This is a genomic window from Alteraurantiacibacter aestuarii, from assembly GCF_039523595.1.
Taxonomy (GTDB): Bacteria; Pseudomonadota; Alphaproteobacteria; order Sphingomonadales; family Sphingomonadaceae; genus Alteraurantiacibacter; species Alteraurantiacibacter aestuarii.
In genome coordinates this window covers 1350022-1406547 of record NZ_BAAAFP010000002.1, presented here as the reverse complement: position 1 = coordinate 1406547, position 56526 = coordinate 1350022, and the positions used below count along the sequence as shown (strand labels likewise).

55 protein-coding genes (2 of these 55 cut by a window edge) are annotated in these 56526 nt (G+C 62.5%); 26 read left to right on the top strand and 29 right to left on the bottom strand.

Going from position 1 to position 56526, the window contains the following annotated elements; all coding sequences use genetic code 11:
• Positions 1 to 241, bottom strand: partial view of a DNA gyrase subunit A gene (gene gyrA, locus ABDZ98_RS10390; RefSeq protein ID WP_343808933.1) — the 5' portion only. It extends 2540 nt beyond the left edge of the window; the window shows 241 of its 2781 coding nt (coding positions 1-241); it begins with the start codon at positions 239 to 241; the stop codon falls past the left edge of the window.
• A gap of 335 nt (positions 242 to 576) precedes the next feature.
• Here gyrA and ABDZ98_RS10385 point away from each other — a divergent pair, with 335 nt between their 5' ends.
• The gene (locus ABDZ98_RS10385) at positions 577 to 1836 is read left to right on the top strand and encodes a YfgM family protein (protein ID WP_343807349.1); all 1260 of its coding nucleotides are present in this window, start codon (positions 577 to 579) and stop codon (positions 1834 to 1836) included.
• Between the two features lie 121 nt (positions 1837 to 1957).
• Here the strand turns inward: ABDZ98_RS10385 and ychF are convergent, their stop codons facing one another.
• The 10 genes from ychF to ABDZ98_RS10335 form a co-directional block, all read right to left on the bottom strand.
• Positions 1958 to 3058, bottom strand: coding sequence for a redox-regulated ATPase YchF (gene ychF, locus ABDZ98_RS10380; RefSeq protein WP_343807346.1), 1101 nt, complete (start codon positions 3056 to 3058; stop codon positions 1958 to 1960).
• Positions 3059 to 3205: 147 nt separating this feature from the next.
• Positions 3206 to 3583: a PEP-CTERM sorting domain-containing protein gene (locus tag ABDZ98_RS10375; protein WP_343807343.1), complete on the bottom strand. Its 378-nt coding sequence runs from the start codon at positions 3581 to 3583 to the stop codon at positions 3206 to 3208.
• A 143-nt stretch (positions 3584 to 3726) separates the two neighbouring features.
• Positions 3727 to 4296 (bottom strand): aminoacyl-tRNA hydrolase, encoded by a 570-nt coding sequence (gene pth, locus ABDZ98_RS10370; protein WP_343807340.1) that lies wholly within the window; start codon positions 4294 to 4296, stop codon positions 3727 to 3729.
• A gap of 117 nt (positions 4297 to 4413) precedes the next feature.
• The gene (locus ABDZ98_RS10365; RefSeq protein ID WP_343807337.1) at positions 4414 to 5082 is read right to left on the bottom strand and encodes a 50S ribosomal protein L25/general stress protein Ctc; all 669 of its coding nucleotides are present in this window, start codon (positions 5080 to 5082) and stop codon (positions 4414 to 4416) included.
• 121 nt (positions 5083 to 5203) lie between these two features.
• Positions 5204 to 6088, bottom strand: coding sequence for a TraB/GumN family protein (locus ABDZ98_RS10360; protein WP_343807335.1), 885 nt, complete (start codon positions 6086 to 6088; stop codon positions 5204 to 5206).
• Positions 6085 to 7023, bottom strand: coding sequence for a TraB/GumN family protein (locus tag ABDZ98_RS10355; protein WP_343807332.1), 939 nt, complete (start codon positions 7021 to 7023; stop codon positions 6085 to 6087). The genes ABDZ98_RS10360 and ABDZ98_RS10355 overlap by 4 nt, the downstream gene beginning before the upstream one ends.
• A 77-nt stretch (positions 7024 to 7100) precedes the next feature.
• Positions 7101 to 7871 carry a TraB/GumN family protein gene (locus ABDZ98_RS10350; RefSeq protein ID WP_343807329.1) on the bottom strand — a complete coding sequence of 257 codons (771 nt, stop codon included), beginning with the start codon at positions 7869 to 7871 and terminating at the stop codon, positions 7101 to 7103.
• A gap of 226 nt (positions 7872 to 8097) precedes the next feature.
• Positions 8098 to 8295, bottom strand: a complete 198-nt coding sequence (locus ABDZ98_RS10345) for a helix-turn-helix transcriptional regulator (protein ID WP_343807326.1) — start codon at positions 8293 to 8295, stop codon at positions 8098 to 8100.
• The gene (locus ABDZ98_RS10340; RefSeq protein WP_343807323.1) at positions 8292 to 8717 is read right to left on the bottom strand and encodes a hypothetical protein; all 426 of its coding nucleotides are present in this window, start codon (positions 8715 to 8717) and stop codon (positions 8292 to 8294) included. Before ABDZ98_RS10340 ends, ABDZ98_RS10345 begins: the two co-directional genes overlap by 4 nt.
• Before the next feature lie 159 nt (positions 8718 to 8876).
• The gene (locus tag ABDZ98_RS10335; protein WP_343807320.1) at positions 8877 to 9818 is read right to left on the bottom strand and encodes a TraB/GumN family protein; all 942 of its coding nucleotides are present in this window, start codon (positions 9816 to 9818) and stop codon (positions 8877 to 8879) included.
• A 167-nt stretch (positions 9819 to 9985) separates the two neighbouring features.
• Between ABDZ98_RS10335 and ABDZ98_RS10330 the strand changes: the two genes are divergently transcribed.
• The 3 genes from ABDZ98_RS10330 to ppdK all read left to right on the top strand — a co-directional run bounded on the left by ABDZ98_RS10330 (position 9986) and on the right by ppdK (position 15930).
• Positions 9986 to 10885, top strand: a complete 900-nt coding sequence (locus ABDZ98_RS10330) for a glycine--tRNA ligase subunit alpha (RefSeq protein ID WP_343808931.1) — start codon at positions 9986 to 9988, stop codon at positions 10883 to 10885.
• Positions 10882 to 13125, top strand: coding sequence for a glycine--tRNA ligase subunit beta (gene glyS / locus ABDZ98_RS10325; RefSeq protein ID WP_343807317.1), 2244 nt, complete (start codon positions 10882 to 10884; stop codon positions 13123 to 13125). The genes ABDZ98_RS10330 and glyS overlap by 4 nt, the downstream gene beginning before the upstream one ends.
• A 147-nt stretch (positions 13126 to 13272) precedes the next feature.
• Positions 13273 to 15930, top strand: a complete 2658-nt coding sequence (gene ppdK / locus ABDZ98_RS10320) for a pyruvate, phosphate dikinase (protein ID WP_343807314.1) — start codon at positions 13273 to 13275, stop codon at positions 15928 to 15930.
• Here ppdK and ABDZ98_RS10315 read toward each other — a convergent pair.
• Positions 15927 to 16703: a methyltransferase domain-containing protein gene (locus ABDZ98_RS10315; RefSeq protein WP_343807311.1), complete on the bottom strand. Its 777-nt coding sequence runs from the start codon at positions 16701 to 16703 to the stop codon at positions 15927 to 15929. The genes ppdK and ABDZ98_RS10315 overlap by 4 nt on opposite strands.
• A 78-nt stretch (positions 16704 to 16781) precedes the next feature.
• On the opposite strand from ABDZ98_RS10315, the gene ABDZ98_RS10310 reads away from it, so the two are divergent.
• The 3 genes from ABDZ98_RS10310 to ABDZ98_RS10300 all read left to right on the top strand — a co-directional run bounded on the left by ABDZ98_RS10310 (position 16782) and on the right by ABDZ98_RS10300 (position 20013).
• Complete coding sequence (locus ABDZ98_RS10310) at positions 16782 to 17516, top strand: double zinc ribbon domain-containing protein (protein WP_343807307.1); 735 nt, start codon at positions 16782 to 16784, stop codon at positions 17514 to 17516.
• 392 nt (positions 17517 to 17908) lie between these two features.
• On the top strand, positions 17909 to 18238 hold the full coding sequence (gene hisI / locus ABDZ98_RS10305; protein ID WP_343807304.1) for a phosphoribosyl-AMP cyclohydrolase: 330 nt from the start codon (positions 17909 to 17911) through the stop codon (positions 18236 to 18238).
• A gap of 41 nt (positions 18239 to 18279) precedes the next feature.
• Positions 18280 to 20013: an acyl-CoA dehydrogenase C-terminal domain-containing protein gene (locus ABDZ98_RS10300; protein ID WP_343807301.1), complete on the top strand. Its 1734-nt coding sequence runs from the start codon at positions 18280 to 18282 to the stop codon at positions 20011 to 20013.
• Here the strand turns inward: ABDZ98_RS10300 and ABDZ98_RS10295 are convergent.
• The 5 genes from ABDZ98_RS10295 to tyrS form a co-directional block, all read right to left on the bottom strand.
• Positions 20010 to 20711, bottom strand: coding sequence for a dienelactone hydrolase family protein (locus tag ABDZ98_RS10295; protein ID WP_343807298.1), 702 nt, complete (start codon positions 20709 to 20711; stop codon positions 20010 to 20012). The genes ABDZ98_RS10300 and ABDZ98_RS10295 overlap by 4 nt on opposite strands.
• The gene (cysK, locus tag ABDZ98_RS10290) at positions 20704 to 21624 is read right to left on the bottom strand and encodes a cysteine synthase A (RefSeq protein WP_343807295.1); all 921 of its coding nucleotides are present in this window, start codon (positions 21622 to 21624) and stop codon (positions 20704 to 20706) included. The genes ABDZ98_RS10295 and cysK overlap by 8 nt, the downstream gene beginning before the upstream one ends.
• Positions 21625 to 21636: 12 nt before the next feature.
• Entirely contained in the window at positions 21637 to 22929 is a 1293-nt protein-coding gene (locus tag ABDZ98_RS10285) for an MFS transporter (RefSeq protein ID WP_343807292.1), read from the bottom strand.
• A gap of 62 nt (positions 22930 to 22991) precedes the next feature.
• On the bottom strand, positions 22992 to 23330 hold the full coding sequence (locus ABDZ98_RS10280) for a PilZ domain-containing protein (protein WP_343807289.1): 339 nt from the start codon (positions 23328 to 23330) through the stop codon (positions 22992 to 22994).
• Positions 23331 to 23402: 72 nt separating this feature from the next.
• Entirely contained in the window at positions 23403 to 24635 is a 1233-nt protein-coding gene (gene tyrS / locus ABDZ98_RS10275) for a tyrosine--tRNA ligase (RefSeq protein WP_343807286.1), read from the bottom strand.
• Between the two features lie 49 nt (positions 24636 to 24684).
• Between tyrS and ABDZ98_RS10270 the strand changes: the two genes are divergently transcribed.
• The 3 genes from ABDZ98_RS10270 to ABDZ98_RS10260 are packed head-to-tail and all read left to right on the top strand — an operon-like array spanning position 24685 to position 27207.
• Positions 24685 to 25236, top strand: coding sequence for a DOMON-like domain-containing protein (locus tag ABDZ98_RS10270; RefSeq protein WP_343807283.1), 552 nt, complete (start codon positions 24685 to 24687; stop codon positions 25234 to 25236).
• On the top strand, positions 25233 to 26447 hold the full coding sequence (locus ABDZ98_RS10265) for an exo-beta-N-acetylmuramidase NamZ family protein (RefSeq protein ID WP_343807280.1): 1215 nt from the start codon (positions 25233 to 25235) through the stop codon (positions 26445 to 26447). The genes ABDZ98_RS10270 and ABDZ98_RS10265 overlap by 4 nt, the downstream gene beginning before the upstream one ends.
• A gap of 34 nt (positions 26448 to 26481) precedes the next feature.
• On the top strand, positions 26482 to 27207 hold the full coding sequence (locus ABDZ98_RS10260; protein ID WP_343807278.1) for a glutathione S-transferase family protein: 726 nt from the start codon (positions 26482 to 26484) through the stop codon (positions 27205 to 27207).
• Here the strand turns inward: ABDZ98_RS10260 and ABDZ98_RS10255 are convergent.
• From ABDZ98_RS10255 to ABDZ98_RS10245, 3 genes are all read right to left on the bottom strand, one after another.
• Entirely contained in the window at positions 27204 to 28487 is a 1284-nt protein-coding gene (locus ABDZ98_RS10255) for a serine hydrolase (protein ID WP_343807275.1), read from the bottom strand. The genes ABDZ98_RS10260 and ABDZ98_RS10255 overlap by 4 nt on opposite strands.
• 145 nt (positions 28488 to 28632) lie before the next feature.
• A complete protein-coding gene (gene parE, locus ABDZ98_RS10250) occupies positions 28633 to 30609 on the bottom strand; it encodes a DNA topoisomerase IV subunit B (RefSeq protein WP_343807272.1) in 1977 nt (658 codons plus the stop codon).
• Between the two features lie 61 nt (positions 30610 to 30670).
• Entirely contained in the window at positions 30671 to 31828 is a 1158-nt protein-coding gene (locus tag ABDZ98_RS10245) for a penicillin-binding protein activator (protein WP_343807269.1), read from the bottom strand.
• Positions 31829 to 31866: 38 nt separating this feature from the next.
• Between ABDZ98_RS10245 and rsmI the strand changes: the two genes are divergently transcribed.
• Genes rsmI through ABDZ98_RS10225 form a run of 4 tightly spaced genes read left to right on the top strand, consistent with a single transcriptional unit; the run spans position 31867 to position 34769 of the window.
• Positions 31867 to 32715, top strand: a complete 849-nt coding sequence (gene rsmI / locus ABDZ98_RS10240) for a 16S rRNA (cytidine(1402)-2'-O)-methyltransferase (RefSeq protein WP_343807266.1) — start codon at positions 31867 to 31869, stop codon at positions 32713 to 32715.
• Complete coding sequence (locus tag ABDZ98_RS10235; RefSeq protein ID WP_343807263.1) at positions 32712 to 33062, top strand: YraN family protein; 351 nt, start codon at positions 32712 to 32714, stop codon at positions 33060 to 33062. Before rsmI ends, ABDZ98_RS10235 begins: the two co-directional genes overlap by 4 nt.
• 9 nt (positions 33063 to 33071) lie before the next feature.
• Positions 33072 to 34040, top strand: a complete 969-nt coding sequence (gene gshB / locus ABDZ98_RS10230) for a glutathione synthase (RefSeq protein WP_343807260.1) — start codon at positions 33072 to 33074, stop codon at positions 34038 to 34040.
• A 60-nt stretch (positions 34041 to 34100) separates the two neighbouring features.
• On the top strand, positions 34101 to 34769 hold the full coding sequence (locus ABDZ98_RS10225) for a DedA family protein (RefSeq protein WP_343807257.1): 669 nt from the start codon (positions 34101 to 34103) through the stop codon (positions 34767 to 34769).
• On the opposite strand, the gene ABDZ98_RS10220 is transcribed toward ABDZ98_RS10225, so the two are convergent.
• From ABDZ98_RS10220 to rph, 4 genes are read right to left on the bottom strand one after another with little or no spacing between them, the layout of a single operon-like run.
• Positions 34766 to 35662 (bottom strand): tyrosine recombinase XerC, encoded by an 897-nt coding sequence (locus tag ABDZ98_RS10220; protein WP_343807254.1) that lies wholly within the window; start codon positions 35660 to 35662, stop codon positions 34766 to 34768. The genes ABDZ98_RS10225 and ABDZ98_RS10220 overlap by 4 nt on opposite strands.
• Positions 35659 to 36810 carry a radical SAM family heme chaperone HemW gene (gene hemW / locus ABDZ98_RS10215; protein WP_343807251.1) on the bottom strand — a complete coding sequence of 384 codons (1152 nt, stop codon included), beginning with the start codon at positions 36808 to 36810 and terminating at the stop codon, positions 35659 to 35661. Before hemW ends, ABDZ98_RS10220 begins: the two co-directional genes overlap by 4 nt.
• 9 nt (positions 36811 to 36819) lie before the next feature.
• Positions 36820 to 37449 (bottom strand): RdgB/HAM1 family non-canonical purine NTP pyrophosphatase, encoded by a 630-nt coding sequence (gene rdgB / locus ABDZ98_RS10210; RefSeq protein ID WP_343807248.1) that lies wholly within the window; start codon positions 37447 to 37449, stop codon positions 36820 to 36822.
• 12 nt (positions 37450 to 37461) lie between these two features.
• Entirely contained in the window at positions 37462 to 38175 is a 714-nt protein-coding gene (gene rph, locus ABDZ98_RS10205; protein ID WP_343807245.1) for a ribonuclease PH, read from the bottom strand.
• Between the two features lie 75 nt (positions 38176 to 38250).
• Here rph and hrcA point away from each other — a divergent pair, with 75 nt between their 5' ends.
• Both hrcA and grpE read left to right on the top strand, forming a co-directional pair.
• Positions 38251 to 39294 (top strand): heat-inducible transcriptional repressor HrcA, encoded by a 1044-nt coding sequence (gene hrcA / locus ABDZ98_RS10200; protein ID WP_343807242.1) that lies wholly within the window; start codon positions 38251 to 38253, stop codon positions 39292 to 39294.
• Positions 39295 to 39305: 11 nt separating this feature from the next.
• Positions 39306 to 39920: a nucleotide exchange factor GrpE gene (grpE, locus tag ABDZ98_RS10195; RefSeq protein ID WP_343807239.1), complete on the top strand. Its 615-nt coding sequence runs from the start codon at positions 39306 to 39308 to the stop codon at positions 39918 to 39920.
• Here the strand turns inward: grpE and ABDZ98_RS10190 are convergent, their stop codons facing one another.
• Genes ABDZ98_RS10190 through ABDZ98_RS10180 form a run of 3 tightly spaced genes read right to left on the bottom strand, consistent with a single transcriptional unit; the run spans position 39921 to position 41614 of the window.
• Entirely contained in the window at positions 39921 to 40613 is a 693-nt protein-coding gene (locus ABDZ98_RS10190) for a cysteine hydrolase family protein (RefSeq protein WP_343807236.1), read from the bottom strand.
• Between the two features lie 3 nt (positions 40614 to 40616).
• The gene (locus ABDZ98_RS10185) at positions 40617 to 41120 is read right to left on the bottom strand and encodes a vgr related protein (protein ID WP_343807233.1); all 504 of its coding nucleotides are present in this window, start codon (positions 41118 to 41120) and stop codon (positions 40617 to 40619) included.
• A gap of 11 nt (positions 41121 to 41131) precedes the next feature.
• A complete protein-coding gene (locus ABDZ98_RS10180) occupies positions 41132 to 41614 on the bottom strand; it encodes a copper chaperone PCu(A)C (RefSeq protein ID WP_343807230.1) in 483 nt (160 codons plus the stop codon).
• Positions 41615 to 41815: 201 nt separating this feature from the next.
• On the opposite strand from ABDZ98_RS10180, the gene dnaK reads away from it, so the two are divergent.
• From dnaK to proS, 9 genes are all read left to right on the top strand, one after another.
• Positions 41816 to 43738: a molecular chaperone DnaK gene (gene dnaK, locus ABDZ98_RS10175; protein ID WP_343807227.1), complete on the top strand. Its 1923-nt coding sequence runs from the start codon at positions 41816 to 41818 to the stop codon at positions 43736 to 43738.
• A gap of 111 nt (positions 43739 to 43849) precedes the next feature.
• A complete protein-coding gene (gene dnaJ, locus ABDZ98_RS10170) occupies positions 43850 to 44971 on the top strand; it encodes a molecular chaperone DnaJ (RefSeq protein ID WP_343807224.1) in 1122 nt (373 codons plus the stop codon).
• Between the two features lie 135 nt (positions 44972 to 45106).
• Positions 45107 to 46474, top strand: coding sequence for a DNA repair protein RadA (gene radA, locus ABDZ98_RS10165; RefSeq protein WP_343807221.1), 1368 nt, complete (start codon positions 45107 to 45109; stop codon positions 46472 to 46474).
• A 13-nt stretch (positions 46475 to 46487) separates the two neighbouring features.
• A complete protein-coding gene (locus ABDZ98_RS10160; protein WP_343807218.1) occupies positions 46488 to 47012 on the top strand; it encodes a CvpA family protein in 525 nt (174 codons plus the stop codon).
• Positions 47009 to 47440 (top strand): iron-sulfur cluster assembly scaffold protein, encoded by a 432-nt coding sequence (locus ABDZ98_RS10155; protein WP_343807216.1) that lies wholly within the window; start codon positions 47009 to 47011, stop codon positions 47438 to 47440. Before ABDZ98_RS10160 ends, ABDZ98_RS10155 begins: the two co-directional genes overlap by 4 nt.
• Before the next feature lie 33 nt (positions 47441 to 47473).
• Entirely contained in the window at positions 47474 to 49108 is a 1635-nt protein-coding gene (locus ABDZ98_RS10150; RefSeq protein ID WP_343807214.1) for an MFS transporter, read from the top strand.
• On the top strand, positions 49095 to 50144 hold the full coding sequence (alr, locus tag ABDZ98_RS10145) for an alanine racemase (RefSeq protein WP_343807211.1): 1050 nt from the start codon (positions 49095 to 49097) through the stop codon (positions 50142 to 50144). The genes ABDZ98_RS10150 and alr overlap by 14 nt, the downstream gene beginning before the upstream one ends.
• 75 nt (positions 50145 to 50219) lie before the next feature.
• The gene (gene phaR / locus ABDZ98_RS10140) at positions 50220 to 50783 is read left to right on the top strand and encodes a polyhydroxyalkanoate synthesis repressor PhaR (RefSeq protein WP_343807209.1); all 564 of its coding nucleotides are present in this window, start codon (positions 50220 to 50222) and stop codon (positions 50781 to 50783) included.
• 83 nt (positions 50784 to 50866) lie between these two features.
• Entirely contained in the window at positions 50867 to 52411 is a 1545-nt protein-coding gene (gene proS, locus ABDZ98_RS10135) for a proline--tRNA ligase (protein WP_343807208.1), read from the top strand.
• A 34-nt stretch (positions 52412 to 52445) separates the two neighbouring features.
• Here the strand turns inward: proS and ABDZ98_RS10130 are convergent, their stop codons facing one another.
• Positions 52446 to 54449, bottom strand: coding sequence for a M3 family metallopeptidase (locus ABDZ98_RS10130; protein WP_343807207.1), 2004 nt, complete (start codon positions 54447 to 54449; stop codon positions 52446 to 52448).
• A 140-nt stretch (positions 54450 to 54589) separates the two neighbouring features.
• On the opposite strand from ABDZ98_RS10130, the gene ABDZ98_RS10125 reads away from it, so the two are divergent.
• The gene (locus tag ABDZ98_RS10125; RefSeq protein ID WP_343807206.1) at positions 54590 to 55930 is read left to right on the top strand and encodes a M28 family peptidase; all 1341 of its coding nucleotides are present in this window, start codon (positions 54590 to 54592) and stop codon (positions 55928 to 55930) included.
• Positions 55931 to 55951: 21 nt separating this feature from the next.
• Here the strand turns inward: ABDZ98_RS10125 and ABDZ98_RS10120 are convergent, their stop codons facing one another.
• Positions 55952 to 56526, bottom strand: partial view of a M3 family metallopeptidase gene (locus ABDZ98_RS10120; RefSeq protein ID WP_343807204.1) — the final stretch only. It continues 1465 nt past the right edge of the window; 575 of the gene's 2040 nt are visible here — the last part of the coding sequence; its start codon lies off the right edge, out of view — the gene reads right to left on this strand; the stop codon is at positions 55952 to 55954.

The following is a 56526-nucleotide window of genomic DNA, read 5'->3' as shown; positions in this document are numbered from 1 at the left end:
GATGGTAGTTACCCATCACGTCACCGACGATCTTGGCCGATTTGCGATAGGGCCGGTTGAACAGGAAGCCGCCTTCCTGACAGGCATAGAGAATGCGGCGGTGAACAGGCTTCAGGCCGTCACGCACGTCTGGCAAGGCCCGCGAAACGATCACGCTCATCGCGTAATCGAGATAGCTGGTCTTCATCTCATCGACGATGTCGATGCGTTCATATTCGCCCGGAAAACTGGGCTGGATCATGGTTTCGGTATCGTCGCTCACCTGCGATTGTCGCCTGCTATTGTTATTGCCTATTGGTGACGTGCCCAACCTTAGGGGAAGGGGGCAGGGGAAGCCACCCAAACCGCCTGCAAGGAGCCATCTGGCGGGCCTTTATCCACACTTGCCGCAGCGAAGATGAACCAATACCCCGGTGGAGCGTTAAATAGCCATTCAGCCCGCAAACCGTAACACGGATTTGCAATCTCGCGATTTCCGATGCACTAGCGCGAGCCGAAACTGGACAGGGGCCCACACAGGCATTCCCGTTACCTTTCAGGCCCGAAACCTTTCAGGAGAGAATATTGATGTTTCGCATGTCCCGCCCTGCTCACCGCAAGACGGTGAAGAGCTTTGCTTCCGCCTTCGCCATGACCATCGCCCTGGCAGGCGGAGCGCTTGTGACCAATGCGGGCATTGCCCCTGCGGCCTACGCTCAGGATTATTCCGATGAATTCGTCGACGCCTATCAGCCGGTTGCCGATGTGGTGAATGCCGAAGGCGGCGATGCAGCATCGGTCACGGGCCAGCTCCCGGGGATCGTGGCACTGGCAATGAATGCCGATGAGAAGTTTGCCGCAGGCAATCTGATCCTCAGCGCAGGCAACAAGACCAATACGCCTGCGTTGCAGCGCCAGGGCCTGGAACTGCAGCTGGAAAGCGGCATGGTGGACCCCGCCAATGTCGGCCAGTATTACTGGTTTGTCGGCAACCTTGCCTTCCAGATGGAAGATTACAACGATGCCCGTACGGCGCTTGAATCTGCGGTCGCCAATGGCTGGACCGAAAGCGATCCCGTGGCCCTGCTGGCAGAAACCTATTACGAGCAGGACGATGTCACCGGCGGCGTAGCCTACATGCTGGGCCAGGCCGAACGCGTGCTGGCCAGTGGCGGCACGGTTCCGGAACAGTGGCTGCTGCGCGGCCTGCAGACCGCTTATGGCGAGGACCTGCTGGATCAGTCGACCGATATTTCGGTACTGCTGGTCACCAACCACACCTCTCCGCGCAACTGGATGAACGCGCTGCAGGTGATCAATGCCCTGCACGAACTGGATGATCAGGCACAGCTCGACCTGTTCCGCCTGATGCGCCTGACCGGCAGCCTGACCGAACGCAGCGAATTCATCCGCTATATCGAAGCGGCCGATCCGCGCATCATGTCCAACGAAGTTGTCGATGTGCTGGCAGCCGGCCTTGCCGCCGGTGAATTCGAAGCCGCCGGCGACACCTATTACACCGAAGTGAAGAGCATCGTCGAAGCGCGCATGGCTGATGATGCCAACGAAGCGCCTGAACTGGTAGCCGATGCCCGCTCAGAAGCTGGCGGTGAAGCTGCCCTGATTGCCGGCGACGTGCTCTATTCGCTGGATGACTTTGCCGGTGCGGAAGAAATGTATGCCATGGCGGTTACCAAGGGCGGCATCGATGCCAACACCGCATTGACTCGCATGGGTATTGCCCAGGTCCAGCAGGGCAAGATTGCCGAAGCGCAGGCGACCTTTGGACAGGTTTCTGGTCCACGCTCCACAGTGGCCAAGATGTGGTCAGCCTATGCGATGACGCAGGCCAGCTGATCGCAGCAGCCCCTGTGGCTGACGAAATTGCGGCGCGGAAGGCAATCACCTTCCGCGCCGTTTTCGTTTTTGCAATTGAGTGTGGGTTCAGCTGATGCCCGGGTTGAGACGCCGACCAGGTTCAGACGTTGAACTTGAACAGCATGATATCGCCGTCCTGCACCAGATATTCCTTGCCTTCCTGACGCAATTTGCCCGCCTCGCGCGCGGCGCTTTCTCCGCCCAGGGCGACGAAATCGTCATAGGCGATGGTTTCTGCGCGGATGAAGCCCTTCTCGAAATCGCTGTGGATCTCGCCTGCGGCCTGCGGCGCCTTGGCATCTGAAGGACACGTCCATGCACGCGCTTCCTTGGGGCCGACGGTGAAGAAGGTCTTCAGGCCCAGCAGCGCATAACCGGCGCGGATCACGCGGGCGAGGCCGCTTTCCTCAAGGCCCAGATCGGCCAGATATTCGCTGCGTTCCTCCAGCGGCATGGTCACCAGCTCGCTCTCGATGGCAGCGGAAACCACCACCGCCTGCGCACCCTCGGCCTTGGCCTTGGCAAACACGGCTTCCGTCATGGCGTTGCCCGTGGCGGCATCTTCCTCGGCCACGTTGCAGACATACAGCACCGGCTTGGCGGTCAGCAGCTGGGCCTGTTCGAACAGGCGCTCCTCCTCCACATCGGCCGGAACGGTCAGCCGCGCGGGCTTGCCATCGCGCAGCAGTTCCAGCGCCTGACCCAGTACGCTGACCAGAGCCTTGGCTTCCTTGTCGCCGGCCCTGGCCTTCTTCTCTGCCGCCGGGACACGCTTTTCCAGGCTTTCAAGGTCGGACAGCATCAGTTCCGTTTCGACAACCTCGGCATCCGAAATCGGATCCACCTTGTTGGAAACGTGCTGGATATCGTCATCCTCGAAGCAGCGCAGCACGTGGACGATGGCGTCCACTTCGCGGATATTGCCGAGGAACTGGTTGCCCAGGCCTTCGCCCGCGCTGGCGCCTTTCACCAGACCGGCGATATCCACGAAGGAAAGCTGGGTGTGCACGGTCTTGGCACTGCCGCCGATCCGGGCAATTGTGTCCAGACGCGGATCGGGCACGGCGACCTGGCCCACATTGGGCTCAATCGTGCAGAACGGGTAATTGGCAGCCTGCGCCGCCTGCGTTTCGGTAAGCGCATTGAACAGGGTCGATTTGCCGACATTGGGCAGACCCACGATCCCGCAGCGGAATCCCATCGTTTCGTTATCCTCTAAACCGAAAGAAAGGCGCGCTTTAGGGTCCGGACCGCTGGCTGGCAATGGGGCTGGGCGCGGCAGGCGGACAAAGCAAAAGGCGGGCGCTTGTGCAGCACCCGCCTTTTACCAGGTTCAACTGTGTGACGTTCAGCGCTTGCGGCGACGACGGCGACCCAGCGCAATGCCGGCAAGGCCCAGACCGAACATGCCCAGCATGCCGGGTTCGGGAACCTGCGTTCCGCTGCTGGTAGAAGTGGTGGTTGTGGTGGTCGTGCCGCCCGTACTGCTACCGGTGCTGCCGCCCGTACTGCTGCCGCCCGTACTGCTGCCAGTGTAGTGCCCACAGCCGGCATAATGGTGGTGCCCGCCCGATGAACCACCCGAAGATCCGCCCCAGAAACCCCCGCTGGTGCTGTAGCCACCGCTGGATCCACCCGAGGAGCCGCCCCAGTAGAAAGTGGCCGATGCTGGCGCCGACCACAGGAAAGTGGCCCCAAGAGCCAGTGCGATCATCTTCTTCTTCACGTCAATTCCCCCGTTTGCAAAATGCATGGTTACGATATTCAGGGGGATGACCACGCAAGAGCGGTGCCAAGTCAGGATTTCTGCGGCTTCTATTGGTTAACGTCTTTTTCGGCAGGACTATTTGTCAAAAATTCCGACAGTTTTCAGTCCTGCATTCTTGAAGACACATCGCTCATGAAGCGTGGATCGTCGCCTTCGGCCAGCCAGTGCGCCTCGGCCCCGATAGCGCCGAGCATCTGCACCAGATCATCGATTTCGGCCTTGGCATAATTTCCCAGCACATGGCCGTGCACCCGGTCCTTGTGGCCGGGGTGGCCAATGCCGATGCGGACGCGCCGGAATTCCGGCCCAAGATGGCGGTCGATGCTTTTCAGGCCATTGTGTCCGGCCGTGCCGCCGCCGGTCTTGACCTTCACCTTGAACGGCGCGAGGTCCAGCTCATCGTGGAAGACCGTCAGCGCATCGGTGTCCAGCTTGTAGAAGCGCAAGGCCTCACTCACGCTGCGGCCGCTTTCATTCATGAAGGTGGCGGGCTTGAGCAGCAGGATCTTCTGCGCGCCGATCCGGCCTTCCTGCGTCCAGCCCTGGAACTTCTTCTGGACCGGGCCGAAATCATGCATGTCGGCAATCACGTCCAGCGCCATGAAGCCGACATTGTGCCGCTGCATTGCATGGCGCGGTCCCGGATTTCCTAGGCCAACCCAGATCTGCATGACGTCAATTGCGCTCTATCTTGAGTGGAAGGATGACCCTGAACAGGAAAGGGGCCGGCATTGCTGCCAGCCCCCGTCTTGTTTCGGCGCAAGGGACGGTCCAGGCCGTCCCGTGCATTATTCGCCGCTCTCAGCCTGGTCGCCGCTCTGTGCGCTGGCTTCGACCTCATCGGCTGCAACTTCTTCGCCTTCCGCAGCTTCGCCTTCAGCACGCTTGAGCGCGGACGGAGCAACCACTGTGGCGATGGTGAAGTCACGATCGGTGATCGCGCTCAGGCTGCCATCGGGCAGGGTCACGCTGGAGATGTGCACCGAATCGCCGATATCCAGGCCGGTAACATCCAGTTCGATCTCGCTGGGGATACGGTCCGCATCGCAGACCAGTTCCAGCTCGTGACGAACCACGTTGAGCACGCCGCCCTTCTTGAGGCCGGGGCTGGCTTCTTCGTTGATGAAGACGACGGGCACGTTCACTTCGATCTTCGAGTCCTTGGACAGGCGCAGGAAGTCGACATGGATCGGGCGATCGGAAACCGGGTGCAGCGCCACATCCTTGGGAATGGTGCGGATCAGCTTGCCACCAAGTTCGACCATCACGATCGAGTTCATGAAGTGACCGGTGCCGAGCTGCAGGCGCAGGGCCTTTTCCTCGACATGAATCGGTGTGGGTTGTTCGTTACCGCCATATACAACAGCGGGTACACGACCATCGCGACGCAATGCACGGGAGGCTCCCTTGCCAGCCCGTTCGCGCGCTTCAGCCGGCAGAGTCAGAGCATCGCTCATTTCAGAAGCCTTTCGAATGCGTTTGATACAGTTCGCCCGCCACGCCTCCAGGGATGACCATGACGGGGGAGGCGCGCGTTTAGCAGCATAGCGGCTGAATGCAAGGCTCTCCTGCGGCGCGCTATTGCAGCCGCTCTACCCGATATCCGCGCGCGGCGAACATGGCGGGCAGGCCGCCATCGCCCAGCATATGCGCCGTTCCCACCGCCACGAACGGCTTGCGCCCCTGATCCACCAGCGGGAGAAGCTGGTCGATCCACGCCTGATTGCGGGCGGTCAGCAAGGCCTGGCGCAGTTCCGGATCGGCCAGCAGGCTGGTGCGCGCCAGTTCCTCCAGCCCCGCCATATCTCCCGTCAGCCAGCTTTCCAGCGCCTTTGCCGGATCATTGGTGGCTGCTTCGCGCGCGGTTGCGACCAGCAGGTCGGACTGCTCAGCGGGTGGCAACTGGTCGAACAGGGCATATTGCTGCTCGAACCCTTCCAGCGCGACAACCGGCTTGCCGCTGGCGATCAAGGCCCGGTCCACGCCGTTTTCAGGATCGCCGCTGCTGATCCCGCCCGCCAGCACCAGCGCCGCGGCCCAGCTTTCCATCTCGGCAAAATCATCGGGGTCGGCGCCTGTGCGCTCCACCAGATCCTCTATCAAAGCGCGTTCTCCCGGCTCCACCCGGCCATACAGCGGGGGCAGGCCGGGTGAATAGGCGAGCCGCTGAAACACTGGGAAGGAAGCGGACACATCGTCAAGATTGGCGATTTCCACCACCAGCGTTCCGGCACCGGCAAAAGCATCATCCACCACGCGGCTGTGCCACTGCGCTCCGTCTGGCAGGGAATGGACGGTGCCAAACAACCACGCCTGCTGCCCCTCAGGGGAGGTAACCTGCCAGATTGCAGGAGCAGGGCTGGGCAGGTCAGCGGATGCGCCATCATCGCGCGCGCCGCAGCCGCCCAGCGCCAGCGCGCCAAGCAGCGCACCCATCATCAGCAGGAGGTGACGGATCGTCACTGCCAGACGCGCGTGACTTGGACCCCGCGCTCGGCCAGCAATTGCTGGACACTGCCTTGTCCCGCCAGATGGCCGGCACCAACGGCAATGAACACATCGCCGGGCTGGGTCATGCGCTGTTCGATCCACTGCGCCCAGCGAGCATTGCGCGCGGTCAGCAGAGCCTCATGCAGCCGGGGGTCCTGCATGCCCTCGCTCATCAGGTCACCGATTGCGCCTTCATTACCCTTGGTCCAGGCATCCAGCAGGCTGTCCATGCTGGCGGACATGGTCGGGATCGATTCCACCACCCCGTCCAGATAGGCGATCTGCGTTTCCATCGGCAGGCTGTCAAAGAAGCCGAGCTGCTGCTCGATCGTTTCCAGCGCCTGCTTGTCCTTTTCAGCGGCGCGCTGGTTGAGCACCATTTCGACGCCGGAACTGGGGTCATAGCCTGCCTGCATCAGCGGGATCAGCTCCAGGTTCACCGCGGCGAACCACGGCTCATACATGTCCAGCGTTTCCACCGGCATGCCGAGCGATACCAGCGCCTCGTCATATTCCTCGCGGTCCTGCTCGCTCATCAGGTCGCGCAGCGTCTGGCCATCGGCAAGCAGCGCGGTGGACGCAACCGCCTGCGCGGTGATCGACTGGTCCGCATCCAGTGCAATCTCGGTCACGAATTCGGAGGAGGAGGTGAAGGCCGCCTCGATCCGCTGATCGAACCATTCGACATCGTCAGGCAGGAAATGGATCGTGCCGAACAGATAGATCGTGGTGTCGGCATCGGACACTTGCCACAGGGCGGGGCCGGGCACCGCCCCGGAGGGCGGGGCCTCGGCAAGCTGGGGAACCGGGGCAATATCGGTAGTGGCCGCGCTGGCGCAGCCTACCGCGCCAAGGCCGATGGAAAAAGCACCGGCAAGCCTGGCGATCCTCCTGACAAGATCGAACATCAAGTGATCCTTATATTGGTTGGACGCAAGATGTGGACGCTACCAGCGGATCGCAAGCAAAACCGGTGCAATTATCCTTAATCTTCAAGCACTGTTGCAATACCTCGCGCGGCCAGCAGGTCCTGCACGCTGTCGCGCCCGGCCAGATGGCCCGCACCCACGGCGATGAACACCGTGCCGGGCTGGTCGAGCCGGTCGTCAATCCACTGTGCCCAGTTGCGATTGCGATTGCCGATGAACCAGTCATAGGCATCAGGATCGCTGAATTCGGCATTGATGATTTCGGCCAGCGCCACCGTGTCTGCGGACATCCAGTTGCCTACCATCGTATCAATCGTCTCCAGCGCGTTCGGCATTTGCTCGACCGCCCTGTCGAGCGCGGTGAGCTGCTGATCCATCGGCATTGAATCGAACAGGCCGAGCTGGAATTCGATCGTCTCCAGCCCGGTGGTGCGCTTGCCCCCGGCCATTGATGTCAGGGCCAGGTCCACGCCACTTTCGGGATTATATCCGGCGCGCAGGGCCGGCAGCAGACCCAGGTTGACGGTGGCAAACCACGGTTCAAACCCGTCCAGCGCAGCCACCGGCAGGCCCATGCCGGTCAGGGCAGCCTCATATTCCGCGCGATCATCGTCAGTCATCAGCCCGCGCAGGCTCTGGCCTTCGGGCAATTGGGCAAGAACAAGCGTGCGCTGGGCGGCCTCCTGCATTTCGGTCATGTCGACTTCGGTCACCAGCTCGTCCGATGCCTCAAAGGCGGCGGTGATGCGCGCGTCCATCCATTCCAGCTGCGGCGGCAGGATATGGACCGTGCCGAACAGGTAGATGGTGGTGTCCTCGTCGCTCACGCTCCAAAGGGCGGGGCCAGGCGCAGGGTCAGCGGTTTGCGCATTGGCGGGACTGGCAAAAGCCAGCGCCAGGGCACAGGTAGACAGGGCGAGTTTATGCAATGTGGAAATCATGGTGATATCCCCTTTCAATAGGTCAGTAACTGGTATGGTTCTGGTCGTGCCGCTCAGCCGGGCGGTTCGGTATCAAACTTCATCGGATGTGTCGGTCCTGGGCTGATCCGGATCAGCCGTGCCCGTCGTCAAAAATCTCCTCAACCGACATGTTGAACAGCCGGGCAATGCGGAAGGCCAGCGGCAGGGAGGGATCGTGCTTGCCGTTTTCAATGGCGTTCACGGCCTGGCGTGACACGTCGAGCTGTCCGGCCAGTTCGGCCTGGCTCCAGTTACGCTCCGCACGCAGGACCTTGAGGCGGTTGTTCACTGACCCGCCCCCTGCGCACCCTTGATGCGGGAGGCGAAGTACGCCAGCGCCCAGCTTGCAATCAGTATGCCGGTGACCGTGTGCCCGCTCAGATCGCCAAACCAGCGGCCCAGCAGAAAATCCTCGAACAGGGCGGCCACCAGCAGGGTGGTGAGGGCAGCCACGGCGGCGCTCTGGGTCATCAACTGCATGCGGTAATCCTCGGAGCAGCGCCGATCGAGATCGCCAATGCGGATCATCACCAGAGCGATCGCAATGGTTGCCGCCACGGCAATGGCGGCCATCCACAAGGGTTCGCTGGCGGAGGAGTTTGTCATCAGTGTCCTGATGGCAGAGCCGGTGAGCAGCAATACGCCCGCGATTGCGAAGACGCCGAAACACACGTCTGTCCTGCGCATCATGCGTTCGTGCCGGTTGATCATGACAAGCTCCAGTTGCTGCCCTTGGGCATGTTCGTGTCAGGTTGTCCTGACTTTATGTCGGGAGAAGCTTACCATGTCAACACTACCTGACATAATGTCAGCATAGCGTAACACAACAGAAGGCAAGAGGGCGCACTTCCTGCGGCAATTACAATGGCTTCACTGTGCAGGCTGGTTGATCCGCACCGCTTCCAGCCCGCGAGCTTCCAGCATGTCCAGCAGCGATCCAGCGCCTTCGAAATGGCCTGCGCCAACGGCCACCAGGATCGATCCGGGCGAATCGAGTCGGTTGTCCAGCCACTGCGCCCAGCGGCGGTTGCGATTGGAAAGCAGCACGCGTTTGAAGACGACCGCCAGCTTGGTGTCACCCATGCCGAAATCGATATCGTCCTGAACCTCGCCTCGCGCCCAGTCATGTTCCATCTGCCACGCGCTGTCATCGGGTGCAGCGTCCTCATCAGCGAAGAACTCAGTGCCCATCGTGCCGTCCCAGGTATAGAGGTCGCGCTCCAGATCGGGCAGGATCAGCGCGTCGTCGATCAGGTAGATGCTCATCATCACCCGGCCGGTATCTTCTATCGACAGGATCGGGCGGCCGCTGTCCTCAAACTGTGCCGCCAGCACGGTTTCCACCCCGTGCTCATAGCTTGAAAGCCCCACGTCGTGTCCGCCCAGGCCAAATCCCATCAGAGCGACAATCAGCGGCGTGTTGTCGACAATCTCGAACGGCTGCCCGGTCAATTCCACCACCTGCCGCCACCGCTCGCGCACGGCGGGGCTGAGTTGCAGCGAGGTTGGCCGACGCTCTGACGACAGTTTCGCCATCTTGGGGCCAAGCTGTTCCATACTGGCATCGGCATCGGCGTCAGAGCTTTCCAGCACCAGCGCGTCCACTTCATCGATAATCGTGTCCAGCTGCGGATTGCGCCAGCGAAAGCCGTCGGGCAGCAGGTGCACCGTGCCCAGCAGGTAAATTGTGGTGTCATCGTCAGACAGGCGCCACATCGCCGGGGCCGGATCGTAGTCCTGCTCCAGCCCGACTGCCGGATTGTTCGCAGGATCGGCCTGCGCGGCGGCGGGAAGGCATGCGGCAAGTGTCACGGCCAAGGTGCAAAGGACTGATAAGCGCCGCATGAAAATCCCGATAATACCGAAGCTGACCCTGCCTATCAGCACTTTCAGCGTGGTTCATGTCAAGCATGCAGGTGCCGCTGGCATTGACGCTCAAATCCCCATGAGCCATGGCGCCAGAAAATCTGAAGGGTGATATGCAAAGAGAGCCGCAAAAGAGCTTCCAGGACATGATCCTCGCGCTCCACGATTTCTGGAGCGCGAACGGCTGCCTGATCCTGCAACCTTATGACATGCGCATGGGCGCGGGCACGTTCCACACCGCCACCACCCTGCGCGCGCTGGGGCCGGAACCGTGGAATGCCGCCTTCGTGCAGCCATGCCGCCGCCCGACCGATGGCCGGTACGGCGAAAACCCCAACCGCCTGCAGCATTATTACCAGTATCAGGTTATCCTGAAGCCCAGCCCGTCCAACATCCAGGACCTGTATCTGGAAAGCCTGCGGGTGATCGGCATCGATCCGCTGGCGCACGATATCCGCTTTGTGGAAGATGACTGGGAAAGCCCCACGCTGGGTGCATGGGGCCTTGGCTGGGAAGTGTGGTGTGACGGGATGGAAGTCACCCAGTTCACCTATTTCCAGCAGATGGGCGGGTTTGACTGCAAGCCCGTGGCGGGCGAGCTGACCTACGGCCTCGAGCGCCTGGCCATGTATATCCAGGGCGTGGACAATGTGTACGACCTCGATTTCAACGGCCGCGGCGTTTCCTATGGCGACGTGTTCCTCGAAAACGAGAAGCAGATGTCCAAGTGGAACTTCGAGGTCGCCGATACGGACGGCCTGTTCAAGGCGTTCGAAATGGCCGAGGCGGAATGCCGCAATGCGCTGGCCAATGAAGTGCCGATCGCCGCTTATGAGCAGGCGGTGGAGGCCAGCCACATCTTCAACCTGTTGCAGGCGCGCGGCGTGATTTCCGTGCAGGAACGCGCCAGCTACATGGCCCGCGTGCGCGATCTGGCGCGCGGTTCGTGCGAGGCGCACATGGCGAAGGAAGCCGCCGGCTGGGCCGAAAAATATCCGGAGTGGAGCGCATGACAAGGCCAATGCCCGGAGTCACGATTGACAACTTCCTGCTTGAGCTTCGGTCCGAGGAAATTCCCGCCCGCATGCAGAAGGGCGCACGCGCCGAACTGGAAAAGCTGTTCCGCCGCGAGATGGACGCTGCGGGCGTTACCGTTGCCGGGCTGACCGTCTGGTCCACCCCGCGCCGCCTTGCGCTGATCGCACGGGGCCTTCCGTTATCGACGCAGCCGGTGAGCGAGGAGGCCAAGGGCCCGCCCGAGGGAGCTCCCGATCAGGCGATTGACGGCTTCTGCCGCAAGAACGGCGTTTCGCGTGACCAGCTGGAACTGCGCGATGTCAAAGGCCGCAACACCTGGTTCGCCGTGATCGAGACACCGGGCAGGCCGATGACACAAGTCCTGGCCGAAGCGATCCCGGCGATCATCCGCGATTTCTCCTGGCCCAAGTCCATGCGCTGGGGCGAAGCGTCCATTTCCACCGAAAGCGTGCGCTGGGTGCGTCCGCTGTCCGGCATTGTCGCGCTGCTGGGCGATGATGTGGTGGCCTGCGAAGTGCATGGTGTCACCAGCGGCTCTGTCACGCTTGGCCACCGCTTCCATCATACGGGAGTATCGCAGGGAGAAGTGGGAACCGGTTCTTCCGCCCGCGATGCGACCCACAAGATGACCGATATCACCATTGGCAATGCCGATGATTACGCGGTGAAGCTGCGCGCGGGCCATGTGATCGTGGACCATGAAGAGCGGCAGGACATGATCCGCGCTGGTGCCGCCAAGGTGGCTGCCGATGCCGGTCTGGTGCTGGTGGAGGACGAAGGCCTGGTGATTGAAAACGCCGGTCTGACCGAATGGCCGGTGCCGCTGCTGGGCCGGTTTGAGGAAGATTTCCTCAGCGTGCCGCCCGAGGTTATCCAGCTCACCGCGCGGGTGAACCAGAAGTATTTCGTGTGCGAGAGTGCGGACGGAAAACTAGCCAACGCCTTCATCTGCACCGCCAATATCACTCCCAGTGATGGCGGCGCGGCGATTGTCGACGGCAACCGCAAGGTGCTCGCCGCTCGCCTGTCCGACGCGCGCTTCTTCTGGGACGTGGACCGCAAGACCTCGCTGGAAGTCCACGCGAAGAAGCTGGAGCGGATCACTTTCCATGAGAAGCTGGGCACGGTGGCCGACAAGGTAGAGCGCGTGGCCAGGCTGGCCCGCTGGCTGGTTGAAGAAGGTGTTGTACCAAACGCCGATCCCGACCTGACCGAGCAGGCCGCGCGCCTGTGCAAGGCCGACCTCGTCACCGAAATGGTCGGCGAATTCCCTGAACTGCAGGGCCTGATGGGCGGCTATTACGCCCGCGCCGAGGGTCTGGACGATGCCGTGGCCGACGCCATCCGCGATCATTACAAGCCGGTCGGGCAGGGCGATGATGTGCCCACCGCGCCCGTGACGGTGGCGGTCAGTCTGGCGGACAAGCTGGATACGCTGGTCGGGTTTTTCCAGATCGATGAGAAGCCAACGGGTTCCAAGGACCCCTATGCCCTGCGCCGTGCGGCACTGGCCATTCTCGCTCTGGTTCTGGACAACCGGCTGCGGGTGGAGATGTTCGCCCTGATCACCGCTGCGGCTCATCCCGGCGGCAGCGCGAATGCAGGCGGAGAAATCGCTGGCTTCCTGTTGGACCGGTTGAAGGTTCAGCAACGCGATGCAGGCATTCGCCACGATATCATCGATGCAGTGGCGGCTCTGCGCCAGAGTACTGACAATGTGCTGTTGATAGACCGCGTCCACGCCCTGCAGGCCTTCATCGCCAGCGATGACGGCAAGAACCTGCTCGCCGGATACAAGCGCGCGGCCAATATTCTCAAGAAGGAGGACTGGCACGGCATTGAAGGCGAAATCGCGCATACGGGTGAGGAAGACCCGCTGGCTGGTGTCGACGATCCCAACCTCAAGGGCGTGATCGATGCCAAGATGGCAATGCGCCACAAGGCAGAGCGTTCCTACACGCCCGAACCTGCCGAAAAGGCGCTGATCGATGCGCTGGCGGCGGCTGAGCCCAAGGCGGCGCAGGCCATTGCCGAGGAGGATTTCGCTGCGGCCATGTCTGCCCTTGCCAGCCTGCGCGCACCGATCGACACGTTCTTTGACGAGGTGACGGTGAACGATGCGGACCCGGCAAAACGCAGCAGCCGTCTGGACCTGCTTGCACAGTTTCGTGTTGCAGTGCACAATGTTGCGGACTTCTCTCGGATCGAGGGGTGATCGAGGGGTGATGGTGTTCCATCCGGGGCGGTGTCACCTTCCCGGTTTCAATGAAAATAACAGTAAATCATATGTTTGGGACGGGGTGTTGAGGGTGACGCAGTGTCACCTTTGTCACCTTGTTCATCAAGAAAATTGGGGCTGGTGATGAACAAGTCGGTTTATACTTTCGGCGGCGATGCAACGGAAACCTGCCGGGACAAGAACCTTCTGGGCGGCAAGGGTGCCAATCTGGCGGAAATGGCCGGGATCGGCTTGCCGGTGCCCCCCGGCTTCACCATCACCACGGAAGAAAGCGTGCGCTACCTGCGCGAGGGTGCCGACTTTTCCGACCAGCTGCGCGCCGATGTCGCCACCGCGCTGACGCATATCGAACGCGCCGTGGGCAAGAAGTTCGGCGATGCGGGTGATCCGCTGCTCGTCTCGGTCCGTTCGGGCGCGCGCGTCTCCATGCCCGGCATGATGGACACCGTGCTCAACCTTGGCCTGAATGACGAGACGGTGCGGGGCCTGGCCGCCACTTCGGGCGATGAACGCTTCGCCTGGGACAGCTATCGCCGCTTCGTGCAGATGTATTCCGACGTGGTGCTCGGCCTCGATCACGGCCTGTTCGAGGAAGCGCTGGAAATCTCCAAGGAAGACCGCGGCTATTACTCCGATACAGAAATGAGCGCGGATGACTGGAAGGAACTGGTCGCCGAATTCAACGCCATCGTGGCGCAGGAACGCGGAGAGCCATTCCCGCAGGACGTGCAGGAACAGCTGTGGGGCGCGATTGCCGCCGTGTTCGACAGCTGGGATTCGGACCGCGCCAAGGTCTACCGCCGCCTCAACGATATTCCCGCCGACTGGGGCACTGCCGTCAACGTGCAGGCGATGGTGTTTGGCAACATGGGTGAAACCAGCGCCACCGGCGTGGCCTTCACCCGCGATCCGGCCACGGGCGAGGCGCATTATTACGGCGAATGGCTGGTCAATGCGCAGGGTGAGGACGTGGTGGCGGGCATCCGCACGCCGCAATATCTGACAAAGCGCGGACGCATGGCTGCCGGGGCCGAACTGCCCAGCATGGAAGAGGCCATGCCCGGTGCCTATGGCGAGCTGGCGCATGTCTTCGACCTGCTCGAAAAGCACTACAAGGACATGCAGGACATCGAATTCACCGTGCAGCAGGGCAAGCTGTGGATGCTGCAGACCCGATCGGGCAAGCGCACGGCCAAGGCCGCGCTGAAGATGGCGGTGGACATGGTGGGTGAGGGGCTGATTGACGAAGTGACCGCGATCAAGCGCATCGATCCGATGGCGCTCGACCAGTTGCTGCATCCCACGCTCGATCCCAGGGCGGAGCGCGATGTGCTGGCCACCGCGCTTCCGGCATCGCCGGGCGCGGCATCGGGCAAGATCGCGCTCGACAGCGACACGGCGGAACGCTGGTCCAACAATGGCGATGCGGTGATCCTGGTACGGGTGGAAACCAGCCCGGAGGATATTCACGGCATGCATGCGGCGCGCGGCATCTTGACTGCGCGCGGCGGCATGACCTCTCACGCTGCCGTGGTGGCACGCGGCATGGGGCGGCCGTGCGTGTCGGGCGCGTCTGCCGTATCGATCAACATGCCCACGCGCAGCCTGCAGATCGGCAATCGGGAGCTGAAGGAAGGCGATATCATCACGCTGGACGGCTCCACCGGACAGGTGATGGGCGGCGAAGTGCCGACTATCGAGCCGGAGATGGCGGGCGATTTCGGCACGCTGATGGTGTGGGCGGACAAGTACCGCCGCATGAAAGTGCGCACCAACGCCGAAACGCCCAATGATTGCCGCATGGCGCGTCAGTTCGGGGCGGAAGGCATTGGCCTGTGCCGCACCGAGCACATGTTCTTCGATGCGAGCCGCATTCTGGCGGTGCGCGAGATGATCCTGGCCGATGACGAGGCCGGACGGCGCAAGGCGCTGGCCAAGTTGCTGCCCGAGCAGCGCGCCGACTTTGCCGAGATATTCACCTGCATGGCGGGCCTGCCGTGCACCATCCGCCTGCTCGATCCGCCGCTGCATGAATTCCTGCCCACGCGCGACGAGGAATTTGCCGAACTGGCCGAAGTGATCGGCATCGGCATTGATCATTTGCGCCGCCGTGCGGGCGAATTGCACGAGTTCAACCCGATGCTGGGCCATCGCGGCTGCCGTCTGGGCATAACCTTCCCCGAGATCTACGAAATGCAGGCGCGAGCGATATTCGAGGCCGCCTGCGAGGTCACCGCGCGCGGCGGCGATCCGATCGTGCCCGAAGTGATGATTCCGTTGGTCGCCACACGGCGCGAGCTGGAGATTCTGCGCGTGCTGGTGGACGATGTGGCCGCGCAAGTGTTCGCCGAACAGGGCACCACGCTGGAATATATGGTCGGCACCATGATCGAACTGCCGCGCGCCGCGCTGATGGCGGGTGAGATCGCGCATGAGGCGCGCTTCTTCTCCTTCGGCACCAACGACCTCACGCAGACCGCGCTGGGCGTGAGCCGTGACGATGCGGGCCGTTTCCTGGCACCCTATGTCGAAAAGGGCATCTATCCGCGCGATCCCTTCGTCAGCCTGGATGTGGACGGCGTGGGCCAGCTGGTCTCGATCGCGGTCGAGCGGGGCAGGGCAACCACCCCGGACCTCAAGCTGGGCATTTGCGGCGAGCATGGCGGCGATCCCGCCAGCATCCAGTTCTGCGAGGAAGTGGGGCTGGATTACGTCAGCGCCTCTCCCTACCGCGTGCCGATTGCGCGGCTGGCGGCGGCACAGGCGGCGCTGAAGGACTAGCGCCTGCGCCCGGTCAGGGTGAGGATTTCAAACTGTTCGGTCAGCCGGCCATCGGTGCCTGCCAGCTCGTCAAACGCGCGCAGTGCCCGCGCATGACCGCTCTTGCCCACATGGGGAGCGGCAGAGGCCAGTGTGCTGCCAAGTCCCTGCGCCCGCAGATCGCCGACAAGGCGTTGCATGCTGCCATAGCGCACGTTCAGCCTGTGCGAATCCACCACCGGATCGGACCAGCCCGCGCGTTGCAGCAATTGCGCCCCGGCGCGCACATCAACCATCGGGTGTACCCGTGCAGAAGGTCTGTCACCGTCTGCCGCCAGCATGATCTGGCGCAGCGCAGGAAGACTGCCCGCGCCAACAAAGCTGGCAATCACCATCCCGCCCGGTGCCAGCGCCGCGCGCAGATGGATCAGCGCGCCCGGCAGGTCATTCACACTGTCGAGCAGGCCAAGGCAGACAATCAGATCGAAACCCGAAGAGGGGAAGGGACGCTCCAGATCCAGCTCCAGATCGGGGGCGGCAACGCTCTCACCGCCGACGATATCGGCCATTTCCACATCGCCGCCAAGCCATGCGGAAAGTCTGCCCGAATAATCGCCGATCACCAGTGAGCGCGCGGGATCGGCCTGCACGAAGCCGAGCCGTTCGATCACGTCATCGACCATGTCATCGATGATAAAGCGCGCCGGATCGGGCTGTTGTTGCAGGCGCAGCATTCGGCGCCGCGCAGCTTTGCGGCGGGTGTTGGAAAAGATGGTGGGAGGGGCGCTGGCCATGCGCGCCTCCCTGCCGCCTTGCGCCCCGGAGTGCAACAGGACTTGCCAGTACCCCTGCGCCAAGGCAGCGTTGCAGACGTGACGCTGAAACAGGCCTTCGCCCCACTGGTGGACCTCATCTACCCGCCGCGCTGCCCCTTGTGCGGTTCGGCGCTGGGCGAGCAGGGCGGGCTGTGCGTGTCATGCTGGAGCGAACTGGTCATCCCCGGAGAGCCAGCCTGCGCCACCTGCCAGCGACCCTTACAGGCGAGCGAGGCTGGTGAAGGATCGCGCTGCGCCCCGTGTCTGGCCAGTCCGCCTGACCATGACGGAATATCCGCAGCGACGCTCTACAACGATGCCTCCCGCAAGCTTGTCCTGACATTCAAGCACGGCCGCAAGATTGCCCTGGCCGGAATGCTGGCGCGGCTGATCGCGGCCAGATTGCCGACGCTGGAAGGGGAATGGCTGGCCGTGCCAGTGCCTCTGCATCGCCGCCGCCTGTGGGATCGCGGCTTCAACCAGTCGGCCCTGCTGGCGCGCGAACTGGCGAAGCGCGATGGCCTGACCTTGCTGGTGGATGGACTGGTACGCCGCAAGGCCACGCCGCCGCTGGGCGGGCTGGGACGCAAGGAACGCGCGCGCATGCTGGCAGGCGCGATAGAGGCCAGTCCGGCTCGATTGGCACAGATAAAAGGCGCACAGATATTGCTGGTCGATGATGTCATGACCAGTGGCGCGACAACGCAGGCCTGTATCAGGGCGCTGCGCAAGGCAGGCGCGGCAAAGGTGCGCATCGCCTGCTTTGCCCGGGTGCTGGATGAAGCGCTGTGATGGCGGGAATCGCGCGTGAGGAAAGCAAAACGCCCGGAGCTGTTGGCCCCGGGCGTTCGCGTGACGATATCGCTGGAGCAGCGCTTCACCCCCCTCTTGGAAGCGCGCTCCAAACCCTCATGAAACGGCCTGCTAAAGCAAGTCCGCATCCCCCCATTGCTTGGCCGAAACCAGAAATGACAGGCGGCCCGTCAAGCCGCGAACCGCTACATTCCATTGATAGGCTCAACTTCAAACAGGCGTGGTGATATGGTGCCTATTTTGGCAGACTTCTGTGGTTATCCTGCAACAAAGCAGTATGAGACACTACCGAATGAACCGATATTTTGATGGAAAGTTGATCGTTGAGCGAGAATAGCGAAACAAGCTTGCGCGAAGAGGGTGGCGACTTCATGCCCAGGTTCGATGATCGCGGCCTGATCGGCGCGATCGTGCAGGATGGGCAGAGCGGCGAGGTGCTGATGTTCGCCTTCATGAATGCAGAGGCGCTGGACGCCACCGTCTCCACCGGGCTGGCCCATTTCTGGTCGCGGAGCCGCGGCAAGCTGTGGCAGAAGGGGGAAACATCCGACAATGTCCTGCATGTGGACGCGATCTTGTGCGATTGCGATCAGGATGCGCTGGTGCTCAAGGTGCGCGCCGCCGGGCCTGCCTGCCACACGGGAGAGCGCAGCTGCTTCTACCGCCAGCTTGATGATGGTGGCCTAAAGCGCATTGCCTGACTCCAGAAGAATGCCTGAACCTAGATAAGAGATTGCCTGACATGCCGATTTACAGCCCGCCGGAGCGGGAAAGCGCCTTTATCCTGAAAGACCTGCTGCAGATTGATGGACTGGACGAGGATCTGGTCGATACCATCATCAGCGAGGCCGGGCGCTTCGCCGCAGAGGTCATCGCACCGCTCAATCCGGTGTCGGATGCCGAGGGCTGCACCCGCCATGCCGATGGCTCCGTCACCACCCCCAGCGGATTTGTGCAGGCCTATGCCGCCTATGCCGAATCGGGCTGGGGCACGCTCGCCCTGCCGGAGGAATTTGGCGGGCAGGATATGCCGCATGTGCTGGCCACGGTGGTCGAGGAATATCTCAATTCCGCCTGCCACGCCTTCAACATGTTCCCCGGCCTCACCCACGGTGCGGTCTCCGCGATCATGTCTGTCGGCACGGATGAGCAGAAGCAGACCTATCTGCCCCCGCTGGTATCGGGTGAATGGCTGGGCACGATGGCGCTGACAGAAGCGCATGCCGGCACCGATCTGGGCCTGCTGCGCACCAAGGCGGAACCCGCCGGGGATGGCACTTACCGCATCACGGGGGAGAAGATCTTCTGCTCCGGCGGGGAGCAGGACCTGACCGAAAACATCATCCACCTGGTACTGGCACGCCTGCCCGATGCCCCGGCCGGTTCGCGCGGTATATCGCTGTTTATCGTGCCGAAAATTCTGTCGGAAGGCGGGGCGCGCAACGCTGTTTCGTGCAATTCGATCGAGCACAAGATGGGCGTGCACGGCAGCGCCACCTGCGTGATGAATTTCGATGGTGCGACCGGATATCTGCTCGGCACAGAGAACCAGGGCCTGGCCGCCATGTTCATCATGATGAATGCGGCGCGCCTGTCCTGCGGCAATCAGGGGCTGGCGCAGGCCGAACTCGCCTATCAGAACGCGCTCGCCTACGCGATGGACCGCCGTCAGGGCCGGGCGCCGGGCGGGCGGGCCGATCCCGCTCAGGCCGCCGATCCGTTGCTGGTCCACGCAGATGTGCGGCGCATGCTGATGGACGCCAAGGGCTTTACCGAGGGGTTTCGCGCCTTGGTGGCGTGGACCGCCAGCCAGATCGATGTGGTGCATGGCGAGGGCGAGGAAAGCGCCCGCCATGCGGCAGACGAGCTGGTCGGTTTCCTCACCCCGGTGCTCAAGGGTTACGGCACGGACATGGGCTTCCAGACGGCGGTATCCATGCAGCAGATCCTTGGCGGTCATGGCTATGTGGCCGAGTGGGGGATGGAGCAGATCGTGCGCGATGCGCGCGTGGCCATGCTGTACGAAGGCGCCAATGGCGTGCAGGCGCTCGATCTCGCCGCGCGCAAGCTGGCAAAGGATGGCGGGCAGGTTGCCGAACGCTTCTTTGCCATGATCGAGGACGATTGCGATGCTGCGCCAGAGTGGATCGCACAGCCACTCGCCTCGTCTCTGGGCGATGCGCGAGAGGCGGCGCGCTGGCTGATAGGCAATGCCGCTGCCGACCCGGACAATCTGGGAGCAGGGTCCTATGCCTTCATGCAGTTGGTGGGCGTGCTTTCCATTGGCTGGATGTGGGCGCGCATCGCCACACTGGCTGGCGCGCGGGACGATGATCCGTTCATGCAGGCCAAGCTGGTGACAGCGCGGCATTACGCCACGCGGGCGCTGCCCGAAACGGGCCTGCTGAAACAGCGCGCGATGGCCGGAGCGGAGACGCTGATGGCGCTTTCACCCGAGCAATTGCAGCGCGGTTAGGCCAGAACCTCGTCAAACAGCGCATACATCGCTGCCCAGCTTTGCCGGTCGGCGCTTGCGTCATAGCCGGTGGCCGGGTTCTGGGTGGGGGCAGGGTTGGTGAAACCGTGCTTCACACCGCCATAGGAATGGAAATGCCAGTTGGCGCTGGCAGCATCCATCTCCTCCCAGAATTTCACCACCTGTTCGCGCGGGACCATCGGATCGGCATCGCCGTGGCACACCAGTATACGGGCTGAGACCTTGCCCGGCTGCGCGGGCATATCCGTGCCCAGCAAGCCGTGGAAGCTGACCGCCGCAAACAGCGGCGCGCCTTCGCGGGCGAGCTCCAGCGCGGCCTGTCCGCCCATGCAGAAGCCGATGGTGCCGATGGGCACGCCCTGCGCGTCGTCCAACGCGGCAAGTGCCTTCAGCGAGGCACGCAGTCGCTGGCGATAGAGTTCGGGCGACTGGCGAATTTCCATCGCAAATTCGCGCGACTGGTCGAAATCCTCAGGCTGCTTGCCATAGAAATCCGCCACCATCGCCAGATAGCCCCGCGCGGCCAGGTCCTGCGCCTTGTCCATAACGGACTGCGTGGGGTTCATGATCGTCGGGAACACCAGCACGGCGGCGCGCGGCGCGCTATGCGGGCGGGCCAGCAGGCCTGTCAGCGCAACATCGCCGTCCTGACAGGCGACCCGTTGCAGCTCACTCATTGGGCAGGAATTCCGGCACGGAGAGATAACGCTCGCCCGTATCGTAATTGAAGCCGAGCACGCGCGTACCCTTTGGCAGTTCCGCCAGCTTGGACTGGATTGCGGCCAGCGTGGCACCGGAGCTGATGCCCACCAGCAGGCCCTCTTCCTTGGCGCAGCGGCGGGCCATTTCCTTGGCCGCTTCGGCATCCACCGCAATCGCCCCGTCGATGGATCTGGTGTGCAGATTGCCAGGAATGAAGCCTGCGCCAATGCCCTGGATCGGGTGCGGGCCGGGCTGGCCGCCGGAAATGACCGGGGACAGCGCAGGTTCCACTGCATAGGCCTTCATGTCGGGCCAGCTGGCCTTGAGCGTTTCCGCGCAGCCGGTCAGATGGCCGCCAGTGCCAACGCCGGTGATCATCACCGCGGGCGGTGCATCGGCAAAATCGGCCAGGATTTCCTGCGCGGTGGTGCGCGCATGAATGGCCACATTGGCCGGGTTTTCGAACTGTTGCGGCATCCATGCGCCGGGAATTTCAGCAACCAGTTCCTCTGCCCGCGCCAGCGCGCCCTTCATGCCCTTTTCCTTGGGCGTGAGATCGAAGCTGGCGCCATAGGCCAGCATCAGGCGGCGGCGCTCTATGCTCATGCTTTCGGGCATCACCAGGATCAGCGTGTAGCCCTTGACTGCGGCGACCATGGCCAGGCCAATGCCGGTGTTGCCGCTGGTCGGCTCCACAATCGTGCCGCCCGGCTTCAGCGCGCCGGAACTTTCGGCATCTTCCACCATCGCCATTGCGATTCGATCCTTGATCGATCCACCGGGATTGGCGCGCTCGCTCTTCACCCACACCTCGTGATCGGGGAACAGGCGCGACAGGCGGATATGCGGCGTGTTGCCGATCGACTGGAGGACATTGTCGAATTTCATGTCAGGCTCCTCTCAAGACTTGTCTGGATTGTCTTCTAGCAGATGATCCGGCGGATCGAAGGTCTTCGTTGTCCGCAGCACCGGAAACACCCGTGCCCATGCCGCCACGGTCAGGACCGCGCCCACTCCGCCAAGTACCACGGCGGCCACCGGCCCGATCAGGAAGGCCAGACTGCCGGAGAAGAAATCGCCAAATTCATTGGATGCCGAAATGGTCATCTGCGACACCGAGGACACCCGGCCGCGCTTGTCATCAGGCGTGTGCAGCTGGATCAGCGACTGGCGGATATAGACCGAGAACATGTCCGCGCAGCCAACGACGAACAGCATCGCCAGGCTGAGCGGCAGGTTGGTGGACAGGCCGAAAATCACCGTCGCGGTGCCGAACACCGCCACCGCCCACAGCATCTTGGGGCCGACATTGTTCTTCAGCGGACTGAAGGAGAACCACAGGGCGGTGAGGCCCGCGCCAATGGCAGGGGCCATCGCCAGCTGGCTGAGGCCCGACGCGCCCACCTGCAATATGTCGCGCGCATAGACCGGGAACAGCGCCGTGGCCCCGGCCAGGAACACCGCGAACAGGTCCAGCGTGATCGATCCCAGCACCATCTTGTTCTGCACCACATAGGCCAGCCCCTCGACGATCTGGCCAATCGGTTTCTTCGCGCCATTGATAACCGAACGCGGCACTTGCCCGATAAAGCTGAGCGAGATGATCGCCAGCGCGAACAGGGATGCCGAAACCGCATAGGGCAGGTAGGGCGCTTCCTCATACAGCCGTCCGCCGATGGCCGGACCGATGATCATGCCCGCCTGCCAGGCGATGGAGGACAGGGCGATGGCGTTGGGAAGCAGCGCGGCCGGCACCAGATTGGGGGCAAGCGATCCCAGCGCCGGGCCGGAAAATGCCCGCGCCACGCCCAGCGCCACGGCCACGCCGAACATGATTGGAATGGACACCGCATCGTGCCATGTCACCAGCGCCAGCGTGACGGCGCAGGCCAGCTGCAGCAGGATCATCATGCGTGCCAGGTTGCGCCTGTTAAACCGATCGGCGGCCAGCCCGGAAAACGGCGTGAGCACAAACAGCGGGGCGAATTGCAGCAGGCCGATCAGCGCCAGCTGGCCCGACGCGCCGCCCACGCTCATCCCGGCATCGCGGGCGATATTATACGTCTGCCACCCGATGATGAGGAGCATGGAATACTGCGCCAGAGTCATGGCCAGACGCGCGATCCAGAAGGCGCGGAAATTGCCTATGCGGAACGGGGATTTCGGAGGGTCGGAAAGTGCAGGTTCGCTCACACCCGCGCAATGGCAGTGCGCCGGACCTTTGCCAAGATATTAGCTGTGAACCGGGTGAAAGCTCAGCTGCGTCTGCGCAGTGCCGGATTGGGTTGCAGCTGGCGGATCATCGCCATGAAATCATCCACGCGGATGATGCGCTCAAACTGGAAACCGGCGCGTTCATCGGCAACCCAGATGCAATAGGCCTCGATCCGGCCGACCACGGGCAGACGCACGATCAGCCTGTCACCACGCGCCACGGCAGGAGCGCTGTCGACCATGAATCCATGCGCGGAAATATTGCAGATATGCATCTTGATGTCGCCATCAGCGCGATGCTCGGCAATTACCGGGTAATCGACCGGGTGGCGCGTAGAGCGCCGCAAGTCGGTTACGGAAAGCTGTGCCCCGTTACCCATCGTCCGCGATCCTCCGTTTTTATGTCGCTGGAGAAAGGCAATGCCAGCAAATGCTGGACAAACAGTAAAGGATCAAATTCCCCGCAGAATTGCGTGCTTTTTCTTGCCCAGGCTGAGCTTGCGTTCGGTGCCGGCGGGCACTTCGATCAGCAAACCGGCATCATCGGCGACCACGTCGTCGATCTTTACCGCGCCTTCGGCAATCTTGCGCTTGGCCTCGCCATTGGATGCGGTGAAGCCCAGTGCGGTGCAGGCCGCGCCCAGACGAATGCCCTCCGTCGGCACTTCCAGCACCGGCAGATCGGCACCCAGTCCGCCGCCGGAAAAGGTCTGCGCGGCGGTCTGTTCCGAAGCCTTGGCCGCGTCTTCCCCGCGCACCAGCGCCGTTACCGCATTGGCCAGAATGGTCTTGGCCGCGTTGATCTCACTGCCTTGCAGCTGTTCAAGCCGGGCAATTTCGTCGAGCGGAATGTCGGTGAACAGGCGCAGGAAACGGCCCACGTCGCGGTCATCGGTGTTGCGCCAGTATTGCCAGAAGTCATAGGCGGGCAGCTGCGCCTCGTTCAGCCACACGGCACCCGCCGCAGTCTTGCCCATCTTGGCACCATCGGCGGTGGTCAGCAGCGGCGTGGTCAGGCCGTACACTTCCTTGCCGTCCATGCGGCGGGTCAGCTCTATCCCGTTGACGATATTGCCCCACTGGTCCGATCCGCCCATTTGCAGGCGGCAACCATAGTGCAGCGCCAGCTCGCGGAAATCATAGGCCTGCAGGATCATGTAATTGAATTCAAGGAAGGTGAGCGGCTGCTCCCGGTCGAGCCGCAGCCTGACCGAATCGAACGACAGCATGCGGTTGATGGTGAAATGCGGGCCAACCTCACGCAGCAGTTCGATATAGCCGAGCTGGGAGAGCCAATCGTCATTATTGACCATGATGGCATCGGTCGGCCCATCGCCGAACGTCAGCAACCGCTCGAACACCGTACGGATGGAGGCGATGTTCTGGTCAATCGTCTCGGACGTGAGCATCTGGCGGCTCTCATCCTTGCCCGATGGATCGCCCACCTTGGTGGTGCCGCCACCCATCAGCGCAATCGGCTTGTGACCGGCCTGCTGCAACCGCCGCAGCATCATGATCTGGACCAGGCTGCCAACATGCAGCGACGGGGCAGTAGCGTCGAAACCGATATAGCCGGGCACAACCTGTTTCACTGCCAGCGCATCCAATGCGCCAGCATCGGTCAGCTGGTGGATATATCCCCGCCCGGACAGCAGGTTGAGGAGGTCAGACTGGTATTCGCTCATGGTTTTTCCGCTTTCAAATCGGGGCGCCGCGTAGCATGCGAGGGCTGACATGCAAACGCATCAGCTTACGCCTCATCCGCTATTTTCACCGCAGTGTGTCCGCTCGGTCGAGGCGAAGCTGGGTATTGTCGGCCATTGGCTGCAATTGCGCTGGCGGGTGGAAGGCAGCGCAAAGGTGGTCCTGCCGCCATTCACGGGCCGCCAGCGGCGCGATGAACTGTGGCGCACCACCTGCTTCGAACTGTTCGTCAAGCCGACGAACGGGCAGGCCTATGCCGAGTTCAATTTCGCCCCGTCGGAGGCATGGGCCGCCTATGACTTCACCTCCTGGCGCGAAGGCGCGAGTGAGCGTGCGATCAGCCATGACCCGGTGATTACTCCGCGCGCGGGGCGTGACCTGCTGATCATGGACGTGGCGATTCCCCTGAGCGACCTTCCTGGCCCGGCATCTCTTCGGCCAGATATATCGATGACGGCGGTGATCGAGGAGGAGGGCGGCCACATCTCCTATTGGGCGATGGCGCATGGCGATCCCGGCAAGCCCGATTTCCACGATCCGGCTTGCTTTGCGGCAAAGCTTGCGCCACCCGAAGCGCCATGAAATTCGGGATAGATCGCCTGCTGGCAGAGCGGGAATTGCAGGCCGCACTGGAAGGAAAACGCGTTTCGCTGGTGGCGCATCCCGCCTCGGTGACGCTGGACCTGACCCATTCGCTCGATGCGCTGATCGCGGCGGGGATCAACGTCACCTCCGCATTCGGCCCACAGCATGGGCTGAAGGGCGACAAGCAGGACAATATGGTGGAAACGCCCGACGAGGTGGACCCGCAATACGGCATTCCGGTGTACTCGCTGTACGGGAAAGTGCGCCGGCCCACCGCCGCCATGATGGACAGCGCCGATGTGTTCCTGTTCGATCTGCAGGACCTGGGCTGCCGTATCTACACCTTTGTCACCACGTTGCTTTATCTGCTGGAGGAGGCCGCCAGCCACGGCAAGCAGGTGTGGGTGCTCGATCGCCCCAATCCCGCAGGTCGCCCGGTGGAAGGCACCTTGCTGCTGCCGGGGCAGGAAAGCTTTGTCGGCGCCGGTCCCATGCCGATGCGCCACGGGCTGACGATGGGCGAGATGGGCCAGTGGTTCATCCGCCATTTCAATCTCGACGTGGAATACCGCGTCATCACCATGCATGACTGGTTGCCGCAGGCCGGCCCGCGCAATCGCATGGGCGGTTTCGGCTGGCCGGAGGACCGCATCTGGATCAACCCCAGCCCCAATGCCGCCAGCCTCAACATGGCCCGCGCCTACGCCGGAACGGTGATGCTGGAAGGCACCAATCTGAGCGAGGGCAGGGGCACCACCCGCGCGCTGGAAGTGCTGTTCGGCGCGCCAGACCTCGATGCCAGGTCCGTGCTGGGCGAGATGGCCCGAATCGCGCCCGAGTGGCTGGCCGGATGCGCCTTGCGCGAATGTTACTTCACCCCGACTTTTCACAAACACAAAGACATGTTGTGCAGCGGGCTGATGGTTCATGCCGAGGGGCAATTCTACGACCATGAGGCGTTCAGGCCATGGCGATTGCAGGCGCTGGCGTTCAAGGCCATCCGCACACTGCACCCGGATTATGAAATCTGGCGCGATTTTCCCTATGAATACGAGTTCGACCGGCTGGCTATCGATGTAATCAACGGCGGCCCCGCCTTGCGCGAGTGGGTGGACGATGAAGCCGCGCAGCCGGGCGACCTGGACCGGATCGCTGCAGTTGACGAGGCGCAATGGCGCAGCGAAATCGCCGATCTATTGCTCTACTGAACAGACAGAAACGGCGGGCATAAAGGGAGAGACCATGCTCAGATATTACAGCTTCGGACCGGGCGCCAATTCGCTCAAGCCCATGCTTGCGCTTTATGAAAAGGAGCTGGAGTTCGAGCACAAGCTGCTCAACCCGGCGAAGTTTGAACATCATTCGGACTGGTACAAGGCCATCAATCCGCGCGGGCAGGTCCCGGCGCTGGAGGACAATGGCCGGATCATCACCGAAAGCACTGTGATCTGCGAATATCTGGAAGATGCCCATCCCACCGCGGTAAAGCTGCGTCCGGCGGACCCATACGATGTGGCGCAGATGCGCATCTGGACCAAATGGGTGGACGAATATTTCTGCTGGTGCGTCTCCACCATCGGGTGGGAAAGACATGTCAGCAAGATGGTGAAATCGCTGTCCGATGCCGAGTTCGAGGACGTGGTGAAGAAGATTCCCGTGCCCGAACAGCAGGTGAAATGGCGCCGCGCGCGCGACGGCTTCCCCAAGGATCTGCTGGATGAGGAAATGCGCAAGATCGCTGTTTCCGTGCGCAAGCTGGACGATCATCTGGCGGACAATGAATGGCTGGCTGGCGGTGTCTATTCACTCGCCGATATCTGCAATTTTTCCATCGCCAACGGCATGCAGTTCGGCTTTGCGGAACTGGTGAACACGCAGGACACGCCGCATCTGATGCGCTGGATCGAACAGATCAACGAACGGCCCAACGTGAAGCGCGTGTTCGCCAACGTCCCGCGCGAGTTCTAGCTCTCGGGCCGGTTTTCGCTGAGGATCGCCTGTGCAAGGGCGATAAGGTTCAGTTCGGAAACCGGCTCGTCCGGATTGTTCCAGCCCAGCGTCAGTACCCAGAATTCACCAGCCTGACTGCGCAACAGCCAGCTGAGGTTGAGCACGCCGGGCTCCGATCCGCCCTTGAAGCCGACATAGTCCCAGCCTGCAAAATTATCCTGCGCCATACCCTTGTTGACGCCCAGGATACCCAGCGCGACCTCGTCATCCGCCAGCCTGGCGAATATCCGGGCGATGTCATGGGGACTGGCAAACCATTCTATATTGATGAAGCGCGGGCCTGCGCTGAACACTCTCTGGATATCGCTGACGGGCGCATCCCGGCCTTCCAGCGTCTGCAATACCGCCAGCCTCTCAGCCGCACCGGCGGAGGAATACTGCTCCAACGCGGCATCATCGACCAGCTTCATCATGAACAACTCACGGGTCTTCATGAAGGGCAGGGACAGCGCCGGATCGGAATTGCCCGATGCGACCAGCTCGGCCTCCACAGCATCGCGGCCGAGCACGGTGATCAGTTGATCGGTGGCGGTGTTGTCGCTGATGGAGATCATCATGGTGGCCAGCGTGTGCAGGGTCACGGGCGATCCGCGCGGCCATTCCTGAAGCTGCCCGCTGGGAAAGCTGCGCTCGGACAGTTCGACAATATCGGCCCAATCGCGCTCTCCGGCAGCGATCGAGCGCGAGAGGGCGGACAGGACGTAGAGCTTGAAGGCCGAACCCAGCGCCAGCGGGTGATCCGCATTGTGCGCAGCCAGAACCTCGCTTCCATCAAGCCGCGCAAGCAGCATGTTGGTGGTGCCCGGCAATGCGGCCAGTTGCTCCGCCGGTGACAGGCCTTCTGCGTTCACCGGCTCAAACCTGTTGAGTAACAGACCGGCCACTCTGAACGGCTCGGAGTTTTCCAGCTGCATCTGACCGTGCCCGATCATTCTTTCAAAACGCAAGGCAATTTCCGCACCGCCTGTTGTGCCGGTGGGCGTGACGCTTTCCACCCCCTGCAACGCGCCGAACTGTCCGTTCATCTGCTGGGTCATGGTGCGCAATTGCGCTTCGGGGACCTGCGCCAGGAAGCTTGGCGCAAACACATCGGCCAGCGGAAGGTCCTCGTTTAGCGCTGCCACGACATCGCTCGCGCGCTGCTCAAGCCGCGCCGCATTGGCATCCGGATTATCCTGTGCCGAGGCAGTGGAAGGCAGGATCACCAGCGCGATTGCCAGGATTATTTTGCGGAACATGAAGCTCTCCCATGATGGCCAGTGACCAATGCGCGCCTATCTATTAGCCAATTGGCTAAATGATAGCAAGCAGCACCGCCGTGAAACCACTGCCATGCATGGGTAGTCATCGGAGCGGGTGGTTCATCACCCGAACGCGCAAAATTTATGCGTCGATCAGATCCCGGTCCAGCTCACCCGCGCGGTTCTGGATGAAATTGAAGCGGTGCTCCGGGTTGCGGCCCATCAGCTGGTCGACCAGTTCCTTCACCGCAAAGCGCTGCTCATGTTCGGCGGGCAGGGTAATGCGGATCAGGCTGCGGGTCCTGGGGTCCATAGTGGTTTCACGCAATTGGCCGGGATTCATCTCCCCCAGACCCTTGAAGCGCGCGACTTCCACCTTCTTGCCCTTGAACACGGTCTCTTCCAGCTCCGCCCGGTGCGCGTCGTCGGCGGCGTAGCGGCTCTCCTTGCCAGAGGTCAGGCGGTAGAGCGGCGGCTGGGCCAGGTAGAGATTGCCGTTTTTCACGATCTCCGACATTTCCTGGAAGAAATAGGTCATCAGCAAAGTGGCAATATGCGCGCCGTCGACATCGGCATCGGTCATGATGACGATGCGGTCATAGCGCAGCGCTTCGGGGTCACAATCCTTGCGCGTGCCGCAGCCAAGCGCCAGCGCCAGATCGGCGATTTCGCTGTTGGCGCGGATCTTGTCCGCCGTGGCGCTGGCGACGTTGAGGATCTTGCCGCGAATGGGCAGAATGGCCTGCGTCTTGCGGTTGCGCGCCTGCTTGGCACTGCCGCCGGCGCTGTCACCCTCGACAATGAACAGCTCGGTTTCGGCGTCCGTCTCACCCGAACAGTCGGTCAGCTTGCCGGGCAGGCGCAGCTTCTTGGCATTGGTGGCGGTCTTGCGCTTGACCTCGCGCTCGGCCTTGCGGCGCAGGCGCTCATCCATCCGCTCCATGACAGAGCCGAGCAGCGCGCGGCCACGCTCCATATTGCCCGACAGGAAATGGTCGAAATGATCGCGCATGGCGTTTTCAACCAGGCGCGCGGCTTCGGGAGACGTCAGGCGGTCCTTCGTCTGGCTCTGGAATTGCGGATCGCGGATGAACACGCTGAGCATGATTTCCGACCCGGTCATCACATCGTCGGCGGTAAGCTCCTTGGCCTTTTTCTGGCCGATCAGCTCCCCAAATCCGCGCAAGCCCTTGGTCAGCGCGGCGCGCAGGCCCTGTTCGTGCGTGCCGCCATCGGGGGTGGGCACGGTGTTGCAATACCAGCTGGTCGATCCGTCGGACCACAGCGGCCAGGCAATCGCCCATTCCACGCGGCCCTGATCATCGGGAAAGTCCTGGCTGCCGGCGAAGAACTCGCTGGTCACGCATTCACGCTCGCCCACCTGCTCGCGCAAATGGTCGGACAGGCCGCCGGGGAACTGGAAAACCGCTTCTGCCGGGACATCCTCGGAGGTCAGCGATTCAGCACATTTCCAGCGGATTTCGACACCGGCAAACAGATAGGCCTTGGACCGGGCCAGCTTGAACAGCCGCGCGGGCTTGAACTGCCGGTCGCCGAATATCTCCGTATCGGGCGTGAAACTGACGGTGGTGCCACGGCGGTTGGGGGTGGTGCCGATCTTCTCTATCTGCCCAAGAGCAAGCCCGCGCGAAAAGCTCTGCGCGTAAACTTCCTTGTTGCGCGCCACTTCCACGCGCGTGTCCGATGACAGCGCGTTGACCACGCTGACGCCCACGCCGTGCAGGCCGCCCGACGTGGCATAGGCCTTGCCGGAGAACTTGCCGCCGGAATGCAGCGTGGTGAGGATGACCTCCAGCGTGGACTTGCCGGGAAACTTGGGATGCTCGTCAATCGGCATGCCGCGGCCATTGTCTGAAATGGTCAGGCGGTTGCCTTTTTCCAGTATCATTTCGATGCGGTTGGCATGGCCCGCCACCGCTTCGTCCATCGAGTTGTCGAGCACTTCGGCGGCGAGGTGATGCAGCGCGCGGTCATCGGTGCCGCCGATATACATGCCGGGACGGCGGCGCACGGGCTCCAGCCCTTCCAGCACCTCGATAGAGGAGGAATCATAGTCGCCGCCGGACGCGGGCATCTTGTCAAACAGATCGTCGCTCATGAACTTGCTATAGGCCCCCGGAATCCGTGGCCACAAGCGGCGCGGGGGAACTTATCGTCAGTCAGAACTGCGTCGGTGCCGGATCGACGGTGGAGAAACCGCCATTGTCGACCTGGCGCACTTCCATCGCCCGCTCCCCAATGCCGTTGCTGCGGAAGCGCAGCGGGCCATCAAGCCCGATAAAGCCATCGGGATCGAGCATCTGGCCGGTGGGGAAGCTGGTCCCCGGCCGCCAGTCCCGCGCCACGCGCAAGGTCAGCAGCACCGCATCATAGCCCAGCGTGGCAATGCGATAGGGCTGCGAGCCGAAGCGCGATTCGTAAGCAGTCACGAACTGGCGATAGCGGCGATCCGAAACGGCGGAAAACCATGCGCCTTCCATCGCAGCGGCGCGGGTCAGCGTGGTTTCCCCGCTCCACAATTCCGGGCCGATGATCGATGGCAGGACTTCGCCGGCATCCTTCAGCTCGCTGGCGGCCATCGCGGCGAGCCTTGCACCATCGGCGATCAGCACGGTGTCAAACCCGCCGCGCTGGTCAAGCCGGGCAGCGGCAGAGACGATGGAGGTATTCCCACGGTCAAAGGTTTCGGCCACCACCAGGCGGGCGCCGCCGCGATCGACCGCGCGCTGCAACGATGCCACTGCGCGCTGGCCGTATTCGCCGGTGGGCACCAGCGCGGCAAAGTTGCGCGCACCCTGGCTGATGGCAAAGGCGACAGTACGGTCGATCGACTGTTCAGGCACATGGCCCATCACGAACACATCGGGCTCGGCCACCGAAATATCGTTGGAAAAGGTGATCAGCGGCACGTTGGCGGAGCGCGCCTGAGCCAGCACGGCGGCGACATTGTCACGCTGGAGCGGCCCCAGAATCAGCTGGTTGCCATCGGCAATGGCGCGCGATGCGGCGCGCCCGGCACCCGCTTCGGTATCATAGGTTGTGATGCGCAGATTTTCCGCATTGGTATCGAGCAGCGCCATGGTGGTGGCATTGGCAATCGACTGGCCAACGTCTGCATTGGCACCGCTCAGCGGCACCAGCAGGGCCACGCGGTGGCGGCCTTCGTCCTGCGGCAGGGCGACATCGGTCGGAACCTGCGTGGTGGTATCCACCGGAGCGGTGGTCTGCACCCCGCCGCCATCAGGAATGACCTGACACGCCGCGAGCGTAATGGAGAGTAACGCGACAGCCAAACCGCGCCTGAAATTGCCGAACATGCTTGCTGCCTCCGCACGACCTGGTTCATGGAGCAATCGTGACTGATGCATCCGAACCACAAAAACTTGATCCCGGCCTCTATATAGTCGCCACCCCGATTGGCAATCTCGGCGACATCACTTTGCGGGCAAAGGACGTGCTGGCGCGCTGTGACGCGGTCGCCTGCGAGGATACGCGCGTCACCGGCAAACTGCTGAAACTGCTCGGCCTCTCGGCCCGTTTGTGGCGCCATGACGACCATGCATCGTCGCAGGACCGGGCGCGGCTGATCGAAAACATGCACCATCAGGCGATCGCGCTGGTCAGCGATGCGGGTATGCCGCTGGTATCCGATCCCGGCTATCGGCTGGTGCGCGATGCGCGCGAGGCGGGCATCACCATCACCGCCTTGCCGGGGGCGAGCGCGCCGCTGCTGGCACTGGCGGTATCGGGCCTGCCCAATGACCGCTTCCTGTTCGCCGGCTTCCTGCCGCCCAAGGACAAGGCGCGGCGCGATATGCTGGAGGAGCTGGCGGGCATCCGCTCCACGCTGATCTTCTTCGAGACCGCCCCCCGGCTGATCAAGTCGCTGGAGGCGATCAACGATGTGCTGCCGGGGCGCGAAGTGGCCGTGGCGCGCGAACTGACCAAGATGCATGAGGAATGCCGCACCGCATTGCCGGCTGAGCTAATCGCCCATTACACCGCGTATCCGCCACGCGGAGAGATCGTGCTGGTGGTCGGCCCGCCCGGTGATGTCGATCAGCGCGACATGGATATCGATGCGCTGCTGCTGGAGGCGCTGGCCGATCACAAACCCTCGCAAGCCGCCGCTCAGGTGGCGAAGCTGAGTGGGCAGGACCGGCGCGAGCTTTATGCCCGGGCGCTGGAACTGCGCGGGCAATGAAGCGCCAGAAGGCCGAACAGCGCGGACGGCAGGGAGAGGCGAGGGCGGCGGCGTGGCTGCGGCTGAAAGGCTGGTCCATCATCGATACCCGTGTGAAGACCCCCGTGGGAGAGATTGACCTTGTGGCGCGGCGCGGCGGGCTGATCGCCTTTGTCGAGGTCAAATGGCGAGCGAAGAAGGAAGACCTGGATTTCGCCATCGACGAATATCGCCTGCGCCGCGTGGCTGCCGCAGCGGGCAGCGTAGCCCATAAATACGCCACACAGGGCGAAGACCTGCGCGTGGACGTGATCCTGCTTGCACCCGGCAGCTTCCCTCGCCACATCACCAATGCCTGGCAACCTTGAGGAAATTCGATGTCATTGCGCGTAGCTGTCCAGATGGACCCGATGGAGACCATCAACATCGCTGGAGATTCCAGCTTCGCGCTGATGCTTGCGGCGCAGGCGCGCGGGCATCAGGTGTGGCATTATGACGTCACCACCATCGCCTATGACTGCGGGCGCATAACCGCATGGGCAAAGCCGGTGACGGTGCAGCGCGTGCTGGGCGATCATTTCAGCGCGGGCGAATTGCGCAAGATCGATCTGGGCGATGATATCGATGTGATCCTGATGCGGCAGGATCCGCCGTTTCACCTCGGCTATATCAGCACCGCCCTGCTGCTGGACAGGCTGAAGGGCACCACGCTGGTCAGCAACGATCCGCGCGAAGTGGTCAATGCGCCGGAAAAGATGTTCGTGCTCGATTATGCGCGCTTCATGCCGCCCACGCTGATCGCGCGCAGGCTGGAGGATGTGCAGGCGTTCCAGCAGCAACATGGCGCGGTGGTGGTCAAGCCTTTGCACGGCAATGGCGGCAGGGCGATCTTCAAGCTCGACGCAGAGGGAACAAATCTTTCCGCCCTGATCGAAGTGTTCAACCAGACCTGGCCAGAGCCGCACATGGTTCAGCCATTCCTTCCGCAGGTATCGCAGGGCGACAAGCGCATCGTGCTGGTGGATGGCGAATATGCAGGGGCTATCAACCGCAAGCCTGGTGAGGGCGAGTTCAGATCCAACCTGGCGCAGGGCGGCTATGCCGAAGCTGCCGGATTGACTCCGCAGGAAGAGGAAATCTGCGCGGCGATGGGACCGGAACTGAAGCGCAGGGGGCTGGTGTTCGTGGGGATCGACGTGATCGGCGGCCAGTGGCTGACCGAGATCAACGTCACATCGCCCACCGGGATCGTCGCCATCGACGCTTTCAACGGCACTGATACACCAGGGATGATCTGGGACGCGCTGGAGCGCCGCCACGCCGCCATGAAGTCATCTTCAGGCTAAGTTGAAGTTACATTAACCATGTTGTCGCGAACCATTTCGCGTGCTGTTCGTTAGGCGGTTATGGACAAGCTCATCATCGAGGCAATCGAGCAGGGGGGCTACGTTGGCATCTTCCTGCTGATGGTGCTGGAAAACGTCATTCCGCCCATTCCATCCGAAGTCATCATGGGCATCGGCGGGCTGCTGGTCCAGCGCGGCGATATGGCGTTCTGGCCGCTGCTGCTGATCGGCACATGCGGCACGATGGTGGGCAATTACATGTGGTACTGGATCGGCGACAGCTGGGGCTATGAACGGCTGGAACCGATCGTGGACCGGTGGGGCCGCTGGCTGACGGTGGATTGGGAAAGCATCGTCCACGCGCAATTGTTCTTCGTGCGCCATGGCCACTGGGTGGTGCTGATCCTGCGCGTTTCGCCGTTCTTCCGCACGCTGATTTCGCTCCCCGCCGGGCTGGCGCACATGCCGCGGATGAAATTCCTCATCTTCACCTTTGCCGGATCGCTGGTGTGGAATGCGCTGCTGATCAAGGGCGGCGAATGGCTGGGCCATTATTTCCAGGATTCGCAGCACATGCTGTCGCTGATCATCCTGGGGATCATCGGCGTGGGACTGGCTGGATATATCTGGCGGGTGCTTCGCTGGTCACCGCGCAAAAGCGTGGTTGAGAAGCAAGGCGCAGGCGAGGGAAGCAGCGGAGAAGGTGCCGGAGACGGCGGCGGGGCTTAATCCTTCTCGCGCGGATGGGCATTGCGATAGCTGTCCAGCAGAGTGGCCGCATCGACCTTTGTATAGATCTGCGTGGAGCCGAGGCTGGCATGGCCCAGCAATTCCTGCAGGCTGCGCAGATCAGCGCCCGCGCCCAGAAGGTGCGTGGCGAAGGAATGGCGAAGCGCGTGCGGCGTGGCAGTGGACGGCAGGCCCAGCGCGATCCGGGCGCGGGCCATTGCCTTTTGCACCATGCCCTGACTCAGCGTGCCACCCTTCTGACCGCGAAACAGCGGCTGGTCGGGGACCATCGGCCACGGACAGGCCTCGGCATATTGCGCCACGCTTTCGCGCACGATGGGAATCAATGGGACTACGCGCTGCTTGCCGCCCTTGCCGGTGACACGCAGTGTTTCGCCCAGCGGCAGGTCCGAACCCTTGATCGACAGCGCCTCGGCAATGCGCAGCCCGGCACCATACATCAGCAGCAGCACCGCCCGGTCGCGCGCGCCGATCCAGCCTTCCTTGGCGCTTGCCTCCACCAGATCGGCCATGTTGGACGCATCGTCGGGTGAGACAGGGCGGGGCAGGCCCTTCTTGACGCGCGGCCCCCGCAGGCGCGGCGCACTGGCATCTTCCGCGCCCACCTGCTCGCGCGCAAAGGCGAGAAAGTTCTTGAGCGCCGACAACTCACGCGCCGCCGAGACATTGGACAGCCCCTCCGCCCGCCTGTTGGCCAGATGCAGGCGCAATGCCGGAGCCTTCAGCCGGGCGAGGCTCTGCCAGTCCTGCGCACCGGTCGCATCCAGCAGCCTGTTCGCGGCGGAGAGATAGGCGCGCACCGTATGGTCGGACCGCCGCCGGGCATTGGCAAGATGATCGCGCCATTGCTCCAGCAGATCGGCCTTGCTCATGCCGCCACCAGCGCATCAGGCACGATCCGTGGCAGCAGCGCGTCGAGCAGCGGCATTCCCTGCGGCGTAATGCCGATCAGGCTGCCTTGCCGCCATGCGAAGCCCAGTGCGATCAGCCTGTCCACAGCAGCGCCGTCCACAAGGTCGCCCTCGGCAATGGACAGGCGAGCGGAAAGCTTGCCCAGGTCCAGCCCCTCACGCAGGCGCAGGCCCATCAGCAGCGCCTCTGTCGCCTGATCGTTGGCGGTGACGGGATTTTCCAGCTGACAGCCGGAACCGCGATCTTCCACCGCCGCCAGCCAGTTTTCCGGCTTCTTGTGCCGCTGCGTGGCCATGCCGCCGCGCCTGCCATGTGCGCCGGGGCCGATCCCGACATAATCCTGATAGCGCCAGTAGGTGAGGTTGTGGCGGCTTTCCTCACCGGCGCGCGCGTGGTTGCTGATTTCATAGGAGGGCAGGTCGGCGGCCGACGTCATATCCTGCGTCATGGCGAACAGGTCCGCCGCCGCATCGTCATCCAGCGGATCGAATTCGCCGCGCCGGACCATGCTGGCAAAGCGCGTGCCCGGCTCTATCGTCAGCTGGTAAAGTGAGAGGTGGCCGGTGCCGAATGACAGCGCGCGCCCAAGCTGCTGCTGCCATTGGTCCGGGGTCTGGCCGGGCAGGGCATAGATCAGGTCAAAACTGACGCGCTCAAACGCCTTCTGCGCCACTTCCAGCGCGTTCAGCCCCTCCTGCGCATTGTGCAACCGGCCCAGAAACCGCAGTTTTTCGTCATCGAGCGATTGCAGGCCGAGCGAGACGCGGTTGATCCCCGCCAGCGCCAGATCGGCAAACTTGTCTGCCTCCACCGATGATGGATTGGCCTCCAGCGTAATCTCTATACCGGGCGCAAAGCCCCACAGTCGCTCCGCCTCGCGCAGCAACGCTTCGACCAGCGATGGCGGCATCAGCGATGGCGTTCCGCCGCCGAAAAAGATCGATTCCAGCGGCTCCGACCCGGCGATGTCAGCCTCTATCCGCATATCGGCCAGCAAGGCCGCCTGCCAGCGCGCCACGTCCACACTGTCCCGCACATGCGAGTTGAAATCGCAATAGGGGCATTTGGCGAGGCAGAAGGGCCAATGGATATAAAGCGCGCGGGCCATGCGCCGGTTCTAGACGCCGAACTGGTCTTTCACCAGCTTTGCAAAGGCATCGGCCCGGTGGCTGATGGCGTGCTTCTGTGCCGGATCAAGCTCCGCAAATGTGCGCGTGTCGCCCGCGGGCACGAACACCGGATCATAGCCGAAGCCCATTGTTCCGCGCGGCGGCCAGGTGAGCGATCCGTCAACCCGGCCTTCGTAAACAGCATGTCCGCCATCGGGCCAGGCGAGGGCGAGCACGCAGGAGAACCACGCATCGCGGGCGATATCTGCGCCCTTTTCCTGCAACATGCCCTCAACCTTGCCCATGGCCATGTACCAGTCGCGGCCCGGTTCGCCTTCGAACCATTGCCGCTCCGCCCAGTCGGCGGTGTAGACACCGGGCCTGCCGTCCAGCGCGGCAACCGACAGACCGCTGTCATCCGCCAGCGCGACCATCCCCGAAGCCTGTGCCGCGGCGCGCGCCTTGATCAGCGCGTTTTCGATGAAGGTCTTTCCCGTCTCGGGCGGCTCAGGAAGGCCGAGTGAACCGGCAGATATGCAGTCCAGCCCGTAAGGCTCCAGCAATTTGCCGATTTCCTTGAGCTTGCCCGCATTATGCGTGGCAATCACCAGTCTTCCTGAACCGAGTTTCCGAGTCATTTCTCAACCCACTTAGCTTACGGCTTTATCCTGCGCCGCGTAGATATTGTCGCAACCGATGCGGGCAAGACGCAGCAGGCGCAGCAGGCCTTCCTCGTCATAAGTGGCGCCTTCCGCCGTGGCCTGCACTTCAGCGATCTGGCCACCTTCGATCAGCACGAAATTGGCATCGGCATCGGCGCCGCTGTCCTCGATATAATCGAGATCGAGCACCGGATTGCCCTGATAGATGCCGCAGGAAATGGCGGCGATCTTGGCGGTGATCGGGTCTTCCTTGATCGCGCCGGACTTCATCAGTTCGTTCACGGCCAGCCGCAAGGCCACCCATGCGCCGGAGATGGACGCGGTGCGGGTGCCGCCGTCGGCCTGAATGACGTCGCAATCGATAGTGATCTGGCGCTCGCCCAGCTTCTTCATGTCGCACACGGCGCGCAGGGACCGGCCGATCAGGCGCTGAATTTCCTGCGTCCGGCCGCTCTGCTTGCCCTTGGCCGCTTCACGCGATCCGCGCGTATGGGTGGCGCGCGGGAGCATGGAATACTCACCCGTGACCCAGCCTTCTCCCTTGCCGCGCAGCCATGGCGGAATGCGTTCTTCAACGCTGGCGGTCACCAGCACGCGCGTATCGCCAAAGCCGATCAGGCAGGAGCCTTCGGCATGTTTGGTATATCCGGTGTGGATCTCGATTTCGCGCATTTCGTCTGGTGCACGGCCGGAAGGTCGCATGGAATTCTCCGTATTGGTGGTTATCTGGGCGTATATGTTGCGTGCGCCGCCCTAGCGCCTAGATAGGCTGCTGTCATGGCTTCCCCACCTGTAACCGAACTGACCGACCGTGCACGCGAGATTTTCCGCCTTGTGGTGGAGGATTATCTGTCCAGCGGACAGCCCGTGGGCTCCAAATCGCTGGCGCTGCGGCGGGATATCAATCTGTCGCCGGCCTCGATTCGCTCGGTCCTCAGCGATCTGGAACGGCTGGGCCTGCTGGCCGCGCCGCATACCAGCGCAGGCCGTATGCCCACCGAAGTTGGCCTGCGGCTGTTTGTCGATGGCATGATGCAGGCGGCCGAACCCACGCGGGAGGAGCGCGCCGCGATTGAGGCGCAGCTGTCGCAGCCCGGCCCGATCGAGCAGGCGCTGGAGACGACCAGCGCGATCCTGTCCGACCTTTCCGGCGCGGCAGGCATGGTGATGGTCCCGCAGCGCGAACCGCGCGTGGCGCAGATGAACATCGTCCCGCTGGACGCCAGGCGCGCACTGGTGGTGCTGGTGGGAGAAGACGGCACGATCGAGAACCGCCTGCTCGACCTGCCCAACGGGGTGAGCACGTCCTCGCTCCAGCAGGCGAGCAATTATATCACAGCGCGCCTTGCGGGCAGGACTCTGGGCGAAGCATCCAGGGCGATCGAACAGGAAATCAAATCCGGCCGCAGCGCGCTGGACGAGGCGAGCCAGGACCTGGTCACGCGCGGGCTGGTGACATGGAGCGAAGACGCCGCACGGCGCAAGGTGCTGATCGTGCGCGGGCAGGCCAACCTCCTCGATGAAAACGCCATGGGGGACATCGAACGCATCAGATCGCTGATCGATGACCTTGAAAACAAGCAGTCGGTTGCCGAACTACTGGACAGCGCGAGGGTGGCGGATGCCATGCGCATCTTTATCGGCGCGGAAAACCGCCTATTTGCGCTGTCAGGTTCCTCGGTAATCGCCGCCCCCTATCGCGACCGCGAGGGCAGGGTGGTTGGCGTACTGGGTGTAATCGGCCCAACGCGCTTGAATTATGCGCGAGTGGTTCCAATGGTGGATTTTACGGCCCGATCCCTGGGCAAGAGAATAGGCTGACCGGATAAAAAATGAGCGATAACGACAAGAAGCAGGACACCGAAATCGAAAAGGAACTGGCAGGCGTGCCTGAGCAGTTCCTCGACAATGGCGGCGATGACAGCGACGATGACGGCGATCAGGACACAGGCGAAAACACAGGCGAAAACACAGGCGAAAGTGTAGTCGAAGCCCTGCGCGCAGAGCTGGAAGAAGCCAGGCAACAGGTCCTTTACGCCAAGGCCGATACGCAGAACGTGCGTCGCCGGCTGGAGAAGGACATTGCCGATGCGCGCGCCTATGCCGCAACCGGCTTTGCCCGCGATATCCTGTCGGTTGCTGACAATCTGACCCGCGCGCTGGACGCCGTGCCCGAAGACATGCGCGAACACAGCAAGCTGGAGGGTCTGGTTGCCGGTATCGAGGCGACCCAGCGTGAGCTGGACAAGGTGTTTGGCCAGCACGGCATCACCCGTATTGCATCCAAGGGCCTGCCGCTCGATCCCAACCAGCATCAGGCGATGATGGAAATTCCCTCAAACGAGGTGGAACCCGGCACGGTGGTGCAGGAAATGCAGCCCGGCTACATGATCAAGGATCGCCTGCTGCGCCCGGCAATGGTGGCCGTGTCGAAGAAGCCGGACTGATCAGGTGGCCTGGCTGGCCTGTCCGATCATGGTGACAAGCTCGTCACTCGATCGCAGATCGGCAAACACCATGGCGAGGATGTGCAGCGTGGCTGCATGTTCCTCGTCAGTCAGTGCAGCATTGGCATCGGTAGCCATGATGACCCTGTAATTGTGCTGCATGGCATCGCGGGCGGTGCTTTCGCAGCAGCAATTGGTAAGCGTGCCGCTGATGATCACCGTATCGATCCCGCGCGCTTGCAACACGTTTTCAAGGCCGCTGGTTCCATGGGTAAAACCGCTGAATCGATGCTTGTCGACAATCAGGTCCTGATCACCGATGTCGAGACCGTCCCACAGATCGTGGTAATGCGCGCCGGGCGTGAATGCTTCCCGGTGCTGGGCCGCGCTGGTGCCCATGCGCTGCATGAACACGGTCCATGACCGGTCCCAGTCTTCGGGCGTGGTGTAGCGCAGGAAGATATTGATCCCGCCCGCATCGCGAACGGCGCGACTGATGGTGTTGATCTGCTCCACGATCCCGCGCGCTGCCGGAACCTCCACCGGTGCGCCTTCCTCCATGAAGCCATATTGCATATCGACCACCAGATGAGCGGTGCGGCGCGGATCGATGGTATCGAACACGTTACGCACACCGCCGCGCGCAGCGGCCAGCCGGTCCAGAATGGCATCATGGTCTACAGCGTGCGGCATGGGTCAGCCCTCCCTGAAAGGCGCAAATGGAAGAATGGAGCGATATTGCGCCAGCTCGGGCGCTCCGGCAATCGGGACCCCGTTCCGCAGCAGGAAGGCGTGGCGCACGATCTCGGCCTGTTGCTCAATCCCGTAACGGACCAGCGACCAGCCAGGCTTGAGGCTGTAGTCATAGCTGCACCACGGGTGGCGGCGCAGCATCAGATACCATTCGCCGCGCGTCTGGGTTTGCCACACATGCGTCATCTCATGGATGAAATGCGCCTGCAGGCTGAGCGAGGAGGCGGCGAAATCATCGCAATAGCTGGTCCCGGCGGGGTGGAAATGCAGATGCCCGCGCGGGGCCATTGTCACCTTGCGCGGATGGAACGGGAAGAACTTGCGGCGCCTGATCGTGACTTTGGCGTAATCGATGGCGGTGCCGAAAACACTGTGCGCCAGCGCCACTTCGCCGCTGGTGAGCGGGCGCTCCCCGCCAATCGGGCAGGTGGCGCGCTGGTCGCTCACTTGCGTCTCACTCAGCTGTCGTCACCCGGTGCGCGAATGGTGACGGGGAAGCTGATCTTGTCACCGCCCACGAAAGTGAGCGTGACTTCGATATTGTCGCCCACCTTCAGGTTTTCATCCACATTCATCGCCATCACATGCAGTTCGCCCGGCTTGAATTCCAGGCTTTCCCCGGCGGGTACGGACAGTTGCGTCATTTCCTGCATGTCCATCCGCCCGTCGTACGGGGTCACGGTGTGGAGCACGGCGCTTTCGCTGCCCAGCACACTGGCAGAGCGGATCATCTGGTCACGGTCACTGTCATTGGTGACGGTGAAATAGACCGCTGCCGGATTGCCGGCCACGGCGGGCAGGTTCATGCGGCCATCGCTCACCGAAATACCCTCCGGCCCTTCGGGCGCAACGTCAGCGGGCGCTTCGGGTTCACTGGAACAGGCAGCTATGCCCATTGCGAGCACGGCCGATGCCATTGCGGCGAGAATTGCTTTTCTCATGAAATACCTCTCCAGATTACGCTCAGGCTTCTATGCCCAAGCGGCGGTATTGCCAAGTGCACCCTTGTCCCTTGTTCCCTGAAAAACCCCTCCTATATCCAGCTGCGAAACATCAGTTTGTTCAAGAGCCGCCAACCGGTTTTGCCGTTTGAACGGGAAGCCTAGGCGCGGCGTCAAATGTAAGGAAAGAGTGGGGAATCCATGAGCAAAGTAATCGGTATCGACCTTGGCACCACCAATTCGTGTGTCGCAGTTATGGACGGCGGCAAGCCGAAGGTCATCGAAAATTCGGAAGGTGCGCGAACCACGCCCTCCATCGTCGCATTCACCAAGGATGGCGAGCGTCTGATCGGTCAGCCGGCAAAGCGCCAGGCAGTGACCAATCCGGACAATACGCTGTTCGCCATCAAGCGCCTGATCGGCCGCCGTTTTGATGATCCCATGACCAAGAAGGACATGGATCTGGTCCCTTACGAGATCGTCAAGGGCAAGAACGGTGACGCATGGGTCAAGGCCGGCGGCGAGGATTATTCGCCCAGCCAGGTGTCCGCCTTCATCCTGCAGAAGATGAAGGAAACCGCCGAGAGCTATCTGGGTGAGACCGTGACACAGGCGGTCATCACCGTTCCTGCATACTTCAACGACGCGCAGCGCCAGGCAACCAAGGATGCCGGCCAGATCGCCGGTCTTGAAGTGCTGCGCATCATCAACGAACCGACCGCGGCAGCGCTGGCCTATGGCATGGACAAGGACGAAGGCAAGACCATCGCCGTCTATGACCTTGGCGGCGGTACTTTCGACGTGTCCGTGCTGGAAATCGGCGACGGTGTGTTCGAAGTGAAGTCCACCAATGGCGATACCTTCCTGGGCGGCGAAGATTTTGACGGCGCAGTCGTCGAATATCTGGCGCAGCAGTTCCAGAAGAAGGAGAACATGGACCTCAAGACAGACAAGCTGGCTCTCCAGCGGCTCAAGGAAGCTGCCGAGAAGGCCAAGATTGAACTGTCCAGTTCGCAGACGACCGAGGTCAACCTGCCGTTCATCACCGCGCGCATGGAAGGTGGCTCGTCCACTCCGTTGCACCTGGTGGAAACGATCAGCCGCGCCGATCTGGAAAAGATGGTCGACAAGCTGATCCAGCGTACGCTGGAGCCGTGCAAGAAGGCTCTGGCCGATGCCGGCGTGACCAAGGACCAGATCGACGAGGTCATCCTTGTCGGCGGCATGACCCGCATGCCCCGCGTGCGTGAAGTGGTTGAAAAGTTCTTCGGCTCCAAGCCGCACACCGGCGTGAACCCGGATGAAGTGGTCGCCATGGGCGCCGCCATTCAGGCAGGCGTGCTGCAGGGCGACGTGAAGGACGTGCTGCTGCTCGACGTGACCCCGCTTTCGCTGGGTATCGAGACGCTGGGCGGCGTGTTCACCCGCATGATCGATCGCAACACCACCATCCCCACCAAGAAGACGCAGACCTACTCCACTGCTGAAGACAATCAGCAGGCAGTGACCATCCGCGTGTTCCAGGGTGAGCGTGAAATGGCGGCGGACAACAAGCTGCTCGGCCAGTTCGATCTGGTCGGCATTCCTTCCGCCCCGCGCGGCGTGCCGCAGATCGAAGTCACGTTCGACATCGATGCCAACGGCCTCGTCAACGTGTCCGCCAAGGACAAGGGCACCGGCAAGGAACAGCAGATCCGCATTCAGGCCTCTGGCGGCCTGTCGGATTCCGACATCGATCAGATGGTGCAGGATGCCGAAAAGTTTGCCGAGGAAGACAAGAAGCGCCGTGCCTCTGCCGAGGCGCGCAATCAGGCTGACAGTCTTGTCCACGCGACCGAAAAGCAGCTGGAAGAAAATGGCGACAAGGTGGACGCGGATACCAAGTCCGCCGTCGAAGCCGCCATTGCCGAGGTCAAGACCGCGCTGGAAGGCGACGATGCAGACAGCATCAACGCCAAGGCGCAGGCCCTGACCGAAGCGGCCATGAAGATGGGCCAGCAGATCTATGAAAAGGATCAGGCTGCCGGTGCCGATGCCGGCGCAGGCGCTTCAGAAGCTCCAGCTGATGAGGAAGAGGTGGTCGACGCCGAATTCTCCGAGGTGGATGAAGACAACAAGTCCTGATCGTTGGGACTGATTGCTTGATGCAAAACAAGACCGCCATCGGTGCGCAGTGATCTCATCGTGATTTCATGTGCTGCACTGGTGGCGGTCAGGTTTTTTTGAGGGGGCCGCATGTCTGCGACCGAAGTCGATTTTTACCAGCTGCTCGAAGTCAGCCGTGATGCCGATGGGGCGGTGATCAAATCCGCCTATCGCAAGCTGGCGATGAAATACCATCCGGACCGCAATCCTGGCGATGCCGAGGCGGAAGGCCGCTTCAAGGCCATCAGCGCGGCCTATGAATGCCTGAAGGACCCGCAGAAGCGCGCGGCCTATGATCGTTACGGCCACGCCGCCTTCCAGCAGGGCATGAGCGGCGGCGGCGGCCAGCAGGCCGATTTCGGCGATCTTGGCGACATATTCGAGACCATTTTCGGCAGTGCCTTTGGTGGCGGCGGTTCCCGTCGCGGCCCGCGCCGCGGTGCCGATCTGCGTTATGACATGGAAATCGGCCTTGAGGACGCTTTCCACGGCAAGACGCGCGAAGTCGAACTGGAAGTCTCAACCGCGTGTGAGACATGTTCCGGCACCGGCGCGGAACCGGGCACCAGCAAGCGCGGTTGCGATCTGTGCCACGGCCACGGCAAGGTGCGCGCGCAGCAAGGCCTGTTCGTCATCGAACGCCCCTGTCCCAACTGCCACGGACGCGGGGAGGTGCTGGAAAAGGCCTGCTCTGATTGCCGGGGCGAGGGCAGGCTGGACCAGCTCCAGAAGCTGGAAGTGGAAATTCCGCCCGGCGTGGACAATGGCACGCGCATTCGTCTGGCCGGCAAGGGTGAGGCAGGCCCGATGGGCGCACCTGCGGGCGATCTGTATATTTTCATTCACGTGAAACCGCATTCGGTGTTCGAACGTGAAGGCACATCGCTGTTCACCCGCATGCCGATCAGCTTCACCACCGCTGCCCTGGGCGGCTGCGTGGAGATCCCCGGCCTCGACGGCATTACCCACACGATCGACATTCCCGCCGGCATCCAGTCCGGTCGCCAGCTGCGCAAGCGCGGTGCGGGCATGCCTGTGCTGCAGGGGCGTGGTCGCGGCGATCTGGTGGTGGAAGTGGCGGTGGAAACACCCACCAAGCTCTCTGCCCGGCAGAAAGAGATACTGCAGGAATTCAAGGAAACCGAGACCGGGGACGAGTGCCCTGAAAGCCGCGGTTTCTTCGATCGACTGAAGAACGCCTTTACTGGCTGACGGCGCTTTGCCGCCAAGGTGAAAACCGGCGGTGAGCAGGCGATGGCATTGACCGGCATGGATGTGCACGGCTGCCGACGGGGCGGGCCGTTCAGCGCACTTGTGTTCCACTTTTGTTCGCGCTAGGCACAGCGCATGGCGAAACCCAAGAGACGATATATCTGCAGCGCCTGCGGTTCCGTGGCGTCACGCTGGCAGGGCCAATGCGCCGATTGCGCAGAGTGGAACACGCTGGTGGAGGATGTGCCCGAAACCAAGTTCGCCGCGCAGCATGATCTTTCCACCGGCGGGCGCGCCATAAGGTTCGAAGCGCTGGATGCGCCGACCAGGCCGGTTCAGCGCCGTTCCACCGGACTGGAGGAATTTGACCGCGCGCTGGGCGGCGGCATCGTGCCGGGAAGCGCCATCTTGATGGGCGGGGAGCCTGGCATCGGCAAGTCCACCCTGCTGCTCCAGGCCGCCGCCGCCGTGGCAAAGGCGGGCGCAGATGCGGTTTATGTCAGCGGGGAGGAAGCCACCGGACAGGTGCGCCTGCGGGCAGGGCGACTGGGCCTTGCGGATGCTCCGCTCAGGCTGGCGGCGGCCACGTCGGTGCGCGATATCCTGACCACTCTGGCAGAGGGCACACCGCCCGCGCTGCTGGTGGTCGATTCGATCCAGACCATGCATTCGGACATGATCGAGGGCGCGCCCGGAACGGTCAGCCAGGTGCGCGCCTCGGCTTTCGAGCTGATCCGCTATGCCAAGCAGAACGATGTCGCGCTGGTGCTGGTCGGCCATGTCACCAAGGACGGCAATATCGCCGGGCCGCGCGTGCTGGAACACATGGTCGACGTGGTCATGAGCTTCGAGGGCGAGCGCAGCCATCAGTACCGCATATTACGCGCGCTCAAGAACAGGTTCGGCGCGGTCGATGAAATCGGCGTGTTTGCGATGGAAGGCCACGGCCTGTCGCAGGTGAGCAATCCTTCGATGCTGTTCCTGTCCGGCCGGGAACAGCCGGTGGCGGGCAGCGCGGTCTTTCCCGCGCTGGAAGGCACGCGGCCGGTGCTGGTGGAAATTCAGGCGCTGATCGTCCGCCTGCAATCCGGCGCCACGCCGCGCCGCGCGGTTGTGGGGTGGGATTCGGGACGGCTGGCGATGCTGCTGGCGGTGCTGGAATCGCGCTGCGGGCTGAATTTCTCCACGGCAGAGGTCTATCTCAACGTCGCGGGCGGATATCGCCTGTCCGATCCTGCGGCCGATCTGGCGGTGGCCGCAGCGCTGATCTCGGCCCTGGCGGACAAACCCCTGCCATTGCGCAGCATATGGTTTGGTGAAGTATCATTATCGGGGGAAATCAGGCCCGTGTCCCACGCTTCACTGCGGCTGAAAGAAGCGGCCAAGCTGGGCTTCGACAGTGGCAGCGGCCCTGCCGATGTCGGTCAGGGCGTGGCCAAACTCAGCTATTCCGGACTCTCCGGACTGTCAGGCCTCGTTGACCGGGTGATGGCAACCGCATAATCTCCATTCCGCAATGAACATGTTCGACATCATCGTGCTGCTGGTTGTCGGGATCGGCGCCGTATCGGGCTTCATGCGCGGATTCGTGCAGGAAGTGCTTTCGCTCGCCGCCTGGGTCGTGGCGATCATCGCCATCCGCTTCCTGCATACGGACATCACCGCGCTCATTTATGAATTCATGGGCACACCGATCGGCGCATCGCTGTTCGCTTTCGCCCTCTTGCTGCTGATTCCCTATGCCCTGATGCGGCTGGTCGCGCGGCGCGCGGGCAAGACCGCCCGCAATTCCAACCTTGGGCCGATAGACAGGGTGCTGGGCTTCGGTTTTGGCGCGGTGAAGGGGGTGATAATCGTGGTCGTGTCATTCTCCCTGATCGTGCTCGCCTATGACAGCGTGTGGGGCGCAGCCGGGCGGCCCACGTGGATGACCACCGCCCGCACCTATCCTTTCGTCAATGCCAGTGCAGACGAGCTGGTACAGCTTCTGGCAGAGCGGCAGCGCCAGCTTAACGCCAGCAGTGGCGAGAGCGACGAGTGAGCGCCGAGAAGCTCTATACGCCCGGCGTTCTGGCCCTGACGATCGAACTGGCAAACTGGCCCGCAATCGAAAATCTGCCGCTGCACGGTGAAGCGCGCTCGGCAACATGTGGCAGCACGCTGGGCGTGGATCTGGCGCTGGACGATGCGGGCACGATCTCCAGCATCGGCCTGCGCGTGCGCGCCTGCGCCGTGGGACAGGCGGCGGCGGCGATTTTTGCTCGCCATGCCAAGGGCCAGGACTTGGCCTCCCTGCAGGCTGCGCATGACAGGATTGAAGGCTGGCTTGACGGGGAAGCACCGATTGCCGACTGGCCCGATCTGGAACTGCTGGTCGCAGCGCGGGACTATCCCGCGCGGCACGGGGCGATCATGCTGCCGTGGAAGGCTGCCATCTCCGCGCTTTCCAGCGCGCCCGCCGCAAGCTAGGCCTGTCACCAACAGCGCCGGGCGGGGGATAGAATGGCCGATACCACAGCACTTGAGGAGCATCAGCCGAGCCTGAAGGAAATCAGGCTGGTGATTGCCGCCAGTTCCGCCGGCACGGTTTTCGAATGGTATGATTTCTTCATCTACGGAACGCTCGCCACGCTGATTGGCCAGGCGTTCTTTCCCGCCGATAATGAAACCCTGTCCATCCTGCTGGTGTGGGCAGGCTTTGCCGTCGGCTTCGGCTTTCGTCCGCTGGGCGCGATCCTGTTCGGCTATCTGGGAGACAAGCTGGGCCGCAAATACACCTTTCTCGTCACCGTCACGCTGATGGGCTTTGCCACTGCGGGCGTCGGACTGGTGCCGGGCGCTGCCACCATCGGGCTGGCTGCACCTGCCATCGTATTGCTGCTGCGGGTATTGCAGGGTCTGGCGCTGGGCGGCGAATATGGCGGCGCGGCAATCTATGTTGCCGAACATGCCCCGCCAGAGAAGCGCGGCCTCTACACCAGCTTCATCCAGGCCAGCGTGGTCGGCGGTTTCGTGCTTTCCATCCTGGTGGTGATCGTCTGCCGCTGGGCAATCCCGCCGGAGGAATTTAACGAATGGGGCTGGCGCGTGCCCTTCCTGCTGTCCATCGTGCTGCTGGGCATTTCGCTGTGGATGCGCCTGAAGCTGTCTGAAAGCCCGGTGTTCAGGGCCATGAAGGAAGCGGGTGAAACGGCTAAGAATCCCTTCACCGAAAGCTTCACCTATCCCGGCAACAAGAAGCGGCTGGTGGTGGCCTTTGCGATCACCGGCATATTGACCACAATCTGGTACACCGCGTTCTTCTCCGCCCTGTCCTTCCTGCGCGGGCCGATGCGGATGGAGGAGGGCGTGGTCGAGGCGATCATGCTGGTCTCCGGCCTGATCGCGATGAGTTTCTATGTCGTGGTGGGCAATTGGTCGGACAGGGTCGGGCGCAAGCTGCCGATCGTTCTGGGCGCAGGCCTGACGCTGGCGCTGCTGTTCCCGCTGTTCTGGGGCATTGGCGCGCTGGCCAATCCGGGCCTGCGTGATAGCTCCAACGCCGCGCCGGTGGTGGTGAGCGGGGCAGGCTGCCAGTATGATGCGTTCGCCAATGTCCAGGCCACCTCATGCGGCAAGCTGCTGTCGGACCTGACCGCGCTTGGCGTATCCTATGATCGCCGAGAAGGCACGACAGAGGGTGCATCCATCCCCGCGACGCTCGCCATCGGCGATGCGGTTTACGACTACACTGCCCTCACGGACGACAATCGCAAGCAGGCTGTGCAGGGATGGCTGGAGGATGCGGGCTATGACTTCGCCCGGCAGACCCCGCCGCTCGTCAATATCGTCGGCATCATCGGCCTGTTGCTGTGCATGGGCGCACTTTCCGCGCTCACCTACGGTTCGGTCGCGGCGGTGCTGACGGAGATGTTCCCGCCCGCGATCCGCTATTCCTCCATGTCCATCCCCTACCATATCGCGGCAGGTTATCTGGGCGGCTTCCTGCCGCTGATCGCCGGCTATATCGTGGCGACGAGCGGCAATGCCTTTGCCGGCCTGTGGTACACCTGGGGCGTGGTTGCGGTGTGTATGGTGGTGGTGATGGTTGGCCTGCGATCCGGACCTCCGCGCGATTTCAGTGATGACCATTCCTGATCTGCCGCCAGCAACGCTGCGGCTGCGGATAGACGCGCAGGCATTGGCGGCCAACTGGCGCGCTCTGGATACCATGTCCGGCAGTGCCAGCACCGGCGCGGCGGTCAAGGCCGATGGCTATGGCGTGGGCGCCGAACAGGTGGTGCCCGTGCTGCGCGATGCGGGCGCGCGGCACTTCTTCGTCGCCCACTGGAGCGAAGTTCCCGCTGTGCTGCGCCATGTGCCCGCATCGCAGGTCAGCGTGCTGCATGGCGTCATCTCTGACAGGGAGGCGGCCTTTGCCCGCGCAACCGGCGTCACCCCGGTCATCAACAGCGTGGAGCAGGCGGCGATCTGGAATGCGGCCGGGGGCGGGGCGTGCCACCTGATGGTGGACAGCGGCATCAACCGGCTGGGCATCAGGCCGTCCGAACTGGGGGAGGGTGCAATCGAACGCCTGCAGGTGGACATTTTGATGTCGCACCTGGCATCGGCGGATGAGGATACCGCGCAAAACCGCGACCAGCTGGAAGTGTTCCGCACCGTTACCCTGCACAAATCAGCGCGCGCCTACAGCCTTGCCAACAGCGCCGGAATTGCGCTGGGGCCCGATTACGCCTTCGACCTCACGCGCCCCGGACTGTCGCTGTATGGCGGCATTGCCCGCCCGGAGCTTGCAGGCCGGATCAGCCAGGTTGTCTATCCCGAGGCAGCGGTGCTGCAGGCCCATGATCTGCAAGCAGGTGACAAGGTCGGCTATAATGCGATCTACACCGCTTCTGCGCCCATTCGCACCGCAACAATTTCGCTCGGATATGCCGATGGATTCCTGCGTTGCCGGGGTCCGGGCGCTGCGCTGCAACATGAGGGGCGGGAACTACCGATACTGGGCCGTGTATCAATGGACATGGTGGTGATCGATTGCACAGGCTCTCCAGAGCTCAAAAATGGCGATTTTGTGCAGGTTCCGTTCGATATTCATGCCCTCAGCATGACATCTAAAATGTCGCAATATGAACTTCTTACCTCGCTCGGAAAGCGCTTCTCCAGAAACTAATTTTTGCGCGCGATTGCCAGACCAATGTTGCAGGTGCTAAGCAGATCGAAACACCTGAACAGGAGTGCGAAGGCAATGGCCTCCAAAGATGGATCGAGCGAAGAGCCGATCGTAATCAAGAAGTACGCCAACCGGCGTCTCTACAATACCCAGTCTTCAAGCTACATCACGCTTGACGATCTGGCGCGCATGACCCGTGACGGTGTTGATTTCAAAGTGATCGATGCGAAGACCGGCAATGACATTACCCATGCCATTCTGACGCAGATCATCATGGAAGAGGAAGCCAATGGCGAACAGATGCTGCCGGTCAGCTTCCTGCGCCAGCTGATTGGCATGTACGGCAATTCCATGCAGGCGATGATGCCGTCCTACCTCGAAGCGACGATGGACAATTTCCGCACCAATCAGGTGAAGTTGCAGGAAGCCTTCAAATCATCGATGGCTCCCGATGCGCTTTCCAAGATGGCCGAAACCAACATGGCCATGTTCAAGGCCGCCGCCACCGCCTTCATGCCCAAGACGGGGAATGGCAATGGCAATGGAAAAGCAGCCGAAAACGAAGAGAGCAGCGAGCTGGATGAACTACGCGCGCAGATGAAGGCCATGCAGGACAAGCTGGACAAGCTGGGCGGCTAAACGCTTTTATCGGCCAAGGCTCTCGACTTGGCGCTTGCTGAGCGCCATTGGGGCCATTGTTCCATCAGCTATCCAGGCTCACCATGTCCGCAATACGCCACGCATTGTCCGTCAAGCGCGAAGACGATTTCGCAGCTTGGTATCAGGAAGTCATATCCGCCGCCGATCTGGCCGAAGAATCGGGCGTGCGCGGATGCATGGTCATCAAGCCGTGGGGCTATGGCATATGGGAACGCATCCAGCGCCTGATGGATGACCGGATCAAGGCCGCTGGCGTCCAGAACTGCTATTTCCCGATCTTCATCCCACTCGCCAATTTTGAGCGTGAGGCCAGCCACGTAGAGGGCTTCGCCAAGGAAATGGCGGTGGTCACCCATCATCGCCTGATCTCTGACGGGAAGGGCGGGCTGATCCCCGATCCCGAGGCCAAGCTGGAAGAACCGCTGGTGGTTCGCCCGACATCCGAAACCATCATCGGCGACGCAATGGCGCGCTGGATCCAGAGCTGGCGCGACCTGCCCTTGCTGACCAACCAGTGGGCCAATGTGGTGCGCTGGGAAATGCGCACGCGAATGTTCCTGCGCACCAGTGAATTCCTGTGGCAGGAAGGCCATACCGCCCATGCCGACAAGGCCGACGCGCTGGCCGAAACGCACCGCGCGCTGGAAATGTACCGCGCCTGTGCCGAGGAAGACCTGGCGATGCCGGTCATCGCTGGCGAGAAGCCGGAGAATGAACGCTTCCCCGGTGCGGATGAGACCTGGTCGATCGAGGCCATGATGCAGGATGGCAAGGCGCTGCAGGCTGGCACCAGCCATTATCTGGGCACCAATTTCGCCCATGCGGCGGGCATCCAGTATCAGGACCGCGAAGGCACGCAGCAATTCTGCCACACCACCAGCTGGGGCGTATCCACGCGGCTGGTGGGCGGCGTGATCATGACGCATGGCGATGATGACGGCCTGCGCGTTCCCCCGCGCATCGCGCCGCAGCAGGTGGTAATTCTGCCAATGCTGCGCGAAAAGCCCGAGGATGAAGAGCTGCTGGCCTATTGCGAGCAGGTGCGCGCGGCTGTCGCTCAGCTATCCACGCTGGGTGAGCCGATCCGCGTGTTGTTGGACAAGCGGCCGGGCAAGGCTGCGGCCAAGCGCTGGGACTGGGTGCGCAAGGGTGCTCCGGTGATCATCGAAGTCGGCCCGCGCGACATGGCCGATGGCAAGGTGGCCATGCTGCGCCGTGACCGGCTGTGGGATGCAGCCAGCGGCAAGCCTGCCTTCCAGTTCATCACGCAAGACGAATTCGCCGCGCAGATCAGCGCCGTGCTGGAGGAAATCCAGCATGGCATGTTCAATGAAGCACGCGATCGGCGCGACGCCAACATCACCCGCGGCGTGACCAGCATGGACGCAGTGGCCGATCATTTTGCCGAGGCGAACACCTATCCCGGCTGGGTGGAAGTGCAGTGGTCCAAGCCCACAGGCGCGGCTCTGGATGCGGTGGTGGAACAGCTCAAGGCGCTCAAGCTGACGATCCGCAATGTGCCAAGGGATGCAGCGCCTGCCGATGGCCCCTGCATCTTTACCGGCGCGCCAGCGGTGGAACGGATACTGGTAGCCCGCGCCTATTGAGCGCGGGCTGGCCAGTTACCGGCTTCCTGCTGGCTTACTGGTCCTCTTCCAGCGTAGCGCGATAGGCGTCCAGAGAGACGTCACGGCCAAGGAAATCATGCACCAGTTCAGCCGCAGGACGGCTTGATCCGCGCGCAAGCACCGTGTCGCGATATCGCAGGGCGGTTGCCTGGTCGCGCAGGCCCGCCGTGCGGAATTGCTGGAACAGATCGTCCGAAATCACCTTCGACCAGCGATAGGTGTAATAGAAGGCCGAATAGCCATCGAGGTGGTTGAAGGCCGCCTGCATCTCAACATAATCGGGTGCCGGGACCAGCGCATATTCATCGCGCCAGCGCCGCGCCGCCGCGCCCAGGTCCGCCGGGACGGGGTTCTGGTGGAACTGCAGGGAGATGTTGGAATATCCAAGCTGGGTCATATCCCCCAGCCCCTGGTTGAAGGAGCGTGCGCGGTTCATGCTCTCCACCAGTTCGCGCTGGATCACTTCGCCATCGGCATTGACCGCGAAATTGGCCAGCGTGTCATAGTCATAGACCCAGTTTTCCAGCATCTGCGACGGGGCTTCGATGAAATCCCATTCGATGGCGAGGATGTTCTGGCCGAACCACTGCTGCGTGCCGCCGAACATGCCGTGGATCATATGGCCAAATTCATGCAGGAAAGTGGTGACCTGGCTGTGCTCCATCAGGCCGGTGGTATGGTCGCCTGCGGGCAGGTTCATCACCAACGCGCCGACGGGCGGCTCGTCACCTTGCACACCGGGGTAGATGGGGATCATGTTGGCGTGGGTGTATTTGCCCGGGCGCGGATGGGAATCGAAATAGAACCGCCCAATGACCTTGCCATCTGCGACCATTTCATAGGCCTCCACATCCTCATGCCAGACAGGCGTGTCCCATTCGCGGATTTCGACCTGGAACAGATCCTGCGTCAGGCCAAGAATACCGTCGCGGACATTGTCATAAGCGAAATACTGCCGCGCTTCCTGCGGGTTGTAGCCATAGCTGCGTTCCTGCACCTTTGGCGCGAGCCAGCCTGTCTGCCAGTACTGGATCTCCTCGGCGCCGGGCTGCAATTCCTGCAATACTGCCAGGTTCATCGCATAGTCGCGCTCCGCCGCAGGGCGGGCTGCCTGTGACATGTCGGCCAGCAGCTGCTCGACCTTTTCCGGCGTGTTGAGCATCTTGTCCTCAAGCACCAGGCTGGCGTAGTTCTTGCGGCCAACCAGCTCTGCCAGTTCCTGCCGCAGGGTGAACATGCGGCTGAGCAGGGCGTCATTTTCCGGCCATGCGCGCTGGGCGTAAACCTCGGAATAGCGGCGGCGAAGGTCATCGTTTTCGGCATAGGTCATCACCGGCTGGTAATCAGGTGTGGCGGTGGTGAGCGTGATCCGTCCGTCTTCACCCGCCGGATGCGCGTCGAGGAAATCCTGCGGCACACCGGCAAGCTCTTCCGGCGTAACCTGAATGGTGCGCACATCCTCGGCAATATTGCGCGCAATATCGGTGCTGAGTCCCGCCAGTTCTTCCTGAATGACCTGCACGCGGGCGCGGCCCGCATCGTCCAGCGCGATACCGGCGCGTTCGAAGCCGGACAGGATTTCGGACAGGTAGAGCCTTGTGTCGTCATTCGCAGCAGACGCATCGATCTGGCTGAGACGGTCGAATATCGGGCGCGAGAGGCTGATGGAGCTGCTCAGATTGGCCAGCGTGACCTCGCACTGCGCACCGGCATCGCGCAGTTCCTGCGTCAGCAGGACTTCGCGGTAGAGGGCGAATTCTCCGCTTCCGGCCAGCAGCAGGCCGCCGATCTCGTCAAACCGGTCCAGCGTCACATCGACCGTGGCGGGGCCATCTGCACCCATCAACGCATCCCGGCGCAGCTCTATCGCAGAGACATAGCTCTGGCACTTGGCGGAGATGTCCTGCGCGCTCGGCTGGGTCATCAGCGTGCCCATCAGGTCACGCATTTCGGAGGCCTGTGCCGGTGTTGCCAGAACAGAGGATGCCAGCAGGGATGCGGCGAAGAACTTTTTCATAAATCGAGGGCTTTCAGAAATTTGTCCAATATGCGGTTACACTAGAAACTGCTGCATGCATTGGCAATGAATGAGCTGAATTTCGCCCCCCTGTTACCGCCGAACTTGCATGGCGCGGCTGATCGCTGCACATCCTGCCGATGCGCTATTTCCTGATTATTGCATTGCTGCTGTCCCCGCTTCTGGTTCTGGCCCAGGACGATCCGACCGAAGAGGTCTCGACTCAGAGGCTTGAGGCGGATGTCGAGAAACTGGTATCCTTTGGCACGCGCCACACATTGTCCGATCCCGCTGGGACGGAGCGCGGGATTGGCGCAGCGCGCGCCTGGGCCACATCCGAATTCGCAGAGATCAGCGCAGATTGCGGCGACTGTCTCGAAATCGTCCACCCGCGGCGCATGGTGACCGGCGATCGCATCCCCGAGCCCGTGCTGATCGAAAACGTGGTGGCGATCATGCGCGGAAGCGAAAGGCCAAATGAGGTCACCATCGTTCAGGCCCATATCGACAGCCGCGCTTCTGATGTGATGGATGCGAAAAGCCAGGCGCCCGGTGCCAATGACAATGCCAGCGGCAGCGCTCTGGTGATCGAAGCGGCGCGGGTGATGGCCGGGCGCGACTATCCCACCACCATCGTTTTCGCCCTGCTTTCGGGTGAGGAGCAAGGCCTGTTCGGCGGCGAATTGCTGGCCGATTATGCGCGCGAACAGGGCTGGACGGTCAAGGCCGTGCTCAACAATGATGTCGTCGGCGGATCATGCGGGTCGGACGGATATTGCGATGCCGGCCATGTGCGGGTGTTCTCCGAAGGCGTGCGCGCCGATGCCGATGAAGACATGCGCGCGCAGATGCGCAGCCGGGGCGGGGCGAATGACAGCCCCAGCCGCAACCTCTCACGCTGGATAGACGGTCTGGCGAAATCCAATTCCGATGGCCTCGAAGTGCGGCAGGTCTGGCGCAGTGACCGCATGGGCCGGGGCGGGGATCATCTGCCCTTCCTTGACCGCGGCTTTCCGGCGATCCGCTTCTCCGTCGCAGTCGAGGATTACGAGCGCCAGCATCAGGACGTGCGCACAAGATTCGGCGTGTCCTACGGTGACACCGTGGACGAGATGGACTTCGATTATCTCGCGCTGGTGACGAGACTGAACGTGCGCGCGCTGGACCAGCTGGCGCGCACGCCCATGCCCCCTGAAATCCAGATAGACGGCGTGGTGCGGCCCGATGTGCAGCTGGAATGGCTGCCCGTTGCAGGTGCAGCCAGCTACAAAATCTGGCGCCGGGCCACCGATGCGCGCGACTGGGAACTGCGGATGCAATTGCCCGCAGACAATGCCGCCGACCTCAACAGCATCACCCTGGCGCCTGATCGCGGGGATGACTGGATCTTCGGCATCAGCTCCGTTGCGGCAGACGGCGCCGAGAGTCCTGTATCCAGCGCCGTTCCGGGCGGTGCTTTTCGTCCGCTGGGCGGCGAATGAAAAAACTGCCCAGTCCTGCAGCTAGTCTTCGAGTATCAGCGAAGCCTTGAACGCATCGGCATTGACCGGGCGGCCAAGAAAATCCTCGATCAGGTCAGCAGCCGGCTTGCTGCCACCCCGGCCCAGCACCAGCGTGCGATAGGCCATTGCCGTTTCCGGATCGCGCAGACCCGCCGCCTCAAACCGGCTGAACAGGTCTGCGGCGATCACGCGTGACCAGCCATAGGTGTAATAGCCCGCAGAATAGCCATCCAGATGGCTGAAGGTGGCTTCCTGATGCGTGCCTTCGGGGCGGCCGCCATAGGGATCATAAACCGCGTGATAGGCGCGGTATGCATCGCTGATAGCCTGCGCGCTGGCATCCTGCGGCGCGCCCTGGTGGAAGCGCAGCGATGCGTTGGAATAGCCCAGCTGGCCCAGCTCCTGAACGCCTTCGCCAAACACGCGCGCGGCATTCATCCGCTCCACCATGTCGCGCGGGATCACCTCGCCAGCCTCATTGCGGGCAAAGCGGCTCAGCGTGTCATAATCATAGACCCAGTTTTCCAGCATTTGCGAAGGCGCCTCGACAAAGTCGCGCTCCGTCGCAACGCCTG

Coding starts and splice junctions, on each gene's coding strand:
- cysK (WP_343807295.1), bottom strand. CDS start 21,624: ATGAAATTCGACAATGTCCTCCAGTCGATCGGCAACACGCCGCATATC.
- ABDZ98_RS10255 (WP_343807275.1), bottom strand. CDS start 28,487: ATGTTCCGCAAAATAATCCTGGCAATCGCGCTGGTGATCCTGCCTTCC.
- parE (WP_343807272.1), bottom strand. CDS start 30,609: ATGAGCGACGATCTGTTTGACAAGATGCCCGCGTCCGGCGGCGACTAT.
- ABDZ98_RS10315 (WP_343807311.1), bottom strand. CDS start 16,703: ATGGCCAGCGCCCCTCCCACCATCTTTTCCAACACCCGCCGCAAAGCT.
- ABDZ98_RS10150 (WP_343807214.1), top strand. CDS start 47,474: ATGGCCGATACCACAGCACTTGAGGAGCATCAGCCGAGCCTGAAGGAA.
- ABDZ98_RS10365 (WP_343807337.1), bottom strand. CDS start 5,082: ATGAGCGATGCTCTGACTCTGCCGGCTGAAGCGCGCGAACGGGCTGGC.
- rph (WP_343807245.1), bottom strand. CDS start 38,175: ATGCGACCTTCCGGCCGTGCACCAGACGAAATGCGCGAAATCGAGATC.
- ABDZ98_RS10260 (WP_343807278.1), top strand. CDS start 26,482: ATGCTCAGATATTACAGCTTCGGACCGGGCGCCAATTCGCTCAAGCCC.
- ABDZ98_RS10280 (WP_343807289.1), bottom strand. CDS start 23,330: ATGGGTAACGGGGCACAGCTTTCCGTAACCGACTTGCGGCGCTCTACG.
- radA (WP_343807221.1), top strand. CDS start 45,107: ATGGCGAAACCCAAGAGACGATATATCTGCAGCGCCTGCGGTTCCGTG.
- hemW (WP_343807251.1), bottom strand. CDS start 36,810: ATGGCCCGCGCGCTTTATATCCATTGGCCCTTCTGCCTCGCCAAATGC.
- pth (WP_343807340.1), bottom strand. CDS start 4,296: ATGCAGATCTGGGTTGGCCTAGGAAATCCGGGACCGCGCCATGCAATG.
- ABDZ98_RS10225 (WP_343807257.1), top strand. CDS start 34,101: ATGGACAAGCTCATCATCGAGGCAATCGAGCAGGGGGGCTACGTTGGC.
- dnaK (WP_343807227.1), top strand. CDS start 41,816: ATGAGCAAAGTAATCGGTATCGACCTTGGCACCACCAATTCGTGTGTC.
- ppdK (WP_343807314.1), top strand. CDS start 13,273: ATGAACAAGTCGGTTTATACTTTCGGCGGCGATGCAACGGAAACCTGC.
- gshB (WP_343807260.1), top strand. CDS start 33,072: ATGTCATTGCGCGTAGCTGTCCAGATGGACCCGATGGAGACCATCAAC.
- rdgB (WP_343807248.1), bottom strand. CDS start 37,449: ATGACTCGGAAACTCGGTTCAGGAAGACTGGTGATTGCCACGCATAAT.
- ABDZ98_RS10300 (WP_343807301.1), top strand. CDS start 18,280: ATGCCGATTTACAGCCCGCCGGAGCGGGAAAGCGCCTTTATCCTGAAA.
- alr (WP_343807211.1), top strand. CDS start 49,095: ATGACCATTCCTGATCTGCCGCCAGCAACGCTGCGGCTGCGGATAGAC.
- ABDZ98_RS10295 (WP_343807298.1), bottom strand. CDS start 20,711: ATGAGTGAGCTGCAACGGGTCGCCTGTCAGGACGGCGATGTTGCGCTG.
- phaR (WP_343807209.1), top strand. CDS start 50,220: ATGGCCTCCAAAGATGGATCGAGCGAAGAGCCGATCGTAATCAAGAAG.
- ABDZ98_RS10340 (WP_343807323.1), bottom strand. CDS start 8,717: ATGATCAACCGGCACGAACGCATGATGCGCAGGACAGACGTGTGTTTC.
- ABDZ98_RS10355 (WP_343807332.1), bottom strand. CDS start 7,023: ATGTTCGATCTTGTCAGGAGGATCGCCAGGCTTGCCGGTGCTTTTTCC.
- ABDZ98_RS10190 (WP_343807236.1), bottom strand. CDS start 40,613: ATGCCGCACGCTGTAGACCATGATGCCATTCTGGACCGGCTGGCCGCT.
- ABDZ98_RS10330 (WP_343808931.1), top strand. CDS start 9,986: ATGCAAAGAGAGCCGCAAAAGAGCTTCCAGGACATGATCCTCGCGCTC.
- proS (WP_343807208.1), top strand. CDS start 50,867: ATGTCCGCAATACGCCACGCATTGTCCGTCAAGCGCGAAGACGATTTC.
- ABDZ98_RS10265 (WP_343807280.1), top strand. CDS start 25,233: ATGAAATTCGGGATAGATCGCCTGCTGGCAGAGCGGGAATTGCAGGCC.
- ABDZ98_RS10160 (WP_343807218.1), top strand. CDS start 46,488: ATGAACATGTTCGACATCATCGTGCTGCTGGTTGTCGGGATCGGCGCC.
- ABDZ98_RS10130 (WP_343807207.1), bottom strand. CDS start 54,449: ATGAAAAAGTTCTTCGCCGCATCCCTGCTGGCATCCTCTGTTCTGGCA.
- ABDZ98_RS10245 (WP_343807269.1), bottom strand. CDS start 31,828: ATGTTCGGCAATTTCAGGCGCGGTTTGGCTGTCGCGTTACTCTCCATT.
- glyS (WP_343807317.1), top strand. CDS start 10,882: ATGACAAGGCCAATGCCCGGAGTCACGATTGACAACTTCCTGCTTGAG.
- tyrS (WP_343807286.1), bottom strand. CDS start 24,635: ATGAGCGAATACCAGTCTGACCTCCTCAACCTGCTGTCCGGGCGGGGA.
- hrcA (WP_343807242.1), top strand. CDS start 38,251: ATGGCTTCCCCACCTGTAACCGAACTGACCGACCGTGCACGCGAGATT.
- ABDZ98_RS10125 (WP_343807206.1), top strand. CDS start 54,590: ATGCGCTATTTCCTGATTATTGCATTGCTGCTGTCCCCGCTTCTGGTT.
- ABDZ98_RS10270 (WP_343807283.1), top strand. CDS start 24,685: ATGCAAACGCATCAGCTTACGCCTCATCCGCTATTTTCACCGCAGTGT.
- ABDZ98_RS10235 (WP_343807263.1), top strand. CDS start 32,712: ATGAAGCGCCAGAAGGCCGAACAGCGCGGACGGCAGGGAGAGGCGAGG.
- ABDZ98_RS10385 (WP_343807349.1), top strand. CDS start 577: ATGTCCCGCCCTGCTCACCGCAAGACGGTGAAGAGCTTTGCTTCCGCC.
- grpE (WP_343807239.1), top strand. CDS start 39,306: ATGAGCGATAACGACAAGAAGCAGGACACCGAAATCGAAAAGGAACTG.
- hisI (WP_343807304.1), top strand. CDS start 17,909: ATGCCCAGGTTCGATGATCGCGGCCTGATCGGCGCGATCGTGCAGGAT.
- ABDZ98_RS10180 (WP_343807230.1), bottom strand. CDS start 41,614: ATGAGAAAAGCAATTCTCGCCGCAATGGCATCGGCCGTGCTCGCAATG.
- ychF (WP_343807346.1), bottom strand. CDS start 3,058: ATGGGATTCCGCTGCGGGATCGTGGGTCTGCCCAATGTCGGCAAATCG.
- ABDZ98_RS10220 (WP_343807254.1), bottom strand. CDS start 35,662: ATGAGCAAGGCCGATCTGCTGGAGCAATGGCGCGATCATCTTGCCAAT.
- dnaJ (WP_343807224.1), top strand. CDS start 43,850: ATGTCTGCGACCGAAGTCGATTTTTACCAGCTGCTCGAAGTCAGCCGT.